This is a genomic window from Yersinia alsatica (assembly GCF_902170305.1).
GTDB lineage: Bacteria > Pseudomonadota > Gammaproteobacteria > Enterobacterales > Enterobacteriaceae > Yersinia > Yersinia alsatica.
Genome location: NZ_CABHWW010000033.1, coordinates 57672 through 115342 on the forward strand (window position 1 = coordinate 57672; position 57671 = coordinate 115342).

A 57671-nucleotide genomic window follows, 5' to 3' on the forward strand; every position below is an offset into this window, starting at 1 on the left:
CCCTGATCTATCGATCATTGATATCAAAGAGAGCAACTACAGCCTTAATGCTATTGATCGGGCCGAGTCATTCCGTAAGCGTACGGAGGAACATCCTGATATTAAAATGAAAATTGCAAAATCCGCATTACAGTTTATCCATCCGGGAGACTGTATTTTACTGGATAACAGTAGCTCTTGCTGGTTTCTGGCACGGCAAATTCCAGATATTGAAATCACCGTCGTGACTAATTCAGTGAAGATTATTCAGGCGCTGGCTTGCCGTGACAAGGTGCGGATTATTGGCATCGGCGGTGAATACTCAGCGCGCCACGATGACTTCCATGGCCCGGTGGCAGAAAATGCCATTCGCAATTTTCAGATCAATACCTTTTTCTTCTCTTGCCAAGGGATTAATCAAGAGAGTGGCGTTCGCGACGGCAATGATATTAATGCGAAATTAAAGCAAGTGATGCTACAAGTCTCGGGGCAAAAAATATTATTGGCTGACTCCAGTAAATTTGACCAGTACGCATTTTGTAAAATATGTATGTTGGATGAAGTTGATATTCTTATTACTAACCGATTAAGTTCGCAAAATTATCGTAGTGATAATCCTAAATTAAATATCATTGAATCAGATAAATAACAGATTATTCATTGAAATAATAGCGTCAACACCAGAGAAAACAGTCACACAATAAGAATAAGCCAAGCAGATTTTACTTTTTCTTTATATGAGGAAAAGTTGAGTGTCTTGATGCTTACTAATGATTCTTTCAGAGGATTTAATAATGAAAAAGTTACTCTTACCCTGCTTAATAACCACATTAATAGCTTCCCATGCCGCTTGGGCGGATGACAGCAAAGTGCCGCAAAAAGCCAACAAACCTTTCACCATGGGGGTAGTGGTAAAAGTGGGGGGGATTCCCTGGTTCAATGTGATGGAACAAGGCATTAAGGAAGAAGGCCAGGCGCTGGGTGTCAATGCCTGGCAAGTCGGGCCAACCACCGCAGATCCGGCAGAGCAAGTGCGCGCCATTGAAGACTTGATTGCCAAGAAAGTCGATGTCATTGGCGTGGTGCCTAATGATGCCAAAGTCCTGGAACCAGTGCTGAAACGGGCGCAAGAAGCCGGTATTAAAGTCATTACTCACGAATCGCCTGGGCAAATCAATGCCGATTGGGATTTTGAGTTGCTCGATACCCAAACCATGGGTGCTAACCATATGAAAGATATGGCGCAATGCATGGGTGAAGAAGGCAAATATGCCATGTTCGTCGGCAGCCTAACCGTACCATTGGTGAATGAGTGGGCAGATGCCGCCATTGCTTACCAGAAAGCGCATTATCCGAAGATGGTGCTGGTTGAAGACCGTTTCGGCGTTGCGGAGTCAGTGGATGATTCCATGCGTACTGCCAATGACTTGCTCTCTAAACATAAAGATCTAAAAGGCATTATGTCATTCGGCTCACAAGGCCCAATTGGTGCTGGCCGTGCCATTGATAAACGTAAGAAAAATGACACTACCTGCGTATTCGGCACATTTACCCCGGGCCAGGGTATCAAGCTGTTAGAAAAAGGAGCCATTGATGGTGGCTATATTTCTAACCCAATGGTTGCCGGTAAGGTGTTTGTGCAGGTGGCGACGGCCATGATGAACGGCGAGCCGATCAAAGACGGCGTCAAGCTGGGTGATATGGGCGAAATCAAAACTAAGGGGAATACCATCCTCAGTGATAACCCGGAAAAACTGGACATTGAAAACACCAAACGTCTGGTCAAGCTTGGTTTATAAGCAAAACGCTAACTAGCCAGTATCGCCGGGTGCTCACCTGCCCGGCTCTTATTTCGGCCCGTCGTGTTGGGCCGTTTTCCGGGGAACTGCACGATGACTTATATTTCTGATGCTGATAAAGAAGTGCCGCTTATCACGCTAAAAGAGCTATCAAAAAGCTTTGGCGGACATCAGGCACTTAAAAATATCACTCTGACGTTGAATAAAGGCGAAGTGCACTGTCTGGCCGGCGCCAATGGCTGCGGCAAAAGTACGCTAATAAAAACCATCAGTGGGGTCTATGCCCCTGATGATGGTAGTGAAATTATTATCGACGGTAAATCACACCCTCGTTTAACCCCAGATCGCGCCCGCGATTTAGGGGTGCAAGTTATCTATCAAGACTTGTCGCTGTTTCCTAATCTAACCGTGGCGGAAAACATTGCTTTCGAATACAACCTAAAAGGCTATTTTGGTTGGTTCAGCAAAGCCAAAATCAAACAGAAAGCGGGCCAGATTTTACAAGAATTGGCCTTTAGCATTGATCCTAATGCACTGGTGCAGAACCTCCCCATTGCTCAGCGTCAGCAAGTCGCTATCTGCCGCGCTCTGGTCGCTGATGCCCGCCTGGTCATTATGGATGAGCCGACCGCCTCTCTTACCCGCACAGAAGTGAACCAGTTATTGCGCACAGTGAATTACCTGCGCGACAAGAACATTACCGTGGTGTTTGTCAGCCACCGCCTGGATGAAGTGAAAGAAATTTCAGACCGGATCACCGTGATTAGGGATGGCGAGAAAGTGGGAACTTGGCAAGCCTCTGAGCTTTCTGTGGGGCGGATTACCGAGTTAATGACCGGCTTGACCATTACCCATGAGCAGAAATTACCGAATGCTGAGCTGGGCAAGGTGGTATTGCAGTTGGATAAGCTGTGTCGTAAAGGGCAGTTTGAGGATATTTCCTTTAGCTTACATCGCGGTGAAGTCTTAGGGCTATGCGGTTTGCTTGGCTCTGGGCGCACTGAATTGGCCCTAAGTCTGTTTGGTATCACTCGCCCGGATAGTGGCGAAATATCTATTGATGGCCATCCTGTTCATATCAAAAACAATACCCGAGCCATTGATTTGGGTATTGGTTATGTCTCTGAAGATCGCCTGACACTGGGGGCCGTGCTGCCGCAATCGGTCGCCGACAATATGATGCTGTCGATTCTGCAGCGTATCCGCACCCCGCTCTATCTCATTGATGAGGTTAAGAAAGAGGCTTTGGTGCAAGAGTGGGTAAAAGATTTAGACATTAAAGTCACCAATCCTGATAACCCGCTCTCGACCTTATCCGGGGGGAATCAGCAAAAAGTGGTATTGGCGAAATGGATCCTGACCAAACCTAAAGTTTTGATTCTTGACTCCCCCACCGTCGGGGTCGATATCGGTGCAAAAGACAGTATTTATAAGTTGATTCACCGCCTTTCTGGTGTCGGTATCTCGGTATTGCTTATCTCCGATGAGGTACCGGAAGCCTATTACAACTGTGACCGCATCCTGCATATGAAACAGGGGCGCATCGTCAATGAATTAATCCCGAATCAAATTACTGAACAACAGCTTGCGGAGGCCATCAATGCTTAATCTCAGCAAACTCAAACCGCAATCCGTTGAAGGGTGGCTGGCCTGGGTCATCGTCATTATGTTGGCCCTGTTCTCCCTGCTTAGCAGTGAATTTCTCTCCATCCAAAACTTGCTAGATCTGACCGAAAGCTATGCTGTCACCGGCGTTTTTGCCCTCGGTCTGTTCGTGGTGCTGGTCACTGGCGGTATTGATATCTCCTTTGCTGCCGTGGCCTCCGTGGTGCAATACGTGGTGGCATCCTTGCTACTCAATGATGTGATTGCCAGCCCGATATTGTGTCTGGTTATCGCTATCTCCATCGGTGTGCTGCTCGGGTTTGTTAATGCGGTACTGATTTACTACCTGAATATCGTTTCCATCATCATCACCATCAGTATGCAATCGCTGCTGTTTGGCATGCTGATGTGGATAACCAATGGCCACAGTATTTATGACTTACCGGACTGGTGGATAACTCAGCGCTCCATTCTGCCGTTTACCTTTAACGGCGAGAGTTACCAGATTGGTTTGCCATTGGTCATCATGCTCGCCATCGCCCTGCTCACTTGGGTGCTATTGAATAAAACCCACATTGGCCGTCAATTATATGCCGTCGGAGGCAGCCCAGAATCCGCCCGCCGTATCGGTATCCGCGTGTCACTCCTTTATCTGTTTGCCTATGGCTATTTGGGGGCAACAGCAGCAATCGGCGGCATGTTGCAGACCTACCGCATGAGTGAAGTGGTGCCGAGTGCCTTGGTGGGCGGTGAGTTGGATGTTCTGGCCGCAGCAGTCTTAGGCGGAGCCAGCTTGTCCGGCGGACGTGGCTCGGTGGTTGGCACACTGATGGGCGTCTTCCTGATTGGTATCTTGAAAAATGGCCTCAACCTGATCGGCGTTTCCAGTTACTTCGTCAACATTGTGATTGGCATGGTGATCATCGCCGCCATTTGCGTCACCCATTATAAGAAGCGCAAAGAAACTGACGTTGGCTTTGTCTGACAGGGGCATTTATGAAAAAGAATACATTTTTCCATCTCGACGGCACCATCTCCGGCTTGTTGGGTATTTGCTGTCTGGCAACACTGGCTTTCAGTCTGGCAATGCCCGGTCGTTTCTTTACTGAAAATACCTTTTTGAGTATCGCTTTCCAGCTACCGGAACTGGGGCTGCTGACCTTTGCCATGTTCGTCCCGATGCTCAGTGGCGGGCTAAACCTCTCCATCATTGGCACCGCTAACTTGACCGGCCTGTTTATGGCCTGGCTGCTTATCCAATATGTTCCGGCGGATGCCAGTACCACCACACAGCTGATGTGGCTGGTGCTGGCCCTGCTGGGCGCGGCAGTGATTGCCGTCATTATCGGCACCTTGACTGGGCTGATGATCTCCCGCATTGGTGCTCACCCCATTCTGGTAACACTGGGTAGTATGACCATTATTAGCGGTATTGGGGTTTATCTGACGAAAGGGGCGGCACTCAGCGGCATGCCGCCCATCGTGCGCAGCATGGGGTCAGAGGTGGTGATGGGCATTCCTATTCCGATGATTATTTTTATCGTCGCCTCACTCGTCCTGGCACTGTTACTTGGGAAAACACGGCTGGGTAAAACCATCTATATGTGCGGCAGCAATATCAATGCCACTTGGTTCAGCGGCATTCGCACGGATCGGGTGATGATAGCCATCTACTCCATCTCCAGCCTGTTATGTGTGCTGGCGGGCCTGATCATGATGTCGCGCTTTAACTCTGCGCGCATGGGATATGGCGACTCTTATCTATTACTTACCGTACTGGCCATTGTGCTGGGTGGCACCAATCCGTTCGGCGGTGTTGGGAAAGTCAGCCATGTGTTTTGTGCGCTGCTGGTATTACAGGTCATCGCCACCGGCCTAAGCCTCTTGGGTGTCAGTTTGCACTTCAATCTGGCGGTCTGGGGTATCACGCTTATCTTCGCTCTGGCCTTTAAGTTCTTCAAAGAGAAATGGAAATCCAAGCGAGCTATGAGAAATAACCGATTGAAACACTTGAATGCGATTGCAACAGGGAGAGCCAAATGACGCGAATTCATCCTTTGGGAATATATGAAAAAGCACTGCCTGCGGGAATCAGTTGGGTTGAAAAGCTGGCTGTAGCGAAATCCTGTGGCTTTGATTTTGTCGAGATGTCGGTGGATGAAAGCGACCAGCGGCTGGCACGTCTGGAATGGAGCCGCGAGGAGCGAATGGCCGTGATTAATGCTATCCAGCAGACGGGAGTCAGAATCCCCACCTTATGTCTGTCGGCACATCGTCGCTATCCCTTTGGTAGCCGTGACGCCGCCACCCGTGAGCAAGCGCGCACTATCATGTTGCAAGCTATTCGGCTGGCACAAGATCTGGGGATTCGGACCATTCAATTGGCGGGATATGACGTTTATTACGAACCACAAGATAGCGACACCATCAGCCGCTTTGAAGCAGGTATGGCGTGGGCCGCACAACAAGCCGCAGCAGCCCAAGTGATGTGCGCAGTAGAAATCATGGATACCCAGTTTATGAATTCCATCAGTAAGTGGAAAGCTTTGGACCGCAAAATTGGCTCGCCGTGGTTTACCGTATATCCCGACATCGGCAATCTTACTGCATGGGGCAATGAAGTCGATTCCGAGCTGGCAAGTGGTATCGATCGCATTGCCGCCATCCACCTGAAAGACACTTATGCCGTCACCGCCGATTGCCCGGGGCAATTTCGTGATGTGCCATTCGGTGAAGGCTGCGTCGACTTTGTTAATCTGTTTAAGACCTTGCGGCGTCTGAACTATCGCGGCACATTCTTGATAGAGATGTGGACCGAAAAATCAGCCGAGCCTTTGCTAGAAATCATCCATGCCCGCCACTGGATTGAAGACAAAATGCGTCTGGCTGGCTGGGGTAACGATGTTCTGCGAGCGGTACGCTAAGGAGCCATAATGAGCCACTATTTTCTCGGCATTGACCTTGGCGGCACGGTGACCAAAGCCGGGATTTACACCGCCGAAGGACGTGAAATTGCAGTTACTGAGCAGCCTTTGCCGGTGTTCAGCCCTCAAGCTGGGTTTTGTGAACGTGATATGGAGGCTTTATGGCAGGCGACTTGCCGGGTGATTCGCCAGACAATCAATGAGGCTCAACAACAGTCAGGGGTGCTGGCGGAACAAATCCGTGGTGTTAGTTTCTCCGCCCACGGCAAAGGGTTATATCTGGTGGATAAACAAGGCCAGCCGGTACGCCACGGCATTGTCTCCTCTGATTCCCGCGCGCTGGACTTAGTGAGCCGCTGGCAAAAAGAGGGCAAAGCCACTCAAGCTTATGCACTCAGTCTGCAACAACTGTGGCCGTCGCATCCGGCGGCCCTACTGCGCTGGCTCAAAGAGAATGAACCGGATAACTATCAGCGCAGCGGTTATGTGCTCATGGCCCATGACTATATTCGCTATCGCTTAACCGATGAGTTCACCATTGAAGAAACCAATATCTCCGGCAGCAATCTCTATAATCAATACAGTGGCGGCTTTGACCCACAACTGATGAAGATTTTCGCCATTGAAGAAGTAGCAGAGAAAACAGCACCCATCATCGGCTCTGCTGATTTAGCCGGTTATATCAGCGAACTGGCGGCGGATGCCTGTGGCTTAAAAGCGGGCACACCGGTATTCGGCGGCATGTTTGATGTGGTAGGTGCAGCATTAACCTCCGGTTTACATGACAGCCACCAGCTCAGTGCGGTGGCCGGAACCTGGTCAATTGCCACCCGGGTATTCGAGGCAGTGCAGCCGTCCGATTATCCTTATGTGTGGGGGAAATATTGCATCCCCGGCACTTATTTCGTCCACGAAGGCAGCCCTACATCAGCCAGTAATCTGGCTTGGTTTGTGAAACAATTTCTGCCAGATATTGCCGGTGGCTATCAAACCCTCAACCACTGGGCAGCATTGGGCTATGAAAAATCGCAAGATATTCTGTTCTTCCCGTGGCTGTATGGTTCTAATCACAGTGCCAATCTCAGTGGCGGCCTGCTAGGCCTCAGTGGCCACCATACTCTGGAGGATATTGTCTATGCGATTTATCAGGGGATTGTCTTTTCGCACCTGCTGCATCAGGACAAGATCCTCGCGTTAGAGCCGGGCACCGACTGCCTTCGCTTTACCGGTGGCCCAACCCACTCAACCATCTGGATGCAAATGTTCTGCGACGCCAGTAATTTACCATTGGAAATAGTCGATATTCAGCAATCTGGTTGCCGGGCCGCCGCCCTGTGCGCAGCTGTAGGAAGTGGTTATTACAGCGGATTTTCAGAGGCGATTCTTGCCAGCCCACCGCCGATGACTCGCTTGTTACCTAATGCTGAAAAGCATCAGATACTCAGAGCCCGTTTTGACAAATTCAAGCGCATCGCCGAAGCCTTAAGCACGGTAATGTAGCAGTTTAATATGCAGGATTTAGCGGTAAGAAGCCCGCTTACAGCAGAGTTATCTGCTGGCGGTCGGCCAGTGTCCCACCATCATGCTGTCAGAGCCATCGATAAGTGCGGAAAATGAGATCCACCCTTTATAAAGAGGGTGGGGCCGTCGCTTAAGTCAGACAATCTATAGTAAAATCATCGTTAAAAATAGATAGGCTGGATTTGCTATACCCAGAATAATTCGAATTGCAGGAAAGCGGCAAGCGCAGGCCCGAAGGGTGATTGAGTGCAGCCAACGCCCATGCAGTTGGTGTATGAAGGGTAAAATGCTTGTTTCTGTTATCGAACGCTTTCGCTAACTGCTGTTGAATGTGAGAAAAATATGTCAAACAAACCGTTCCACTATCAGGATCCCTTCCCGCTAAAGGAAGACGATACTGAGTATTACCTTGTCAGTAATAATCATGTCTCGGTTGCACAGTTTGAAGGCCACGACATTCTCAAAGTCGAGCCAGAAGCCCTGACTCTCCTTGCCCAACATGCTTTCCACGACGCCTCATTCCTGCTCCGCCCCGCCCATCAAAAGCAAGTCGCCGCTATTTTGGATGACCCGGAAGCGAGCGAAAACGACAAATATGTGGCTCTGCAATTCCTGCGCAATTCCGAAATCTCTGCCAAGGGGATTTTACCGACCTGTCAGGATACCGGCACTGCCATTATTGTAGGCAAAAAAGGTCAGCGCGTTTGGACCGGCGGGAATGATGCTGAGGCACTGTCTCGCGGCGTGTATAACACCTTTATTGAAGATAACCTGCGCTATTCGCAAAATGCCGCGCTGGATATGTATAAAGAGGTGAACACCGGCACCAACCTGCCAGCACAGATTGATTTGTACAGTACCGAAGGTGAGGATTACAAATTCCTGTTCGTCACCAAAGGCGGCGGCTCCGCTAACAAAACCTATCTGTATCAAGAAACCAAGGCGCTGCTGTCACCGGGTAAGTTGAAAGACTATCTGGTTGAGAAAATGCGCACCTTGGGTACCGCGGCCTGCCCGCCATACCACATCGCCTTTGTTATTGGCGGCACCTCCGCTGAAAGCACCCTGAAAACAGTGAAGCTGGCCTCAACCAAGTATTACGATGGTTTGCCAACTGAGGGGAATGAGCACGGGCAAGCTTTCCGTGACATTCAACTGGAGCAAGAATTGCTGGCAGCCGCACAAGACTTAGGTCTGGGCGCGCAGTTCGGCGGCAAATACTTTGCTCATGATGTCCGAGTGGTGCGGCTACCTCGCCATGGCGCTTCTTGCCCGGTGGGGATGGGGGTTTCCTGCTCAGCCGACCGCAATATCAAAGGCAAAATCAACCGCAAAGGTATCTGGCTGGAAAAACTGGAGCAAAATCCGGGGAAATATATTCCTGAGCATTTGCGCCACAGCACAGAAGGCAAAGTGGTTAAAATCGACCTTAACCGCCCAATGCCAGAGATTTTAAAAGAGCTGTCGCAGTATCCGGTATCTACCCGGCTGTCACTGAGCGGCACTATTATTGTTGGCCGTGATATTGCCCATGCCAAATTGAAAGAGCGGCTGGACAACGGCGAAGGACTGCCGCAGTACATTAAAGACCATCCAATCTACTATGCTGGCCCGGCCAAAACCCCTGAAGGTTATGCTTCTGGTTCGCTCGGGCCAACCACGGCGGGTCGTATGGATTCTTACGTGGACCTGCTGCAATCCCACGGCGGCAGCATGATCATGCTGGCAAAAGGTAACCGTAGCCAACAAGTGACCGACGCCTGTCACAAACACGGCGGCTTCTATCTGGGCAGTATCGGTGGTCCGGCCGCAGTATTGGCGCAAAACAGCATTAAGAGCCTGGAATGTGTGGAATATCCTGAACTGGGGATGGAAGCCATCTGGAAGATTGAAGTAGAAGATTTCCCGGCCTTTATCTTGGTTGATGATAAAGGTAATGATTTCTTCCAACAGATTCAGGCAGCAAAATGTAATCGCTGCGGTTAACTTCGTTTTTCAGCCCCGGTGACACCACCGGGGTCTGTTATCTGCTAAATTCTGTCTCGCTGCGGTGTTTTTCATCCTTTATTGCTGAATGGTTTTTAAGCACTCTGCTGGTGCAATTTATTAACCTCGCCACAAGATTGTGGTGGGAGTCTTTCCATTATCCTGCTAAAAATCTCCGCTTTATTATTACTCATCAATAGTTAGCCGTTGCGGTCTGGCGTCAGATAAATGGGCCATTTTCGTGCAATGAAAAGCCCTAATTTAGTGCAATGATTTTCAGTTTTACTATTTGATTTTTATTGAAAATTCTTCGTTGACAATCAGTCCGAATGCTTTTTATAGTGACCCTGACTTCTCCGCAAGAACGCCAACGTTGTCGGCTTGTGGTTATGGCAATAGAGCCCTCGCAAATGTCATCTGACTTTGCTGGGCTTTTTTTTTGGCTTTTTTTCAGACCCACTTTTTTAACCAATGCCAGGGGTATTCACTTATGTCTAGAATAAAATGGTCCAGAATAAAATGTCATTCCACCGCGCTCTCTATCGCGTTGAGCGCTGCACTTGCCGTGAGCTATTCAGGAATGGCGACAGCGGCAGAAAAACCAGTGAAAATTGGCTTGCTGGAAGATGCATCCGGTAATTTTGCTTTGCCGGTTATCCCCAAGATTCATGCAACAGAGCTGGCTGTAGAAGAAATTAATGCTAAAGGTGGCATACTCGGACGCCCCATCGAGCTGGTCAAATACGATACGCAATCCGATAACACCCGCTTCCAACAAATGGCTCGGCGCTTAATTAAAAATGACAAAGTGGATGTGATATTCGGGGCTTTCTCCAGTGCCTCGCGTGAAGCTATCCGCCCAATTATGGATCGCGAAAAGCAGCTCTATTGGTATAACAATCAGTATGAAGGCGGCGTGTGTGACTCTAATGTTTTCGTCACTGGCGCAGTCCCTGAGCAGCAGTTCTCAACCTTGATTCCGTGGATGATGGAGAAGTACGGCAAAAAAGTTTACACCATTGCCGCCGACTATAACTTCGGGCAAATCTCTGCCGAATGGGTACGCAAAATTGTTGAAGAGCATGGCGGCACCATGGTGGGCGAAGAGTTTATCCCACTGAGTGTTTCGCAATTCGGTCAAACCATTCAAAACATCCAGAAAGCCAAACCTGACTTCGTGATGACCTTGCTGGTCGGGGCAAACCAATCCTCCTATTACGAGCAGCAAGCCGCGGCCAAACTGAACTTGCCAATGGGCAGTTCGGTCAATGTCGGCCAAGCTTATGAGCACAAACGCTTCAAAGCACCGGCACTGAAAGATATGTATATCACCGCTAACTACATCGAAGAAGTAGATAGCCCAGCCAGTAATGATTTCAAACAGCGTTTCCACGCTAAATTCCCGAACGAGCCTTACATTAATCAGGAAGCCGCCAATGCCTATGATGCCGTCTATCTGTACAAAGCGGCGGTCGAGAAAGCGGGTAGCACTGATATGGATGCTGTACGTAAGTCACTGGAAAGCGGCGACATCTGCACCGATGGCCCCTCTGGCAAAGTCTGTATTGATCCGAAAAGTCACCATTTGAGCCACACCATCTATCTGGCGCATGTGAAAGATGACCACTCAATCGAGATCCCCAAAGTGTGGAGCGATATCAAGCCTTATTGGTTAGGTGAAGCCGGCTGCGATTTACCGGTTAAACCTGATAACAGCCAATACACCCCTTCTTCACCACCGAAAAAAGCCTAAATCGAGCTTCTTGGTAGGGAAGTGACCGTCAGTGGCGGGCTTCCCTGTGTTATCCATTTTCAATGGTGTCAATCAGGACACCGGGGATTGCCAAACGATGTTAACGCTATCCTTTCTCTATTCGGTGATTTATCAGTTTGGCGATAACTTCGCCTATCTGGTGCTGGCAGCACTGGGACTGGCGGTTATCTTTGGCATGATGGGCGTGATAAATCTGGCACATGGCGAGTTCATTATGTGTGGGGCTTACGTCACCATTCTGATGAATAAAGCAGGTTTGCCACTGCCCTTTGCCATGCTAGCCGGTACCTTGGCTGCCGCATTCTTCGGCGGGGTGGTGGAGCGCTTGGTAGTGCGCCATCTATATGGTCGCTTATATGATTCAGTGGTGGCTACTTGGGCTATCAGCCTGATTGTGCAGCAAAGTATGCTGCTGATCGCCGGGCCGTCACTGGAAGGGTTGTCGACGCCTTTCGGCTCTTTCATTCTCGGCGAATACTCGTTTGCCACCTATCGCGCACTGCTGCCTTTCTTCGCAATTGCCATCTTAATGGTGCTCTATTGGCTGTTCTTCCACACCAATTATGGTGTCTGCGCCAGAGCCACGATTCAAAACGCTCGCATGGCATCCTGTTTGGGACTGGAAACGGACCGCATTTACACACTGACATTTGCACTGGGTGCCGGGCTGGCCGGACTGGCGGGGGCAATTTATGCCCCAACATTGACCGCCGTCCCCACCATGGGCAGCAGTTTTATTGTGCAAGCCTTTGTTTCTGTGGTTGTCGGTGGCGCAAATGTTCTGGTTGGCACTATTCCTGCAGCAATTGCACTGGGTGCCATACAAACCGGGCTGAACTCTTGGTATGGGCAACTGGCCGGGCAAATTGGTTTGCTGGTCACCGCCGTACTGGTTATTCGCTTGCTGCCGAATGGTGTTGGCAGCCTGTTTACCCGTAACCGCTAGGAGCCGCATGTGACAATGACTTCTCTTAATCTATCGACGGCGAGCGCCAAAAAAGGCCCGCCATCCACTACTCGACGGGTCGCACTGTTGGTGATTGTGGGCGCACTGGCCCTGCCGCTGGTAGTCGATAGCGCCATGATCGGCGACTTTTCTTACTTCTTGTTATGGACATTCTGCGCCATCGGGTTAGCGGCAATGTGGGGGCATGGCGGCATTTTATCGTTCGGCCAGACCGCGTTCTTTGGCCTTGCCGGCTACACCTACGGCGTGATGACCCTGAATTTTGGTGATGGGGTGCTCTCCACGTGGTCTGGCTTAATAGTGGCGCTGCTGGTGGCCGCCGCCGTAGCTGCCGCACTGGGTTATTTGATGTTTTACGGCGGGGTAACCGGCATTTTCATCGGCATCGTGACCTTGTCTTTCACTCTGGTGCTGGAAACCTTTATGTCACAAACCGCAGGCCCGCACTGGGCTATCGGTAGCGCGCGACTGAATGGTTTTAATGGCATGTCAGGGATGCCGCCCCTGTCTCTCCCTGGGTTTGGTGGCGAACGGCTGACACTGGAGGGCAATGCATTCTATTACCTGATTATCGTGCTGCTGGCCGGGGTTTATTGGGGAGTGCGGCGCTTATTGCGCTCTAATTTTGGTCTGACGCTGGCCTCTATTCGTGAGAACCCACGGCGGGCCGAAATGCTGGGGATTGATATCCGCCGCTACCAATTACTGGTGTTCGTGCTCGGCGGCGTGCTCTCCGGGTTATCCGGCGCACTTTATACCCTGTGGGGCTCTTACATCACGCCATCGTCCATGGGGCTGACCGCGGCGGCAATGCCGGTTATCTGGGTGGCAACCGCCGGGCGTAAAAATATTTTTGGCACCGTGGTCATCACGGCGCTGCTGGTGTGGTTATCCCAATGGTTGGCTATTTATGGCAGCGAATACGCCATGATTTTACTCGGTGCCATTCTGCTGTTTGTGGTACTGGCCGCACCTAATGGCTTATTGCCGTGGTTGGCGGAGAAAATCACCCGCTTGGCTGCAGCACGCCAGAAGCGAGGAGAGCCACTATGAATCAGCTATCAGAAGAATTGATCCTCGAAACCCGTGGGTTAAGCAAACGCTTTGGTGGCATTCAGGTTATCAATCAGGTGGATTTGCAAATTCGTCGTGGCGAGGTGCGCTGTGTTATTGGCCCTAACGGGGCCGGTAAAAGTACCTTTTTCAAATTGCTCACCGGTGAACATACCCCCAGCGCTGGAGATATTCGTTTCTTCAATCAACGGCTGAATACATTAGCTCCTTTCCAGCGTATTCGGATGGGCATGAGCATTAAATTTCAGATTCCCGGCATCTTTCCAGAACTGACGGTTGAGCAGCATTTGCAACTGTCTCTCAGCCACTTACGCCCGGAGGTTCGTTCACAGGCGGCCAGTGTCGATGAGTTATTAGAGCGCTTTAAGCTCACCACTGAATACCATCAGTTGGCCGGTAACTTGTCTCACGGCAAGAAACAGTGGCTGGAAATTGCTATGGCGGTGTCACTTCGCCCTACCCTGCTGATGCTTGATGAACCAGTGGCCGGTTTATCTATCGACGAAACCTATCTGACGGGTGAGCTAATCAAACAGATGCAAAGCGACGGTTTGACACTGATGGTGGTGGAGCACGACATGACATTTGTGCGCCAGATTGCCTCGCAGGTCACGGTGCTGCATGGCGGGCATGTTTTTGCTGATGGCCATGCCGCCGAAGTGCTGGCGCGCGAGGATGTGGCGGATATCTATTTGGGGAAAGCGGTATGACTAGCGTGGTGTTACAAATAGACGGCCTGACTGGCGGTTACGGCGGCGGGCAAGTGCTCAATGGCGTCACATTGCAGCTGCATGCGGCAGAAGTTTTGGGCTTGATTGGCCGAAATGGCGTGGGCAAAACCACCTTGATGCGCACCTTAATTGGGGCGGTGCCTGCCAAACAAGGCAGCATTTTGTTAGGCGAAATTGACATCACAAATGCATCACCGCAGCGCCGTGCTCGCCTAGGTATTGGCTATGTGCCACAAGGGCGTGAAGTGTTCGCGGGCCTGACTGTGGCCGAGAACCTGCAAGTCGGAATGCAGTTTGTGCGTGAGCACCGCGAGTTCGCCAAAGACTTGCTTGAGCGAGTGCTGGATTACTTCCCGATTTTACGCCAAAGACTCAAACAAAAAGCCGGCACCATGAGTGGTGGCGAGCAGCAACAGCTGGCTATCGCCAGAGCTTTGGTAGGATCGCCCAAAGTATTACTGCTGGATGAACCCTCTGAAGGTGTTCAGCCCTCAATCGTCAACATCATCGCCGATACCTTGGTACGAATTGCTCGCGAGCTGCATGTGGCGGTGATTCTGGTGGAACAGGATATCGCGATGATCCAGCGAGCCGCGCAACGTTGCAGCGTAATGGATAAGGGTCAGGTGGTCGACACCCTGACACAACAACAGCTTTCCGATGATCTTTTAATGCGCCGCCATCTGGCACTGTAACCAGATGCCACGACTGCGCAGCTACCCTTACGACATGGAGAATTGCTAATGAAATGGCTGGAAGAATCAATCATGGTCAAACGTGGTGTGGGTGCCGGACGTAAACCGGTGACTCACCATCTGACGGAAGAGATGCAGAAAGAGTTCCATTACACCATCGGCCCTTACTCAACCCCGGTATTGACCATTGAACCCGGAGACCGAGTCATTGTGGACACCCGCGACGCCTTCGAAGGGGCCATCAACTCAGAGCAAGATATTCCGAGCCAACTGTTAAAAATGCCATTTCTCAACCCACAAAATGGCCCCATTATGGTCAATGGTGCCGAAAAAGGGGATGTGATTGCGGTATATATCGAATCCATGCTGCCGCGTGGCGTCAATCCGCACGGCATCTGCGCCATGATCCCGCATTTTGGTGGGCTGACCGGAACAGACCTGACCGCCATGCTGAATGACCCACTGCCAGAAAAAGTACGCATGATTAAGCTCGATAGCGAAAAGGTCTACTGGAGCGAGCGCCATACCCTGCCCTACAAACCCCATATTGGCACGTTGAGTGTCTCGCCAGAGATTGACTCCATCAACTCGCTGACCCCGGATAACCATGGCGGAAATATGGACGTGCCGGATATCGGGCCGGGCAGTATTACTTATCTGCCGGTACGCGCCCCCGGCGGCCGCCTATTTATTGGTGATGCCCATGCTTGCCAAGGGGACGGGGAAATCTGTGGCACCGCGGTGGAGTTCGCCTCCATAACCACCATCAAAGTGGATTTGATTAAGAACTGGCAGCTCTCCTGGCCACGGATGGAAAACGCAGAAACCATCATGAGCATTGGCAGCGCACGCCCATTGGAAGATGCCACCCGCATTGCTTACCGTGACCTGATTTACTGGCTGGTGGCCGATTTTGGCTTTGAGCAATGGGATGCCTACATGCTACTAAGCCAGTGCGGCAAAGTGCGGTTGGGTAATATGGTTGACCCGAAATACACCGTCGGCGCCATGCTAAATAAAGAACTGTTAGCGCAATAATTCTTGCCCCCGGCGCAGGTCGGGGTGTTTTTCGCGTTCGCTCAATCGCCATATTCAAATGGCATAAGCAGGTGCATATGGATTCAGAGACACCCGTCAATATTGGCTTACTGTACTCCTTCAGTGGCGTGACAGCGGCACAAGAACTGTCGCAATGGCGCGGAGCGACACAGGCTATTGCTGAAATTAACCAAAATGGCGGTATCAACGGTAGGTTGCTGAATGCTATCCATTTTGATCCACAATCCGACGATGCCCAGTTCCGTGCACTGGCTGAGCAATTGATTGTTGAACATGAAGTTAATGTGATTTTTGGCGGTTACACTTCCAGTAGCCGCAAAGCTATGTCACCGGTGGTGGAAAAATATCGTCGGCTGCTGTTCTACTCGCAACTGTATGAAGGTTTTGAGTTTTCCGAGAATATTTTCTATGGCGGTGCAGCCCCTAATCAGAACTGCGTACAGTTGGCTGACTATCTTACGGGTCAGTTTGGTGCGCGGGTTTATCTGATTGGCTCTCGCTACATTTACCCTTATGAATGCAATCGCAATATGCAGGAGTTGATTCTGCAACGCCACGATGGCGCAGTAATTGGCGAGCGCTATCTTGATCTGAATGCGCCTTATGAAGCTTTCCTTCCGATCATTGAGGAGATCGCGAAAAAGCAGCCAGACTTTATTTTCAGTACCGTGGTCGGGCAAACCGTGCCCTTTTTGTATCAAGCTTATCAAGCCGCGGGCTTAGATCCCGCCCGTATGCCGATTGGTAGCCTGAATACCTCAGAAACCGAGGTTGCCATTATGGGGGCGGAAGTGGCACAGGGCCATTTCAGTTCCGCGCCCTATTTCCAAAGCATTGCCAGTAAAGCGAATCAGTCGGCACTCAAGCAATTCCACCAACAATTCGGGCCGGAATTCACCACCGATATGAATTGGGAAGCCACTTACAGTCAGGTGCATCTGTTCGCCAAAGCCATGGCAGAATGTGGCAGTGACCACATCTATCCACTGTCAGCCGCCCTGCGCGGCAGCCAGTTTGATGCCCCACAAGGCCGCATTCGTATTGACCCACTGAATCAACATACCGGGCTATATCCACGCATTGGTATGGCGAATGAAAGTGGGCAATTTACCATCATGCAGGAATCTCGCCGTATCGTCGAACCCGACCCTTACATGACTAATCAGATTCAAGGCGATTGGGTCACCAAACTCACGACAGTGGGGTATCCACATGCGACCTAGCGATAGCCGAATCAGTGCGACGGCCCTGTTACTGAGTCGCGGGGTCCGCTGTGTGGTGTTACACCCTGATGATGACGACGGTGAAACACTGACGAATCATTTACGCCGTATGGGCTTTAAAGTTCAGGCTTTCTGGCCAATCCCCGAACAACTGCCTGCAGATACTGACCTGATTTTCTATGCGTTACAGTCAGATAACCCCGAGCCGGACGTGTCATGGCTCGACCACCATAAGCATGCCCTGATCGCCGTGATTGCTTATGAGAACCCGACATTCATTGATCAGGCTCTTAACATGGGGGCCGGTAGCACCATCACCACCCCCATCCGAGCCTCAGGTTTGCTGTCAGCCATGGTGCTTGCTTTGCATCATGCCCAACAGCAGCGGCAGATGAGCGCCCAAATTGAGCGGCTGGAAAAAAAAGTGCTGGGGATCCGCCAAGTCAGTGAAGCTAAAGCCATTCTGATGCGAATGCACAGCATTGGCGAAGAGCAGGCCTATGAGATTTTGCGCCATCAGGCGATGGATAAACGTATTACCGTCGAAGAGATCTCATGCGCATTGATTCAGGCCAATGACATTCTTTCCTGGACGACACCGACAGCAGCCAATAACCGGAAGAACTGAATTTTAATTGCCGAGGAACCCTTCGAGCATAACAGTCATTATTTGTGAGGATAATCATGCCAATAGCTCCCTTTCTTGCCGCCGCAGTTCAGTTTGAACCCTTGATGTTTGCCAAAGAGGCCAATGTGCGTCAGTTACTGACATTAGTTGAGCAAGCGGCACAAAAAGGGGCGCGCCTGATTACCACACCAGAAATGGCCACCACGGGTTACTGCTGGTTTGACCGGCAGGAAATCGCCCCCATGGTAGAAACCGTCCCCGGTGATAGCACCGCTCGCTTTGCTGAACTGGCGCAACGTTATCAATGTTATATCGTGTTGGGGATGCCAGAAGTGGACCCGCAAACCGGCCTCTATTACAACAGTGCCGTATTAATCGGGCCACAGGGTGTGATTGGCTGCCATCGCAAAAGCCATCCCTATATTTCAGAACCTAAATGGGCTGCCGCCGGTGATGTCGGGCATCAGGTTTTTGATACCCCACTGGGGCGCATTGGCATGCTGGTCTGTATGGATATTCACTTCCCCGAAACCGCCCGTTTACTGGCGCTGGAGGGGGTTGATGTCATTTGTCACATCAGTAACTGGCTGGCCGAGCGCACGCCCGCCCCTTACTGGATCAGCCGGGCGATGGAAAATGGCTGCTACCTGCTGGAAAGCAATCGCTGGGGGCTAGAGCGAGGTGTGCAATTCAGTGGCGGCAGTTGCGTTATTGAACCTGATGGCAATATTGCTGCCGTCGTCGATGGCGGAGATGGTATTGCCTATGCCGAGATTGATATCAGCCGGAGCCGACAACGTCAGGTGCTGGGTGAGCCGGTGTTTGAACAACGCCGACCTGACTATTATCACTCACTCTTGAGTGACAGTTTTTTATGGAATCCACAAGATTTCTTTGGGCTTTACGGGCAACAACCTTTACCACCGGGCAAACAGAGTCGTATCACCGTCGCGCAATTCTCCTCCACTGAGCGGATGGATGACAATTTGGCGACCATAATGGCTATGACCGAAGAAGCCGTGCTTCAGCAAGGCAGTGAATTTATTGTGTTCCCTGAATTAGCGCTAACTGGCTACCTCGCAGGTGCGGCACATGCGCAAACACTGGAAAGCCCCGCAGTACAGGCATTAACTCGTTTATCCATGAAATTGCGCGTGTATCTGGTGGTAGGTATGGCCGAGAAACAGCCGGATAAAAACTATAACACTCAGGTTCTGTTTGGCCCGGAGGGAATCATTGGCAGCTATCGGCAAATACATCTTTCTCAGACCCAGCAACAGTGGGCCAGTGCTGGGGAGCAGTGGCGGGTATTTGATACAGCACTGGGGCGAGTTGGATTGCTGTCAGGCCATGATGCCATACTGCCGGAATCAGCACGGATTCTGGCACTGATGGGATGCGATATTATTGCCTGCTCAGCCGCTGTAGCTGCGGGCTTTACTGGCGCGCATCAGGGCAGCACGGTGTTGCAAAATTACCCCATCCCGACCGGAGCTGATCCGCTTCACTGGCACTTATTCAGAACCCGTGCAGGGGAAAATAACCTGTATCTGGCTTTTGCCAATGCCGTCGATAGCACTCATGAGCAGGGGGGATACAGCGGCATATTCGGGCCTGAAACTTTCGCCTTCCCACGACAAGAACAGTTGCTATGGCAAGAATCCCAAACAGTGACGCAAACCATTGATACCCGTTCTCTGGTGGGCAGTCCTTACCCCACCAATGTCGTGCGCCGTAAAGATCTGGTCAGCATGCGCCAGCCGCATCACTACAAACCACTACTGAATTAATCCCCGCCCCCTGATATAACCCGGTCAAATAGGGCCGGATTATATCTTCCACACCACATTTCTGCACATATGTGCAAAACCCACATTATCACGCAAAATAAAAATGTGATCGAAATCCAAAATTTGTCCTGAATAAAGTGGGTTAACACAAAAACCACTTTTCTATTTATTTAATACAAATCAAACCATTAAAGATATATGCACACTTGTGCGTTATCTACGGTTAATTTCGACGTGGGAATTAGATGATTATGACAGAATGGCGAGCTGATTCATTATTTCGTGCTTTTGACTTAAAAAATGGAAAGTGATTATATCAAGCCATAGATAATTTAATGACATTTGCACAAATGTGCAAGAGGCTGAAATGGAAAAGAACGATGACCTACGCCTGATGGTGAAAATTGCACAAATGTATTACGAGCAAAATTTCACCCAAGCAGAAATAGCGCGGGCACTGGGAATTTACCGAACCAGTATCAGCCGGATGCTAAAAAAAGTGCGCGAACAAGGTATTGTCACTATTTCAATCAACTACAACTATAACGAGAATTTGTTGCTGGAGCAGCAGTTGAAATCGCGCTTTAAATTACGTGAAGCAATTGTGGTTTCTTCAGAACAAGACCAATCGCCAGAACATCAACTGATTTTAATGGCAAAACAGTGTGGCGCACTGCTTAATCGAATTATTGAAAATGGCGATATTCTGGGTTTCTCTTGGGGCAGTGCTATCGCCACGCTGGTTGAGCAAATGGATACATCACCAGTGTCGCGCCAACTGACTTGTATCCCGATGGTTGGCGGCCCGTCAGGGAAATTAGAAAGCCGCTTTCATGTCAATACTCTGGTCTACAGCGCCGCCATGAAATTAAAAGGAGAGTCACTGCTGATCGATTTCCCGGCCATTCTGGAAGAGAGTGCTATCCGTGATGGTATTGTGCAATCTCAGCATTATCAGGCCATTGCAGACTATTGGCAGCGGCTGGATATCGCCATATTCGGCATTGGTTCACCGAATATTTCGGGCAACTCTACCTGGCGAGCTTTTTACGGCAGTGATGTAATTGAGCACTTTAATGACCGACAGGTTGCAGGTGATATTTGCTCACGTTTTTATGATTTACAGGGTAATCCGGTGGAAACCTATATCTCGGATAAAACGATTACCATTCAATTAGACAAAATTAAGCAAGCTCGTTATTCCATTGGAATTGCCCACTCCCACGAAAAAATCAGCGGGATTATTGGCGCCATCAAAGGAAAATATATTAATAGCCTGGTGACCACCAAAGAGACAGCTGAGGAGATACTTAAAATAACGGCATAAACCATAAATGAGTATCAATGACTAGATAAGATGTGGGTAAGATTATTTCAATAAAAAACTAATTTTACCCTGATATCAAATAACAGTTTACGAAATCACACGTTGCAGTGTGTGGCTGAGTATTATCCAAATTTAGATAGACAGGGAAATGTAATAACAGGAGGCAAAATGGTTAAGGTTATTTTTTGTGCTCACGGTGATTTAGCCGTTTCAATGCTGAACTCCGTCAATATGGTGTATGGCGAAACACAGAATATTACTCCGCTGCTATTTAATCGTGGTGAAAATGCCGAGAACTTAGTCGAGAAAATGCAAGATGTGATGGCAAAGAGTGACAATAGTTCTTGGTTAATTGCAGTGGATTTACAAGGTGGTAGTCCTTATAACGCTGCGGCTCGCCTGGCATTCGGTAACAACCATATTCAGGTCATCAGTGGGTTATCACTGCCATTGGCGCTAGAAATTGCCGATAACCAACAAACTATGGCGGCGGAAGAACTCACGGATTATTTACTCGACATTGGTACACAGTGCGTGCAGTCATTCCGACACCAACAATGCAATGAAGAAGAAGAGGCCGACTTTATATGAAAATCAATCTGGCAAGAATTGACGACCGGCTGATTCATGGTCAGGTCACCACGGTATGGGCGAAAGAAGCCAAAGCCGGACGTATTATCATCTGTAGCGATGAAGTTTATAACGATGAAATCCGAAAAACGTTATTAAAACAAGCTGCGCCACCGGGAATTAAAGTGAATGTCGTTAATATAGAAAAAGCTGTGGCGGTTTATCACAACCCGAACTATGCCAATGACACTGTATTTTATTTATTTACTAACCCGACAGACGTTTTACGCTTGGTCGACCAAGGGGTAAAAATTGATGTCATTAATATTGGCGGCATGGCCTTTAAACAAGGGAAAACGCAATTAACCAAAGCGGTTTCGGTTGATCAGGACGATATTAATGCTTTTTATGCATTAGGTGAACGTGGCGTTCATTTAGATTTACGGGTAGTCACTTCTGACCCTCAGGTGGATGTGATTAAAAAATTACGCGAGCTGGAGTCTAAATAACGACACCTAACTTGATAAATAAATAATAACCCAGGCTTTATTAAACATTTAAATCCGATTACTTAACCTGGACAGAAAACCATTCTTATCGCGCACAACGTGAGAGGTTTTATATCGTCCAAAGAGGTCACCATGGAAATAAGTTTAGTACAGATAATCTTAATATTTATTTTCGCCTGTATTGCCGGTATGGGAAGTGTGCTGGATGAGTTTCAAACTCACCGGCCATTAATCGCCTGTACTATCACCGGGTTGATCCTCGGTGATATGACCACTGGCGTTATTCTCGGCGGTACGTTGGAGTTAATCGCCTTGGGCTGGATGAACGTCGGGGCCGCGCAATCCCCAGACTCCGCGCTCGCCAGTATTATTTCCACCATTCTGGTCATTGTCGGCCATCAAAATATTGCCACAGGTATTGCCATTGCCCTACCTGTCGCGGCGGCAGGCCAAGTACTGACCGTCTTTGCCCGTACTATCACCGTCGTTTTCCAACATGCCGCAGATAAGTACGCAGAAAAAGCCAATTTTGCCATGATCGATTTAATGCATGTTTCGGCATTACTGGTTCAGGCATTGCGGGTAGCCATACCGGTACTGATTGTCTCCATCTTTGTCAGCGCCGATACCGTCAGCCATATGCTCAGTGCCATCCCTACCGTCGTCACCCATGGGTTACAAATTGCCGGTGGATTTATCGTGGTCGTCGGTTACGCCATGGTGCTCAACATGATGGGCGTGAAGTACCTGATGCCCTTCTTCTTCCTCGGTTTTATTGTCGGGGGTTACCTCGGTTTCAGCCTACTCGCCTTCGGTGGCATCGGCCTGATTATTGCCCTGCTGTATATCCAGTTAAACCCGCTTTATCAGAAACCGGCGGCTCCTGTAGCGCAGGCCAGCCAAGCCAAACTCGATGAATTAGAAGATTAGGAGACGCCGAAATGACCAAATTAAACAAACAATTAACCCGGTCTGATCTGTTTAAAATGTTTTTACGCAGTAACTTGCAGCAGGCCTCTTTTAACTATGAACGTATCCATGGCCTTGGTTTCTGCTATGACATGGTGCCAGCAATTAAGCGCTTATATCCGCTGAAAGAAGATCAAATTGCCGCCTTAAAACGTCATTTAGTGTTCTTCAACACCACCCCTGCCGTTTGTGGCCCGGTTATCGGTGTGACGGCGGCGATGGAAGAGGCGCGCGCCAATGGCGCTGATATTGATGAAGGGGCGATCAATAGCCTGAAAGTCGGGCTGATGGGGCCACTGGCTGGGGTCGGTGATCCGCTAATTTGGGGAACCTTGCGCCCAATCACCGCCGCCTTGGGCGCATCGCTGGCACTGAATGGCAATGTGCTGGGGCCGATTCTATTCTTCCTGTCATTTAACTCTGTCCGTCTGGCGCTGAAATGGTTCGGCCTGCAATACGGTTTCGTTAAAGGGATCAATATCGTCAAAGATCTTGGCGGTAACTTACTGCAAAAACTGACCGAAGGCGCTTCGATTCTGGGCTTGTTTATCATGGGGGTTTTGGTCACCAAATGGACCAGCATCAATGTGCCGCTGGTGATATCAAAAACACCGGGCCACGACGGTGCCACCGTGACGATGACGGTACAAAACATTCTTGATCAACTGTGCCCCGGCCTACTGGCACTGGGATTAACCCTGCTAATGATGCGCTTGCTCAAGCGAAAAATTAATCCTATCTGGCTCATTTTCTCCCTGTTTGGCCTCGGAATTGTAGGCTCATGGCTTGGCATTCTGGCTTGATTTAATGCCAGGGAGTTTTTTTATTCGACCGGCTGTTTTTATATTTAAAAAATATTGAGGTGGTTCCGCATGAAAACTAAAGCACTACGTTTATATGGCAAAAATGACCTGCGTCTGGAAAGTTTCACCTTACCGGAAATAGGCGACGATGAAATTCTGGCAACCGTCGTGACTGACAGTATTTGCCTCTCTTCATGGAAAGAAGCCAATCTGGGGGCGGAACATAAAAAAGTGCCCGATAATGTGGCGGAGAATCCCATTATTATTGGTCATGAATTTTGCGGCGATATCCTGCAAGTGGGTAAGAAATGGCAGCATAAATTTAAACCCGGTAGCCGTTATGTGATTCAGGCCAATTTGCAATTACCTGACCGCCCTGACTGCCCCGGATATTCTTTCCCTTATGTCGGGGGAGAAGCCACCCATGTGGTTATTCCTAACGAAGTGATGGAGCAAGACTGTTTGCTGCCATATGAAGGTGAAAGCTATTTCGAAGGATCGCTGGTAGAACCGCTTTCTTGTGTTATCGGCGCATTTAATGCCAACTACCATCTGGTTCCTGGCACTTATCAACACAAAATGGGTATCAAGCCCGGCGGTCATGTATTAATCCTTGGCGGTACCGGCCCGATGGGATTATTAGCCATTGATTATGCTCTGCATGGGCCAGTTAATCCGCAATTGTTGGTCATTACCGATCGTCACCAACAGAAACTGGATTATGCTGCACGCCTCTATCCAAGCGAGCCGCACACCCAGGTACATTATCTTAATACCAAACAAACTGACGATCAGTTTGAACGTTTAATGGCACTGACTGAGGGCAAGGGTTATGACGATATCTTTGTTTTTGTGCCTTCCGCGGAATTAGTGACATTGGCTTCAAGCCTATTAGCACCAGATGGCTGTTTTAACTTCTTTGCTGGCCCGCAGGATAAGAATTTTATGGCGTCGGTTAATTTCTACGATATCCATTATTCGTTCACCCATTATGTCGGCACCTCCGGAGGAAATACTGACGATATGCGTGAAGCAGTGAAGTTAATTGAAGAAAAGAAAGTGAATGCCGGGAAAGTGGTCTCTCATATTTTAGGACTGAATGATGCAGCAGCAACCACATTGAATTTGCCGCAAATTATCGGTGGTAAAAAGTTGGTTTATACCGGGAAAAATATACCGCTGACCTCCTTAAGTGAGTTAATGGAGCAACCACAAGATTTGCCGTTATTGCTGGAACTGCAAACGATCTTGCGTAAAACCGACGGATTGTGGTCAAAAGAAGCGGAAGATTATGTTTTGACCCACGCCGAAGAGATTTAATGATTCACGGCGTCGATAACCTTATGAATCTCACCGGCGAAGATGCCCATCTCGCCGGTGATTTTATTGATCAGATGCGAGCAAGTGATTCATCACTATTGGCAGCGCACAAAAATTCACAACTCTGTGTGAAAGGTTATTTTTACTGACTTTGATTATTTATTTTAAATTTCAATAAATTAAGTTCAAATCCTCTTTTTTCCCCGTTATAAAGTTTGTGATATCAGTCATCTCAATGTTAAGCACAAAACCTAACAATAGAGTCAATTAAATACGCTGTTGCAGGAGAGGTTGAGATGTCTATCCAACTTGGCGTGATTGCCGATGACTTTACTGGCGCTACCGACATCGCCAGTTTCATGTCAGATAACGGCTGGAAAGTGGTACAAATTATCGGTGAACCGTCAATTGATGCGGTATGCCCCGCTGATGTAGATGCTGTAGTTATCTCATTGAAAAGTCGGTCTATTCCGGTTGAAATCGCCGTAAAACAGTCACTAGCCTGTTTGCGGTGGTTAAAAGAAACGGCGCAAGCACGGCAGATTTATTTTAAATATTGTTCCACTTTTGATTCCACAGCAGCAGGCAATATCGGCCAGGTCAGTGATGCGCTGATGGCGGCATGTGGAGCCCAGCAAGTCGTGCATTGCCCGGCACTGCCACAGAATTTTCGCACAGTTATTCATGCTCATCTGTTTGTGAATGGCCGACTATTGAATCAGTCTGGAATGGAAAACCACCCGATTAATCCAATGCGTGATGCTAATTTATGTCAGGTATTGGCACCGCAAGTGAAAGGCTATGTCGGATCACTCAATTTGGCCGTGATCCAACAAGGTGCCGCGGCGATCACTCAGCGACTCGCTGTGCTGGCTGGGCAAGGGATAAACCATGTTATCGCCGACACACTGACCGTTCACGATCTAGACCATCTGGCGCAAGCATTAGTGCAACAGCCACTGCTTGCCGGTGGTTCCGGTTTAGCAGGTTCGCTGGCGAAATACTTGCCTTCACAAACCACAGCCGCAGCGCGCGCCCTCACTTTCCCCACCCAGAAAAAAGCCGTGGTGCTTTCCGGTAGTTGCTCAGTGATGACCAATCGGCAGGTCGCGAATTACCGCCAGTTTGCCGCACATTTTGCACTGGATGTTGAGCGCTGCATTGCGGCAGACCCGGCTTATATCCGTCAAATTGCCGACTGGGTCGAACAGCACCTTGCCGACAGCTTTGCACCATTGGTTTCTGCCACCCAACCGCCAGCAGAAATTTCAGTCATCCAGCAACAATATGGCGAACAACGCGCCAGTCTGGCCGTCGAAGAGACCTTTGCCCAGCTCACTCGCCAGTTACTGGAGCGCAGTGTCAATATCTTCATCGTGGCTGGCGGAGAAACCTCCGGCACCGTGGTAAACCAGCTTGGAGTGAATATATTGGAGATCGGCAAATCGATAGCGCCGGGGGTGCCATGGGTGCGAGATGCACAACTCGGGCTGATGATGGCACTTAAATCTGGCAACTTTGGTAATGAAGACTTTTTCTGTCTGGCGCAGGAGTATTCCGCATGAACACAATGCCACTATCTGAACAACAACTGCGCGACGATTTGGTGAACTATGGCCGCTCGCTGTTTCAGCGCGGATTGAGCAGCGGCGGCTCTGGCAATATCAGTGCGAAGTTGCCCGACGGCGGTTTTTTGGTAACACCAACCAACTCTTGCCTGGGTGAACTGGATAGCCAGACCTTAAGTAAACTGGATGCCGAAGGTCATTATCTCAGCGGTGATAAACCGTCCAAAGAGGTGCCAATGCACTTGGCGATGTATCAATCGCGGCCACAGTGTGGCGCGGTAGTCCATCTTCATTCTCCTTATCTGACGGCGCTCTCATGCCTGACAGATATTGACCAAACGAATTGTTTGCCGTCAATTACACCATACTATGTTATGCGTATCGGCCAGCTTCCTTTATTGCCTTATATGAAACCGGGCGATCCGGCCATTGCGAGTGCATTGGCGGAGTCCGCGCTGAGCCACAACGCCGCACTGCTCGCCAATCACGGCCCAGTGGTCAGCGGCTCGACCCTGCGCGAAGCTGTATTTAATGCCGAAGAACTTGAAGATACGGCCCGGCTGTATTTTCTGTTGAAACCTTATGCTTACACCCAACTCAGCGCATCAGATATCGATGAGTTACGTCAGGTGTATCGCAATAAAATTGGGTGAACGCCATGCTCCCTGAACAGCGTCGTGATTTTATCTATCGCTATGTGCATGAACAGAATGTCGCGTCGTTTAAAGATCTTGCCGACATCATGAATGTATCGCACATGACTGTGCGCCGAGATATTCAGGTGCTGGAGGCCGAGGGCAAGGTGGTGGCGATTAATGGCGGCGTCAAACTGAATAACATGCTGAAGCTGGAGCTGGCCTACAGCGAAAAAGCCTCGCTGAATCATGGGTTAAAGCAAAACATCGGCGCGTTGGCTGCAATGCTAATCGAACCGGGACAGACGCTGTATTTGGATGCTGGCACTACCCTGTTTGAAGTCGCTAAAGCCATTGCTGCCAGTAACTGCTTTAATCTGACCGTGGTGACCAATGACTTCACTATCAGCAGTTATTTAATGGATATGCCGCATATTGCGCTGTATCACACCGGAGGACTGGTCGATCGCCGCAATCGCTCTTGTCTGGGTAATAGTGCTGCCAATTTCTTTAATGCAATCAACATTGATGTTGCGTTTCTGAGCAGCAGTTCATGGGAGTTGGAGCGCGGAATGTCAACGCCGAGTGAAGGTAAAGCGATGGTCAAAGCGGCGGTCATGCGGGCCTCCCGGCGCAACATACTGGTATCGGACAGCAGTAAGTATGGCAAGTACGGCATGTTCCATATCTGCAACTTGCAGCAGTTGAGCGACATTATTTCTGATGTGCATCTGCCGTCTGACGCGCAACAGCAGATTGGTGAGCTCGGGGTAAGGTTGCATCTGGTTAATACAGAAGTGAGGACATCATGCTCAAATTCGCAGCCAACCTAAGCTGGCTATTTAACGAAGTTCCGCTGATTGAGCGCTTCAGTCAAGCTGCCGCCGCCGGATTTCAGGGTACAGAGTGTCTGTTTCCCTATCAGGAGCCGATTGATAGTTTAGTCAGCGCTCAGCGCAACAGCGGCCTGCCGGTGGTACTGATTAATGCGCCGCCGGGAAGGTGGGATCAAGGTGAGCGAGGACTGGCCTCATTGCCCAAACGTGAAGAAGAGTTCAGGCAAAGTCTGCAACAAGCTCGGGAATATGCACTGGCATTAGGATGTAAACAGATACATATAATGGCCGGAAACAGAAATAGCAGCATCACCGAACAACAACAATACGATATTCTAGTAAAAAGACTACGTTATGCAGCAGATTATTTATTAGCGGACAACATCAGGGTTCTCATCGAACCATTAAATACTGAAGATATGCCCGGTTATTTCATTTCAACATTTACGCGGGCAATACAATTAATTAAAGAGTGTAACAAAGAAAATATCTTTCTCCAGTTCGACATTTATCATTGTCAGAAAATTCAAGGGAATATTTCGCGTAGTCTGCAACATTACTGGCCATTAATTTCACATTTACAAATTGCCTCGGTGCCCAATAGAAACGAACCCGATGGCGGAGAAATAAATTACCCATGGCTATTTAATTATCTGGCGTCGCATCATTATTCGGGGTGGATTGGCTGTGAATATCAGCCACAAACTACCACGCGAGAAGGATTAGATTGGTTTACTCATTATAAAACAATTAATTAATAACCTACGCCCAAAATATCTCTGTATGGCGGGTCATATTTAGGAATTCAATTATGTCTAATCACGTTATTATTTCGCTAGCACCAGTAGCCGCAGATTCGACCCGAGTAGAGCCCGCAGAGGTAGCGCAGGATATTTTAGCCTGTGCCAATGCTGGTGCCGCCGTCGTTCATCTTCATGTTCGTGATCGGCACGGCAAGCTCACCCCGGATGTCAGTGATTTTGCTGCCACCATCGCGCCGGTTCTCAGTCAGACCGAGATGATCGTTCAGGCCTCAACTGGGGGCGTCTCCACAATGAACATTGAGCAGCGCTGCGCACCACTGCAATGCAAAGGTGTTGGCATGGCCTCACTTAACGTCGGCTCAGTGAATCTGGGTGACAGTGTTTATCTCAACCCGACGCCAGACGTGGAGTATTGTTCGCGCCTGATTGTAGAGAAAAATATCATTCCTGAATTTGAAGTATTTGAAATCGGGATGATTAATAACATTCTTCTGCTGCAGGAGAAAATAAAATTCAAACAACCGCTGCTGTTTAATATTGTATTGGGTCATCGCGGTTCCACCCCCGCGACCATTGATGCATTAATTGCTATGCGGCAATTTATTCCCCGCGACGCATTATGGGCAATTACGCATTTTGGCCGTCGTGACTTTTCATTGATTGCTGCTGCAGTAGGTATGGGGGCCGCAGAGGTCAGAATTGGTTTTGAAGACAGTCGATATATTAATGCCACTGATACCGTGGAATCTAATCTGCCATTGGTGAAAAAATTGGCCAACATTATTACCAGCATGGATAAACAGGTCGCTACACCTGAGCAGGCGAGAAAAATGCTGAATATCGATATTAACAATCGCTAATTTAATTATCTATTTACCCTACTATACCAAAATAATTCGAGTTTCAGGAAGGCGGCAAGCGAGATAGTCCCGACGAGCTTACTGTAGTAAGTGATTCGGGTTATTGAATGTAGCCAACGCACATGCAACTTGAAGTATGACGGGTATATTTAATATGTCGCATTCTGATTATGCGACAAGTGAGGTTTATTATGGCTATCAGCACGTCTGTCTATAAAGCCGGATTACTGATTTCTGCAGCGGGCGTTATTATCTCCCTTGCTGGAATGGTGATGCAATCCACTGGCTTATGGCACCCAGGATTAGTGATATTTATTACTGGTTTTGCCATTGGTGCCGGGTATTGGCCTGGATTACGCAGTTATCAATTCACTCTATGGATTATTGCCGGTTTTGTCGCGGCAATGATCTACTCCAAGGAGCTGATTATCTGGGGTGGTTTCAATATCACCCATAAATGGATCGTCTTTTTAGTGATTCAAGCCACCATGTTCAGCATGGGAACCAAACTCACTATCAAAGACTTTGCTGATGTGGCGAAAATGCCGTGGGCGGTGTTTGTCGGTACCTTCTGTCACTTCTTAATCATGCCACTGCTCGGCTATGCCCTGACACAAATTTTCAGTTTCCCACCTGAAGTCGCGGTTGGCATTATTCTGATCGGCTCATGTTCCAGCGGCCTGTCATCGACGGTGATGGTCTATATCGCCAATGCCAATCTGGCGCTGGCAATCTCCGTGACGGCGGTTTCAACCTTGGTCGCCACAGTAATGACGCCATTGTGGGTCAATATTTTGGCCGGTTCGCTGATTGAGGTGAAATTGCTGTCGATGGTGATGGATGTCATCAAAATTGTGATGATCCCGATTGGGGCCGCCATTCTGCACGATTACCTGAAAACCTATGCGGGTCAACAAGGCCGACGTGTGGTCCAAACCATCGCCGCAGGTTGTGCGGCATGGCTGCTGTTTATGATCTTTGGTGGCTGGGATCGCTTGTTCGAAACCGCATCAGAAGATGCACAAATGCTAGCAGTCGTCGCTAATTTCTTCGCGGGCGGCATCATCTGGAGCCTGTTCTACAACTGGCTAACCACCAAATCTGACAAAGTTCTGCTGGCGATGCCAAGGATTTCCATGATGGGCATCATCTTCTTCACCACCACTGCCGCCGCTGCTGGGCGCGATAACCTGATGCAAGTCGGTATTTTACTCTGCGTCGCGATGCTGATTCATAACTGCGGCGGATTCCTGATCGGCTACTGCATGAGTCGCTGGGTATTCCGTCTGGATATCGAATCATCGCGCACTATCGCTTTTGAGGTCGGTTTACAGAATGGCGGCATGGCATCTGGCTTGGCGGCAGCGATGGGCAAACTGGCAACAGTCGGGCTGGCATCGGCGGTAATGACACCGCTGGGTAACGTCACCGGCTCACTGCTGGCCAACTACTGGCGCAGAAAAGATCTGGCGAAGCAGCGCACTCGAACTGGCACCACTAAACCTGACTCATCACTTTCTGAAACTCACTCTGCATAGGAGGCTGTATGCTAACGCAACTTACATTGGATACTGCGCAACAGGCCGTCAGCCATGCGCTGAATCTGGCAAAGAATGACTATGACAACCGGCCGCTGAGTGTTGCCGTTTGCGACCGACAAGGATTTTTGCTGGCGTTTGCCCGGATGGATGCCGCAAAGTTACTGACTATCGAACTGACGCAGCGCAAGGCTTATACCAGCAGCCAACTGGGTGCCACCACCGACGCCTTTTTGCAACGACTGCAAAATGAACAGTTAGATATCGGCTACTTTGGTGATGCACGGTTTACTGCCCTACCCGGAGGGATTCCGTTGCTGGATACGCATAAACAGTGCGTCGGTGCTGTCGCCGTGGGCGGATTATCTGCCAAAGAAGATCATGAAGCGGCAGCCAAAGTCGCCCAGTTTATGCATGAACTAGCGTAACCTTTTAGCCGCAGAACCATCTGTGAAGGATAACAAAATGAAAAAAATTGCCCTATTTCACACCAGTGCTGCCACGCTCGGCATGATGCAAACACTGATTGCCGAGCATATGCCGCAAGCCGAAGTGATGCACATCATTGAAGATTCGATGATTAAACAGGTGATGAAGCACGGCGGTGTCAGCCCTGAAATCAGCGCTCGCATCGCCGGTTATATCAATAATGCCGAGAAAGCGGGCTGTGAGATCTTTATGACCGCGTGTTCATCCATTGGCGGCGCAGTGGAACAGTGCCAGTTTATGACCACGTTACAGCTGACGCGCATTGATTCTGCCATGGTCGATGAGGCGATTGCTCTTGGCGGGCGGATTTCTGTGCTGGCTACCGTCGCCACTACTTTGGAACCCACGTTGGAATTTGTGCGGCGTAAAGCCGCAGCAGCCGGTAAAAATCTAGACATTGTGCCAATGCTGATGCCGGAGGCATTCATCGCACTGTTAGATGGCGACAACACCACTCATGACCGCATCGTGGCCGAAGGGCTACAAAAGGCACTCGCCAGTAGCGACGTGGTGATGCTGGCGCAGGCGTCAATGGCCAGAGTGCTAACCACCCTGCCGACACCGCCATCTATTCCAGTACTGACATCGCCAGAACGCGGCATTCTTTGGCTGAAACAGCTCGCCGCAGCGGTATAGGCTGACCTGGCATCAATAGCAAACAGCGGAGAATCTCTCCGCTGTTATGCCGCCTCTTCCGCTGCGCGCATCGAGGCTATGATTCACTCTCCGACAGATGCTTTGCCGTCGACTCATCGGTGGTAGAGTCATTTTCCACCGCATTCAGCAGCACATCCAGCAAGCCGGGAAAACGGGCATCAATATCATCGCGTCGCAGTGATAACAAGCTCTCCCGCCCGCAGGGACGTTGCCAGATAACCCCACTTTCACGTAGCACACGCCAATGATGGGTCAGAGTCGATTTGGACAACCCGTGCACCAACGTGCCACATGCATGTTCGCCCCCCGCCGCCAGCCTACGCACCACAGCCAGCCGCAGTGGATTACCTAAAGCCGTCAGCACATTTTCCAAACGTATCTGCTCACGCTCAGGGTGATTTGCAATCATAGTGTTCCTATTGATAAACGACAGCCCACGACCAGACTGCCTGATTTGGCCATACATCACCGGCCCTTAGCCGGCGGCAATATAGCCTATACTCCATGTCGGCCCTACTAATAAATCCAGTGTCAGGGCGAATACCCTGCCAACCATTGCTGCTAGCTATTATTGCACAGTTTCAGAACAAATAATTAAATTGTACGTGTATATTCGAACAATGGGACTATACTGATCGCGATCACCTGTTGATCAACAGTAATGTACAACTTAAACCAACAACTTCCCGGCAGAGCAGCAAATTGCCCGCCCCGAAATTGCCATCATCTTTTAAGGACTTAATATGGCACGTAAAACTCCTATCGAGCGCTATCGCAACATCGGTATCTCAGCCCACATCGACGCCGGTAAAACAACCACTACCGAGCGTATTCTGTTCTACACCGGCGTCAGTCATAAGCTGGGTGAAGTGCATGATGGCGGCGCGACTACTGATTGGATGGCACAGGAGCAGGAACGTGGCATTACCATTACATCGGCTGCCGTGACCTGCTTCTGGAAAGGTATGGACAGAACCCTACCGGAGCACCGCATTAACATTATCGACACCCCAGGGCATGTGGATTTCACCATTGAGGTGGAACGATCCATGCGGGTACTCGACGGTGCAGTCATGGTGTATGACGCAGTCGGTGGCGTACAGCCGCAGTCAGAAACTGTCTGGCGTCAGGCCAATAAATACCGTGTACCACGGTTGGCGTTCGTCAATAAAATGGACCGCCCAGGCGCTGATTTCTTCCGCGTACGGCAGATGATGATTGACCGCCTGAAAGCCAATCCGGTGCCGATTGTGATTCCAATCGGCAGTGAAGAGCACTTCACCGGCGTGGTGGATTTGCGGCTGATGCGCGCCATTATCTGGGACGAAGCTTCTCAGGGGATGACATTCAGTTATGAGCCAATCCCAGAAAATTTACTGGCGACGGCTAATGAATGGCGCGAGAAAATGGTCTCCGAGGCAGCAGAAGCCTCTGAGGCACTGATGACAGAATATCTGGAAACCGGCGACCTGACGGTGGATGAAATTACCCAAGGTCTGCGTATCCGCACCATTGCCGGTGAAATTCAGCCGATGATGTGCGGCAGTGCCTTCAAGAACAAAGGCGTGCAACGGATGTTGGATGCGGTGGTTGAACTGATGCCATCGCCGGTGGATATTCCACCGGTCAGTGGTACCGATGAAAACGGTAACGAAGTGAGCCGCAGGGCCGATGATAATGAAAAATTCTCGGCGCTGGCATTCAAGTTGATGACCGACCCCTATGTGGGTCAGCTGACTTTCGTGCGGGTTTACTCCGGCGTGCTGAGCAAAGGCGACAGTGTTTATAACCCAATTCGGGGCAAGAAAGAGCGCATTGGCCGTATCGTTCAGATGCACGCCAATAACCGGATTGAAGTGGATGAAATTCGCGCCGGTGATATCGCCGCCTGTGTGGGCTTAAAGGATGTCACCACCGGGGAAACACTGTGTGACCCGGATGCCGTCATTACGCTGGTGCGCATGGAATTCCCTGAGCCGGTGATTTCGCAAGCCATTGAGCCGAAGACCAAGGCCGATCAGGAGAAAATGGGGCTAGCGCTACAGCGGCTGGCATCGGAAGATCCGTCGTTCCGTATCCGTACGGACGAAGAGTCCGGCCAGACCATTATCTCCGGCATGGGTGAATTGCATCTGGAGATCATTGTTGACCGTATGAAGCGCGAATTTGGTGTGGAAGCCAATATTGGTAAACCACAGGTGACTTACCGCGAAACCGTGCGCAAAACAGTGACAGATGTCGAAGGCAAATTTGTCCGTCAGTCCGGTGGTAAAGGGCAATATGGCCATGTGGTCTTTACTCTGGAGCCGCAGGAGCCGGGCAGTGGTGTAGCCTTTGTTGATGCCACTAAAGGCGGCGTAGTTCCGCGTGAATTTATCGGGGCGGTAGAGAAAGGAGTGATCGAAGCCACTAATACCGGGGTTCTGGCCGGTTATCCGGTGGTGGATGTGAAAGTCACCTTGACGTTCGGTTCCTACCACGAAGTGGATTCATCCGAACTGGCGTTTAAAATGGCGGCCATCTTTGGCTTCAAAGAAGCGGCTAAGCGCGCGTCACCGGTGATTTTGGAACCGGTCATGAGTGTCGAGGTGGAAACTCCGGAAGAGTATGCCGGTAACGTGATGGGCGACCTTTCCTCTCGCCGTGGCCTGGTGCAAGGCATGGAAGAGATGATTGGTGGCGGGAAGATTATTCGGGCAGAAGTGCCGTTATCTGAAATGTTTGGCTACTCGACCGTGTTACGTTCCATGTCACAAGGCCGGGCGACCTACACGATGGAGTTCAAACACTACGCCGAAGCACCACGGAATGTTGCTGACGCGATTATCGCCGCGCGGGGAACCAAAAGCTAACCCGCTGAAATAAAACTATAAAGCCGCCAGTTGATTTTAGCTGGCGGCTTTTTTATTGAGCTTGATGCCAGGAGCCGTTAGATAGCTACCCGCCGACTAATCTCTACCACCTGATCACTGGGCAGATGATAGTAATTGGTGACATGAGTGCAGTTTCTGACCATAAACGCAAAGCTGCTGCGCTGCCATGACGCCAATCCATAACCATCCTCGCGCCCGACAATAGTTTCATGGCCCAAATAGTAGGTTACATCTTCAAGCTGGAATTGGCAGTTCATGCCAACAATACTCTGCAATAACTCGGGGATATGCGGCCGCTCCATAAAGCCGTATTGAGCAACACCGCGCCAATAATCCGCCGCCTGTTCAGTAATCACCAATCGCTCTGCCGGATCCACGCGAGGAACATTTAGAATATTAATGGTGAGAGATAGGACTTTCTGCTGTAAGGCGCGATTACGCGCGACATGCCAGCGCATGACCGGTGGAATATCATTCTGAGTCCGGGTCAGAAATACCGCAGAGCCCGGCACCCGAGGGATATTTTTCTCCCGGATTTTAGTAAAGAACTCATCGATACCCATCACCTTCTCGCTAATAGCTTGCGAGGTTGCTTTCACCCCACGGTGCCACACCAGCATCACCGTACAGACCACCGCCGCCAATAGCAGAGGAATATAACCGCCCTCCAGCACTTTAATCAGATTGGCGATAAGGAAGCTGGCGTCAATAACTAAAAATCCCCCAGCCACTAAAGCACTCGCCAATAAATTCCATCGCCATATTTTGCGCATCGCCACAAATAACAACCCGGAAGTCATTAGCATAGTGAGCGACACCGCAATACCGTAGGCAGCGGCAAGGTTCTCAGAGGATTTAAAGAATACCGCCAGACAGACCGTCACTATCATTAATAGCCAATTGATGGTGCCGATATAAATTTGCCCGTAGCTCTCGGCCGCCGTCTGTTTTATTCGCAAGCGGGGCAGCCATCCCAACTGAATTGCCTGCCGGGTCATAGAAAAAGCACCGGTAATAATCGCCTGACTGGCAATAATCGTGGCTAATGTTGCCAGAATAACCAGCGGGATTTGCATGATCGGTGGGCAGAGGCGGAAGAAAACATTATGTGTAATATCCGCGCCAGCCAAAATCAATGCAGATTGTCCGGCATAATTAAGCAATAAGCTGGGGAAGACTAAACCGAACCACGCCATCCAAATCGGCTTCTTACCAAAATGCCCCATATCAGCATATAAAGCCTCTGCCCCGGTGACGCAAAGGAAAACGCCGCCTAATACCAGAAAACTGGCAAAGCCATTAGAGAACAAAAAGTTGATGCCATAGTATGGGTTAATTGCCAGTAATACCGCCGGGTGCTGAATTATCCCCCAAATACCCAGTGCGGCAATAGCAAAAAACCACAGCGCCATTATTGGGCCAAAAACTTTACCTATTTTAGCGGTACCAAAAGGCTGAATAGCAAATAGTGCCACCAAAATAATGACCGTGGCTGGCAGGATATAAGGGTGTGCGGCAGGAAGAACAATGTTCAAACCTTCAAGGGCGGAAAGCACCGATATCGCCGGTGTAATAGCGCCGTCACCGTAAATTAGCGCGGCACCAAGCAAGGCAGAAAAAATAACCCACTTATTTCCCTTTCCCTTGCGCACCAGCAGTGACATCAGGGCCATAATGCCCCCTTCGCCATTATTATCAATGCGCATGGCAAACACGGCATATTTAACTGAAGTCACCAGAATCAGTGTCCAGATAATGAGCGATAACAGGCCTAAAATAACTGCCGGAGTCGGATTATTTCCTGATAACAATAGGACGGTTTTCAGCGTGTAGAGTGGACTGGTCCCAATATCACCGAACACCACGCCAAGCGCACCACCAGCCAGTATAATTCCCGGCGGCGATTTTTGAGCGGCTACCCCATTGGCAGCCAGTGCCATATTGTTCATGACAATATCCCTTTATCGGTTCACCCCGTTTTTGCACGGTGATTTGTTGACGTTCCTCTAAAACAATATAGACATAAACATATAAAAATGTAGTGCCATGCATGACTGCTAGCAGCATTAATGGCGAATAAAATAAAGAGCGGCTTAGAATGTTACCGGTGTATTCACCCACAGCACTTTTGCGGCTGACTCACCAATATTACGGTAACCGTGCGGGACATTACTGGGGAAATAAAACGAATCGCCCACACTGAGGGTGTATGTCTCCTCACCGAGATACAGCGCAATCTCGCCCTCAAGGACATAGCCCATCTCCTCGCCATGATGTTCTATCTGCCCATCGCTGGCGACACCCGGCTCGATAATATGAATATTCCCCTGCAATAACCCTCCCTTATGATGGTGAGTCAGGTTTTCCAGCGCAATGCCCCCTTTTTTATTGCGATGGACAAAGCGCTTACGCACCCGCTGTTCGGGTTTCAGCACCGGTGAATCAGCGACCCAACTCTCAGCCATCAAATCTGAAATATTGGTTTCCAATGCACTGGCTAGCCGGTGCAACATGGCAAGTGAGGGGGACGCCACTTCATTTTCCAACTTGGACAATAAACTCTCTGAGCATCCCACTTTCAGTGCCAGCTGCTTTAGCGTGATGTCCTGCGCCAAACGAGCATGACGTAAACGCATCCCTAAATCAGATAAAACAAAACCGCCGTTATCGCCGTTTTTTTTCATAAATTGATATCTGCTGCTCAAAGAGACTCAAACGCCCGGCGTATCCATGCCGGGCAACATTTTGCTACAGGGCATGACTGGTGCATCATTCACATGGTCACTGCCCATTATTCCGTAACAGTAAAATGCACATCCTGCGGGTTACAACCATTGATTGGGACAATATCTTGCGGACAGGCCGACATCACGACAATAGAATCCAATTCAGCGCGGATCTCGACGTAGTCGCCAGCTTTGCTCACTGTCGGTAACCAGGAAATGGTGTAATCCGGATTTACTGGTGTATTCATCCACAAATTCAATGGTTGTGGCACTTCTTTAGCTCTCAATCCGATAGCATTCAGCGCCAGACGCATATTATCCGCACAGCTATCGTGATATTCAGTGATCCCCATATTGCTATAGCGATAAAGGTCGCAAGCTGCAATCAGGGTATCGTGTACGCCCGGCGAAGTATCGGTCAGTAATGTTCCGATGGCGCGGCGCTGATTAGTCACTAATGCATCACCCGGCTGAGGAATGATTTTATCAATAAATGCGCGAGTATGTTCCATTGATGAAAACTCACTCAGATCGGCACTATTGAATAACCAGGTATCACACACCTGACTACCGTGGGTATTGGTGATACGAATAACCTGCCCTTTGCTCAACCGCACTGCCCGGCCACAACGGGCGGGTACGGTATAGACTTCACCCAGTACCGGAGTGCCATCGGCAGAGATTGGCGAGGATAACGTGGCATTGGTGCCCAACGCGCTACCGTTGTCTTTTTCACAGCAAGCGGGATAAGTGTGGGTGCTCATGGTAACTCCTATGGGTTGATTTGCCAGCTCTGTCAGGCAACAGGCTAATGCCTTGGCGCCAAAGTACAGATACTGAGGGTCTGTATATTCAGCCGGGTTATGGCTGATGCCGTTATGGCTAGGAACAAAAAACATACTGGTAGGACAATGGCTGGCCAGATGCATCGCATCGTGAAATGCACCGGACGTTAGGGTTGCGGTCTCAATCTGTAGCGCCTGAGCGCAAGCATATTGTTGCGCCAGTAGTTCGCGATTAAATGCCACTGGCGCGTGGCTGAACAGGCATTCGACCACCACGTTACGCGCAGAAATTTGCTGCATCCAATCATCAAACTGCGCTAATACCACGGGGTCAGCATGACGGAAATCGAGGGTAAAAGTAGCGCGCCCGGCAATGGTATTAATGGCATTGGGCTCAATCTCCCAGCGGCCAAAAGTTAGGCGCAATTGATCCGCTGGCAGTGTGGCGCTCAGTTGCTCCAACTGATGTGCGGTTTGGCGCGCCAGCGACATCGCATCTTGGCGAGCCGCCATCGGGGTGGTACCGGCATGAGCGGACTGCCCCAAACACGTCACTTGATACCAGCGCACCCCTTGAATACCTTGCACCACAGCCAAAGGTTGGTTGGCTTGTTCCAGCACCGGTCCTTGCTCAATATGCAGTTCGACAAACGCCGCCATTGGCACAGTGGCACGGCGTGGCAACTGCGGAAAACGTTGATGACAGCCCGCCAGTGCCTGTGCCAGCGTCACTCCGTTAGCATCCTGATGATGTAAATAACCGGTCAGGCGCTGTGGCTGGACAAAAACGCTGGAACCCATGGCACCGGGAGAGAAACGGCTCCCCTCTTCGTTCATCCATACCGCCACTTCGATTGGGCGCAATGTACTGATGCCCGCCTGAGCCAATGCACTCAAACACTCCATACCGGCAATCACGCCATAGCAGCCATCAAGATTACCGCCGCACGGCTGAGTATCAATATGGCTGCCGGTAACCACCGGGGGTAAATCCTCACGACCGGCTCGACGGATAAACAGATTTGCACCATCGTCGGTCATCACTTCGCAGCCCAAGGTATAAGCCCAGTCAATTAACCAAGCTCTGGCATCTAATTCCTCACTGGATAGAGCCTGCCGATTAACGCCGCCATGCTCCAATGCCCCAAAACGGGCTAATTGGGCCAATTTATCCATTAATCGCTGTTGGCTGATATAACCGGCTAATTGCACCCCCGCAGAATTAAGCATGTCCGGCCTCCGGCTCATCCAGTTGCAGTGGGCGTTTAAACCACGGGGCCAGAAACGACCGCAAGCGCTCGGTTTGTGGCTGGCGGAATAACGTCGCGGGCGCGCCGGTTTCAATAATTGAACCTTCCGCCATAAACACCACGCGGGAGGATATTTTGGCGGCGAATGACATTTCGTGCGTCACCATCACCATAGTCATCCCGTCATTTGCCAGCACTTTAATCACGTCCAACACCTCCTCTACCCGCTCAGGATCAAGGGCCGATGTCGGCTCATCCAGCAGCAGCAATTCCGGTCCCAGAGCTAAAGCCCTGGCAATACCCACCCGCTGCTGTTGACCGCCAGATAGTTTTGCCGGACGAGCGTCTGCTTTGTCTGACATCCCCACCTGCGCCAACGCCGCTGCCGCTTTTTTACGTGCCGCATCGCGAGGCAGTTTTTTCCCCAGAATCAACGGCGCGCTGACATTTTCCAGCACCGTCATATGCGGCCACAGATTAAATTGCTGGAAAACCATCGCCAGCGGACGGCGTACTTCGGCAATTAATGCCGCGCTGTCGCGATGCTTCGGCTCTCGCCCGGCACTGCTATAACCCAATAATTGCCCCTTAATCAGCACTTCCCCTTCGTCATAGGCCTCAAGAAAATTCATGCAACGTAATGCTGTAGTTTTCCCTGAACCGGAGGGGCCGATTAAGGTGACAATTTCACCGGCATTCACCGTCAGATTTATCCCGCTAAGTACCCGATTGGCAGCAAAAGATTTGCCCAAGTTGCGTAATTCAATAATGGGTCCGGTACTCATGATGTTATCCCTCTATGGCCTGACGGCTGAGTATGCGCACACCGACACTAACCCCTTGCGCCAGCAGCCAATAACTGAGGATTAACAAGGTATAAGGCACAATGTAGGTATAGGTATTCGCGACTATCTGCCCCGTCGTCATGGTCAGTTCAGGCACCGTGATAATCGATGCCACGGCGCTCTCTTTAATGGTTAAAATAAATTGGTTACCCAGCAGCGGTAGACTAAAGCGCAAAGCTTGCGGGGTTTGGATGTACCAAAAGCTCTTCCAGGCTGAAATATCATGTACTTGAGCCGCTTCCAGTTGCCCAGACCCAATGCTTTTCCATGCCGTACGGAAGATTTCACCGAAATAGGCAGAGCTATAAATCGCCAGTGATAACACCGTGGCTTCGATGGCGCTTAGCGTGATGCCAATAGCCGGCAGGCCGAAATAGAACACCGCCAATTGGGCCAAATAAGGCGTGCCACGAATCAGCCATACATAAGTGCGCCACGGCCAGAACAACCAGCGGCTATTGCGGCATACCGCCTGTAACATGAACCCGGCGAAAGCCCCGATGACCGCTGCACTCATACTGATAGCCAGCGTGACACCCAATGCACGGGCAAAGTCCGGCAGATAAAGCAAAAAATCGTTCATCGGCTCTCCTTATGCCAGCGCCGTTCAACATAACTGCCTAGCAGAGCCAGCAGGCTGGTCAGCACTAAGTAAGACAAAGCAATCGCCACATACACTTCGAGTGGGCGGTAGGTTGCCGATGCCAGTTGCTGCCCTACCCGCATCAAATCGGTAATGGCAATCACCGACACCACCGCCGAGGCTTTAATTACATCAATTAATTCTGAAATTAGTGATGGCATAGTGATGCGCAGCACTTGGGGGATCTGGATATGCCACAGTGCCTGACGCGGGCTTAGCCCACACATGGCAGCGGCCTCCAACTGCCCCGGTGGAATGGCATTAAAGCCACTGCGTAAAATTTGCGATTGATAGGCGGCGGTATTGAGTGTCAGCGCCAACACCGCCGCCAGATAACCGGGCAGTGACAGCCCTAATTCTCCCGGCAGGTAAAAGCACAATAAAACCTGTGCCAGAACTGGGGTGCCACGGAACAGACTGATATAGACACGGGCGAATCCTCGGCCCACTCGTGAGCGGCCGCTTTCCATCAGGTAGATAACCACGCCGATAAAAAAACCGGCAACTATGGCCACAATACACAGCGAAGCCGTTGTCAGCGCGCCATCTATCAACATCGGCAGCCAGGCCGTCAACAATTGGAAAAATTCCCCCATAATCAATCCTCTTACAAGCTTGGCGCAGGCATTTGGTCAGCCGGAACATCCATCACGAAACCGAACCATTTCTGCTGCAATGCTTTCATGGTGCCGTCACGGTTGGCTTCACTGATGCCGTCGCTGAACAGTTTTACCAAGCTTGCGCTGTCATCGCCCTTACGCCCGACCCAGCCAAAATAGGTGGTTGGCCCCAACATCGGTTTCAATGTGGTAAAAACTCCCGGACGGGTTTTGATTAATGGGCCCAGATTCGCCAGTGATTGGGCGACGCCATCCAGTCGTTTATTCGCTAAATCGGCATAGGCCTCGTCGAAAGAGACATACTGTTTGATCTCTTTGATACCCGGCTTGCCGCTGGCTTTCAGTTTTTCATTAAATTCTTGCAGCACCTGAAGCTGACCAGAACCGGCTTGAGATCCCACCACTTTGCCACTCAAGTCATCTAAGGTGCTGATAGAATTGTCGTTATCCCGCTTGAGCAGCGCGACGGTGGATTCGGCAATCGGGACGGTAAATGCAAAATGGTCCATGCGCTGTTTATTCACCGTCACCGCGGTGACGACAAAATCGAATTTCTTGGCATCAAGACCGGGCAATATGCCCTGGAATGGCAAATCAAGCTGCTTGACCTCAACACCCGGTAGGCTTTTCTGCAAAATATGATTCATTAAATCAACGTCATAGCCCACAATCTTGCCATTCTCTACCGACTCAAATGGCGCATAACGCGCTTCTGTGGCGATGGTTATCGCCTTATTGGCTTTAATACTGTCCAGCAAGTCTGCGCTATGCGCGGTCGCAGAAAATACGCTGGCAGCACACAGCATTGCCCAGCACAAAGGTATTGCTTGTTTACGTCGAGTCATGATTGCCGCCCATTTAAAGTAGTGTGAAGTGTATTCAAGTGACTTGAATGTAATGACATAAGCATGAACTATGCCAGTGGGCATAAAGTGAAAAAATAAATGGCGGGAAGTAACGTAACTATATGTAATTAAATTAGTATTTTTCTGTTATTGGTTGATGGCTAAAACTTGCAGGACAGCAAGGGAAGAGGAAAGTTATCGTTCAATACACACCCGGCGCACAGAAAAAGTGCAAATTTGCGCTTTTTCTGTGCATCACATGAGAATCCAAAACATTTCTGCTGCACCTCCTTTCCTGCTGAATATCTGGCGCAATATAAATAGAGATTATCCTTTTAAATTCAATAATCTTATCCAGATCGACATTTTGCGAACACAGTATTGAGTCGCCTCGCTATATAGTGTTTTATATATCGATTGTTATTCAATCACTCATCTGAATCAGGAGCAAACATGCTATTTAACAGGATGCGATTAGCTGTTTTAGCCACTCTTCTTACCGTCGCTGCATCAGCCAGTTATGCCGACCCGCTTCATCTGTATGCCGGAGCGGGCCTGCGTCTTCCGGTGGAAGATATCATTACGCAATTTGAAGCCAATACCGGGCACAAAGTTACCGTGGAGTATGGAGGTTCCGGCCAAATACTCACCCGTTACCAATTAACGAATGAGGGCGATCTTTTCTTGCCCGGCTCGGCTGATTATGTAGAAAAACTGAGTAAAGAGGGCAAGTTCACCGCTTCTTACCCCTTGGTCCGGCATACCGCAGTCATGGCTGTTCGTCGCGATAAAGCCGGTGATATTAAGGATCTTGCCGATTTAGCCAACAGCCCACTACGGTTGGGGATGGGAGATGCCAAAGCCATTGCACTGGGGGCCAGCGGAGAAAAAATGCTGGAAATGTCCGGCCATGGTGAACAGTTGCGTGCAAAAGTCATTGTGCGAGCCGCTACTATCAAACAGCTGCTGATGTACTTACTCAATGGTGATGTTGACGCTGCGGTGATTGGGCGCTCTGACGCGGTAAAAAATGCGCAAACATTAGTCATTTTACCAACTCCAGCGGGGGTACCGGAAGATGAAGTCACTATCGCCGCCCTGAAAACCAGCCATTCACCCGCAGCGGCCCAACAACTGGCTGACTATTTTGCGTCAGAGAAAGGAATTGCGACATTTACTGCTCACGGTTTCCTGCCACTGGTCAAGCAGGATAAAGCACTCTAGTGGTTAAGTTAACGCTGGTACCACTAGGATTATTATTGTCGCTGGTAATCGGTTCTCTTTGTGCACTGATTTTCCAACTTGATTTCCCAGTGTTGCTCTCGGTACTGAAAGATCCAGAGCTTCATTTTGCTCTTTTTCTCTCGTTAGCCACTGCATTTGTTTCATTATTGCTGTCATTAATTATTGGTATTCCAGCGGCTTGGGCCATGGCGCGCATTCAATTTTCTGGTAAATATATCGCAAATATATTGCTGGATTTACCTCTGGTAACTCCACCGCTGGTGGTGGGTATTGGTTTACTGTTATTACTTGGCCACCAAGGCCCGCTATCAGGTATTTTACCGCAGTTAACTTCAATGCTGTTTTCCCCAATCGGAGTGGTGATTGCGCAAACCTACGTAGCCAGCGCCATTATTTTTCGCACCGCCAATGCCGCATTTTTAGCAATAGATCCAGCGTATATCAGCACAGGACAAAATCTGGGGTTAACCCCGCTGCAAACCCTTTGTCTGGTTGAAATTCCGCTCTGCTGGCAAGCATTACTGAGTGGGGCGATTCTGGCATTAGCGCGTGCCTTGGGTGAATTTGGTGCCACGCTGATGTTAGCTGGTGCCGTACGGCTCAAAACAGAAACTCTGCCCATCGCCATTTACTTGAATATTGCCAGTGGCGATTTCTCGTTGGCCATTGGTTGTGCGCTGCTACTGATGCTGCTGGCTTGCGTGCTGCTGATAGCACTGCGCCTGTTTACCCGCAGAGATAAGGAAGATGGCTATGCTGCAAATTAATAATTTGAGCGCAGGCATTTTACAGGGGATTAATTTCCATGTTGCCAAAGGCAGTTTGACCGCGATTTGCGGCCCTTCCGGCTGTGGTAAAACGACCTTATTGAATGCTATTGCTGGCAATATTCCGGCCCAGGGTGAGCTTAAGATTGACCAGATATTAATGTCCAGCACACCCCCCTGGCTGCGGCCTTGTCGCTATCTAAACCAGCGCCTATATCTTTTCCCTTATCTCACACTGTCTGGCAATTTGCAGTTAGCCCAGTATGCCGCCGGGTTAAAGCGGGATATAAAACAGCGCATAGCATGGCTGGAGAAAATGGGTATTGCCCATTTAGCCCATCGCTACCCACGGCAAATTTCCGGTGGCGAGCAGCAACGAGCGGCTTTGGCGCGGGCTTTGATTTCACAACCCAAACTGTTGTTACTGGATGAGCCCTTCGCCAACCTTGACTGGCAGACCCGTCGGCATCTTTGGGACGTAATTCGCCAGCTCCATACGGATGAGATTACTCTGGTGCTGGTCACCCATGAACCCCGCGAAGCAGAAGCACTGGCCGATCAGCGCTGGGTATTTTCTCAAGGGCAAGTGGTTTTACTTAAGGAGAATGGAGATGATTTATCTTTCTGATGCTGATTTAGATCGATTGCTATTGGAAGATATCCAGTATGGCGACCTCACCACTCGCTCACTGCATATTGGGCAGCAAGAGGGGCGCATGACCCTAACTCGCAAGCATGGAGGGAAAGTCAGTGGTATTGAGGTTACACGCCGCCTACTACAACGCCTTGAGTTACAAGTAGAAAGTCATGTACAAGATGGTTCGGTGGTAGCGGAAGGAACACTGTTGCTCACCGCTGTGGGTAAAGCATCCCAGCTGCATCAAGGCTGGAAAGTGGCACAAAATATCCTTGAATGGTGCTGCGGTGTCGCCGATTACACCCACCAATTGTTAGTGGCAGGAAGAGCCATCTCACCCGCCTTGCAAGTTGCCTGTACCCGCAAAAGTATCCCTGGCACCAAGATGCTGGCAGTGGCGGCTATTTTGGATGGTGGCGGTTTGATCCATCGAGCCGGTACCGCCGAGACGATATTGCTCTTTGCCAATCATCGGCGCTTTTTGGCCCAACCGGATGACTGGGTCAGCCATGTGACACTGCTCCGCAACAGTGCCCCAGAAAAAGCCATTGTCGTGGAAGCCGATACTCCGGAAGAAGCGCTGGCTATCCTACCGGCCCGGCCCGATATCATCCAATTGGATAAATTCAGCCCCGCGCAAATCAGCGCATTATTGCCGCAGGCAAAAGCTTATGCACCTTTTTGCCATTTAGCAGCAACCGGTGGCGTCACAACAGCCAATATAGCGGAGTATGCCGCAACAGGAATTGATTTGGTGATTACATCCGCCCCTTACTACAGCCAACCCGCTGATATTAAAGTCCGGCTTTTCCCCAATAACTGACGGTTACCCGGCATAAAAAAACGGGGCAGAAATTTAGCCCCGCTTTTTATACTGTTATCCAGTTATGGCATTAAATCTTTGCCGTCGCCAGATACTTTTTCATCTCTTCAGCAGGCACCATCCCACCGCCGGTTGCCCACACCAGATGGGTGGCATTTTGCATTCTCTCAGCACTAAAGTGATTGCTCTGCAAATAATCGTGACTACCACTAACCCGCGCCGGGCCAGGCATCCCCGCCAGTGCCGAAGGCTCCAACTGAATACCTTCATGCCGATTAAGCAAGCCCAGCAAACCATACATTTCGGCATCACTTAAGGTATAGAAGCCGTCCAGCAAACGCTCCATGGCCCGACCAACAAATCCGGATGCCCGCCCTACCGCCAAGCCATCTGCGGCAGTAATATTATCGATACCAATATCCTGCACAGAAATATCATCATGCAAACCGGTATAGACGCCCAATAACATACAAGGTGAATGCGTCGGCTCGGCAAAAATACAGTGGACATGGTCACCAAATGCCAATTTCAAGCCGAAAGCTACACCACCGGGGCCACCGCCCACGCCACAAGGGAGATAGACAAACAGTGGATGATTTTCATCGACCAAGATCTGCTGCTCAGCAAACTGCTTTTTCAAGCGGCTGCCCGCCACCGAATAACCGAGGAACAAGGTTGGCGAGTTTTCATCGTCAATAAAGAAGCAATTTGGATCAGATTCTGCCTGCTTGCGCCCCTGCGCAACCGCCACGCCATAGTCCTGCTCATACTCAACCACATTGACACCGTGCTCGCGCAGTTTGCGTTTTTTCCATTCACGGGCATCCGCGGACATATGCACACTGACACTGAATCCTAACTTGGCACTCATAATGCCAATCGACATCCCCAGATTACCGGTGGACCCCACAGCAATGCGGTACTGGCTAAAGAACTGGCGGAAATCATCTGAAAATAGCTGGCTGTAATCATCAGTTTCAGTCAGTAACCCGGCTTGTAGCGCCAGTTTTTCCGCATGAGTCAAAACTTCATAAATGCCACCGCGAGCTTTAATCGAACCGGAAATCGGCAAGTGGCTATCTTTCTTGAGCAGTAAGCGGCCCGTGATTTCAACCCCGTAGCGCTGTTGCAGCACTTGCTGCATCGCCGGGATAGCCACAATATCGGACTCAATAATGCCCTGTGTTTTTTGTGTTTCAGGGAATGCCTGACACAAATAAGGGGCAAAGCGCAGCAACCGAGCTTCAGCATCAGCAACATCCTGTTGCGTCAGCCCGACATAAGGCAGCCCTTTTTCAAGGGTGGTCGCCTGCGGGTTAAACCACGTGACTTCCTCCAAATTGATAAGCTTTTTGACCAAAGGGTAGTCGGTAATTAATTTATCAATTTCAGTGCTTTTCATAGAATGTCTCTTTTCGATCATATGATGTAAGAAAGTAGGAAAGTGGTGCCTAATGCAATCACCGACGCGATAAAGGTCGCGGTGGTGTAATATTTAAATGTCTCACTCAACGTCGCACCGCAATATTGTTTTACCAGCCAGAATAGCGAGTCAGTGACGATGGTGAAACCAATAGCACCGGAGCCAATAGCCAGAGTAATAATTTCCGGGCTGACATTGGGGTACATCGGCAATATAGGTGAAACAATGGCGGTTGCTCCCATCATTGCCACAGTCGCCGAGCCAACCGCAGCATGTAGAATCAGCGCCACCAGCCACGCCAATAGAATGGGGTGCATATCCAGATTAGATAAAATCACCGCCAACGCATCCGCCAACCCACTGGCTTTTAATATTCCGTTAAATGCGCCACCAGCACCGATGATCAACAGAATATTGGCAATAGAAGCAAAACTATCTTCGGTTTTCGCCAGTAGCGTACTCATCCCCATATTTTGCCGGATACCCAGCGTGTAATAGGCAACAAAGGCGGCAATAAACATGGCGGTAATAGGATTACCGATAAACTCTAAGAGTAAATAGAGACTGGTGCCCTTCTCCATATTCAGTTCTGCGGCGGTTTTTGCCAGCATCAGAATAATCGGCAGCAGCACGGTAAATAAGGTGGCCCCCAATGACGGCAGCTCATCTTCATTGCGTACTTTAATTTCAGAGAATGCTTGCGGCACGGTTTTAAATGGCAGGCGTTTGCCCACAATACGCAGGAAGAGTGGCCCGCCAATTAATGATGCCGCCAACCCGACCACCAGCCCGTAAACAATCACTTTGCCAATATCAGCCCCTAATGCATTGGTGACGTACATAGCAGCCGGATGCGGTGGCACCACGCAGTGGACCGCCATCAAAGCAGTACACAGCGGGATAGCTAACTTCAGCAATGAGGTATTGGTCTTTTTGGCGATGGAAAATGCCAATGGAATCAGTAAGACAACCCCCACCTCAACAAACAGAGTGATGCCGCAGATTAACCCGACCAACACCATCGTGACATCCGGTGATAGCCAGCGGCAGCGTTGTAAGGTAATACCGATGCGCTCTGCGGCACCGGATATTTCCATCATTTTACCTAAAATAGTCCCTAGCCCAATCACTGCGGCTAAAAAGCCCAGTGTGCCGCCAATTCCGCCTTCAATGGAATTCACCATTTCCAGCGGATTCATGCCCATTAATAACCCGACATAGAAACTCGCTAATAACAGCGCCAGAAAGGGATGTATTTTTAGTTTTACAATGGTGAAAATAATAATAATGATGCTCGTTAATAACGTCCCCACTACCCATATTTGTGAGTCCATAGCCAACCTCTTCTAATAATAAGTTCTGCCCTCATTGAATAAGAATTGGCCGGTACTGACAAATGATAAAAAATGGCTTTCAGATGAACTGGATTGAACCAAAAGTGCAATATTGGTCAAGGTTTTACTATTAACTCAGATTTGCATCACATTAGATAACCCTAATCACTGCTTTGGTGGGTCATTGCGGTATACTATTTCAACAAAAAAGATTGCCGGAGAAGCCACCATGTACCCAGAAAAAAGCTATATCACCCGCAATAAATTACTGAATGGCTATCAGCTATCGAAACTCTATACCTTCGAAGTTGCTGCACGACACTGCTCATTTGCACTGGCGGCTGATGAGTTATCTATCAGCCCCAGCGCAGTCAGTCATCGAATTAATAGCCTGGAAGAAGAGTTAGGTTTCAAACTGTTCCAGCGCTTTCACCGCAAAGTGGAACTCACCGCTGAAGGGGAACGGGTATTTTGGGTGCTGAAATCGTCACTGGAATATCTGAATCAGGAAATCCTAGAAATAAAGAATCAGGAACTCTCCGGCACACTGACCCTCTATTCTCGCCCTTCCATTGCCCAGTGCTGGTTAGTCCCGAAACTGGCTGATTTTGCCCATCACTACCCTGCCATCAGCTTGAATATTCTGACTGGCAATGAAAACGTCAATTTCCAAGGTGGCGGTATTGATTTAGCCATTTATTTTGATGATAAAACGCCGGAGAAGCTCTCCTATCAGCACTTAATGGATGAATCTATGGTGCCGGTCTGTAGCCCGGAATATGCCGAAAAACATCAGCTTAATGGCAACCTTATCAATTTACGGCAATGTACCTTGCTGCATGACCGCCAAGCCTGGAGTTATGATTCTGATATCAGTGAGTGGAATACCTGGGGCCAGCAAGTGGGTTTTGATATTGACTCCACACAGCGCAGTATGGGTTTCGACCGCTCAGATTTGGCGATTATCGCCGCCATGAATCATGTCGGTGTCGCCATGGGGCGTAAGAAACTGGTGACCAAACGGCTGGAAAACCAAGAGCTCATCATGCCCTTCCCCAATCTTGAAGTCAGGTGCGAGCAGCGCTATTACATTTCGACCCTGTCAGACCGGCAGTGGCCAAAGATTAATGCCTTTATTCAGTGGTTAAAAAAGATGGCGGATGAGTCCTAAAAAACAGGCACTTATGCCATATAAGCGCCTGAATAAATCATGACATTGCAGCCGCTTTCTGCGCCAAATCACGGCTGTACTGCCGGCTGGCATCCACCAGCATATGGGTATAGGCGGTTTTTTCGCAGTCGGTGGTTAAATCCTCGGTATTCAGCGTTTCCAGTATTCGGCCATGTTGCATCACCGCCACACGATGGCACAGATGCGCGATGACCCCTAGATCGTGTGTCACCAGCAGATAAGTGAGCTTCTCGCGCTGTTGTAATTCCGCCAGCAGATTGAGAATTTCGGCTTGTACCGACACATCCAGCGCCGAGGTCGGTTCATCCAGCAGCAAGACGCGCGGCTCAAGAATTAGCGCCCGTGCAATGGCCACCCGCTGGCGCTGACCGCCCGAGAGCTGGTGCGGATAGCGCTGGCGAAACAGCCGATTCAAACCCACTTTTTCCAAGATGGTATCAATGCGCTGGTCGCGGTCACCCATGCCGTGAATGGCAAGCGGCTCGGAAAGAATGTATTCAATAGTATGACGTGGATGCAGTGATCCATAAGGGTCTTGAAACACCATCTGCACATGGCGGCAGCGATCGCGCTCGATCCGGTGTGCCAGCGGCATTTGGTTCAGTGTGAGCTGCCCTGTCCAGTGATTAAATAACCCCGCCAGACATTTCAGCACCGTGGTTTTGCCCGAACCGGACTCCCCCACTAAACCAAAAATTTCACCATTGTTAACCGCCAGATTCACATCAAACAGTACCTGATTCTGCTGGCTACCTTCGCCAAAAATAAGGTTAAGGTTATTAATTTCAATCATCGCATTTGCAGACATAACAGGCTCCTTAACCTTTCATCCAGGCTGGATCACGCACCATCACTGGCAAGCGATCACGGCGGTTATTCAGATCAGGCAGTGCATTGAGCAGGCCGCGAGTATAGGGGTGCTGCGCACTATCAAGATCACCAGCAGCAATGGACTCCACCACTCGCCCGGCATACATCACCAACACCCGATCGCAAAAGCTGCGCACCAGATTGATGTCATGACTGATAAAAATCAGCCCCAAGCCGCGCTCTTGAACTAAATCATCCAGCATCGCCAACACCTGCAACCGCACAGACACATCCAGTGCCGAAGTGGGTTCATCGGCGATCACCATTTCTGGCCCAGTGATCAGCATCATGGCTATCATGATCCGCTGCCCCTGACCGCCAGAAACTTCATGCGGATACAGGCGATACACCCGCTGAGGCTGGCGAATACGCACCACTTCAAACATTGATAGCACCCGCTCCCGCGCCTCCTGACGCGACACTTTATGGTGTGCCAGATAAGCTTCCGCCACCTGATCGCCGACGCACACCACCGGATTCAAGGAGTATTTCGGGTCTTGCATAATCATCGACATCCGCTTGCCGCGCACTTCGCGCATTTTGGCTTCATTGGCGCGCAATAAATCCACTTCAGCAAAGCGCAAGGTGTTGGCATGGATTTGTGCACTGGCGGGATGCAGTTTCAGCAGTGCGCGCCCTACTGTGGATTTGCCTGAGCCGGACTCACCGACAATCGCCAGTTTCTCTTTGCCCAGCGCAAATGAAACGCCGCGCACCGCGTCAGTCACCTGTTTGCCATTAACGAAGCTCACCCGCAGGTCATCCACTTCCAGCAAAGGCACTGATTTACTCTGTTCTGGGATCGAGAATGTCACGTAGGCCATCTCCTAAGAAGTTAAACGCCAGACTGTTTAGCAGGATCGCCAACCCAGGGATCGTCACCAGCCACCAGCACTCCATCATGTAACGGCGACCGCTGGAGATCATCGCCCCCCACTCAGGATCCGGTGGCTGAGCCCCCAAACCCAGGAAGCCCAAGCCCGCGGCGGTCAAAATAATACCGGCCATATTCATGGTGATACGGATAATCACCGACGGCAGACACAGCGGCACGATGTGACGCAGCAAAATACGCAGCGGCGATGCGCCCTGCAATTTCACCGCCGAGACAAAATCGGCATTGCGTAGCGAGAGAGTTTCGGCTCGCGCCAGACGGGCAATCGGCGGCCAGGCGGTCAGTGTTATCGCGATAACCACATGCTCCAGACCGGGGCCCAAAGCTGCGACGAATGCCAGTGCCAGCACCAAACTCGGGAACGAGATAAAAATATCGGTAATACGCATTAAGATGCTATCGACCTTGCCACCGAAGTAACCAGCGACCACGCCAAGTAACAGCCCGATAGGCCCGACCGTCACCGACACCAGTGCCACAATGTACAAAGTAGTACGCGCACCATAAATCAGGCGGCTGTATTGATCCCGGCCAAATTCATCAGTACCAAACCAATGCTGGCTACCGGGAGCCTGTAATGCATTACCGAGATCTTGTGCCAGCGGATCATGGGTTGCTAGCCACGGCGCAAAAAAGGCCACCACCAACAACAAGCCAATAATGGAAACACCAATGGCAGTAAGCGGGTTTCTCATTAAAGTGTGGAAGAAGCTAACTACCCGCCGTAGCCCGCGCTTCCAACCCTGATTTTTCATTTCAGGGCGTGCCACGACATTATCGGGTTCAGAGGAAAGCATCATTGATTCGTCCTCGGGTCAAAGATCTGATACAGCATGTCAGACAGTAAATTCAGTGAAACGAAGATCAAGCCAACCAGCAGCACGCAGCCCATCACCGCATTCATGTCGCCGAGCAATAAGCTGCCTGTCAAATACGAACCAAAACCGGGCCAAGAGAAGACGGTCTCAATCAATACCGCCCCTTCCAATAATGAGCCGTAAGCCAGCGCGACAACCGTCAGTAATTGCACCAGAATATTGCGAAAAGCATGGCCCCACAGCACTTGAAACTCAGACAAGCCTTTCACTTTGGCGGTAATGATGTATTCCTGCGATAGCTGCGCCAGCATAAAACTGCGGGTCATACGACTGATATAAGCCAATGAGTGGAAGCCAAGAATGGTGGCCGGCAACAGCAAGTGATTGACCGCACTGCGGAATACTTCCCACTCGCCCGCCAGTGCCGAGTCAATCAGCAGTAAGCCAGTGCGCCGGTCAACTAAACCGTCATAGGCCATATCGACCCGCCCGGCACCGCCCACCCAATTTAACCAAGCATAGAACACTAATAGCCCCATCATCCCGACCCAAAAAATCGGGGTTGAATAGCCCGCCAGGCTGATAAAGCGCACCACATAATCAGCAAATTTGCCATGGCGTGCTGCCGCCATAACCCCCAGAGGAATGCCCAGACCGGCTCCCACCAAAATAGCCATAGTGGCCAGTTCAATGGTTGCGGGGAACACACGAATGATGTCATCAACCACTGGGCGACCCGTGAGCAAAGCATTGCCGAGATCACCGTGGATAAGTGAATTAAAGTAGATAAAGAACTGTGTCCAAAGCGGCTTATCAAGCCCCAGTTGCAGATAAACCTGCTGATAGGTACTTTGATCGGCATCCTGACCGACTATCGCCAAAACCGGGTCAATCGGCATGACCCGGCCGATAATAAACGTCAGGATCAATAAACCGAATAGAGTCACGGCTACCTGAAAAAGGCGCTTTGATAAACGCCGCGCGATGCCATGCGGTGCAAACCAGTCTGAAACCTTCATGCTATCCTCCCGATACGGGCAAAACACACGGGTGCCTTGCCCTAGGTTTAGGTTGCTTGCCGTGAATTATCGCTGCTTATACACCTGTAGCAGGCGGGTTGTGGTGGATGGATGCGGGACGTAATCAACTACGTCTTTGCGCAGCACGACGGAATCAACCATTTGTGAAATCGGTAAGATGGCCGGGAATAGCGCGTCGTAGCGCTCCTGTACTGCCACGTACATTTGCTTTTGCTTGGCCGGATCTTTCTCGATAAGCGCGTTATCAATTAATTCATTCAGCTGTTTATCGTAGAAAGAGGTGCGCCAGCCCTGGAAGTTGGTCAGCTTGGCGGCATCACTGTTATCCGGGTTATAGGCAATTGAGCGCAAGCTAGAATGAGGATGAGGATCAACGCCGCCACCGCCACGGCCCACCAGCATATCGAACTGGCGATCCCGCATGGCACCATAGACCTGATTACCGGTGCCGGTCAGAATTTTGGCTTGGATTCCGGCTTGAGCCAGTGTGGATTGAACCGCAGTGGCGACGTTGATAAATGGCGGATCAGACAGCACCCGCAGGGTGGTGGTGAAACCCTCGGGATAACCCGCTTCCGCTAGCAGCGCCTTGGCTTTCGCCACATCAAGTTTATAGCCGGGATCGGGCAGTGTGACATCCATCCCTTTCTGGATCGGGCGTTGATGGAAGATCCCATAGCCCGGCATGATAGTTTTATTAATCCCATCATAATCAATTAAATACCGCACCGCTTCGCGCACCTTAGGATTGGCGAAATGCGGCTCTTTCAGGCTCATAGCAACATAATAAATGGTGCCGCGCTGAACTTCATCGACTTGAATTTCCGGGTTATTTTTCAGTGCATTAATATCGGGCACCGACATGCCACTGGCAATATCAATATCCCCTTTTTCAATCATTAACCGTAGCGCTTGCGACTCCGTCATATGGCGGAATATCACCCGCTTCATTTTGGCGTCACCTTGCCAGTAATTATCCACCCGGCTGATACGCAACACATCTTTTGCCTGCCAAACATCCAGCTTGAATGGCCCTGAACCCGCTTCATTGGTGGTCAGCCAACCATTGCCCCAATCACCATTTTTCTCATGTTGCATCACCGTGGCGCGATCAAGAATCGAGCCACTGCCCAAGGTTGCCAGCGAATAAATCACCAGCTTCGGGTCGGTCGGCTTAGGTAGCTCAATCTCCACCGTGAGGGGATCTTTAGCGCGGATCAACTGCTCCACGTTATCGGCAGTAAAGCCGTAGGATTTCCAAGTCGTGGCTTGCGCCAGATTCAGATGCATCAGGCGATTCATTGACCAGGCAAAATCGGCAGCCGTCACCGGATTGCCAGAGTGGAATTTCATTCCCTCACGCAAGGTAAAGGTGATTAACTTGCCGTCGTCACTGATTTGCCACTCAGTGGCCGCACCGGGCAGAACTTTGCTCGGCGTGTGTGGGTCCAATTCCACCAAGGAGTCATACAGATTAACAATGATAGAAACGGCATCATTGCCAGTCATGGCGGCCGGATCGAGTGACAGCAGGTTGTTCATATTCATGCCAACAATCAGTTGGTCATTGGGTGTTTTAGCCATACTGACGCCAGCCGACGTCAGGGTAATCAGTAGGGTAAGGAGGAGTGTTCTGACTATTATTATCGCGTTCATGGACCATTCTCCGGTAAGAAAAGGCGAGATCTGAATGCTTGTTTTTATAGGTCGAAATAATTTTTAAGCCGCGAAGAAATTATTCAATGGCCTCAAGAACGCAGGGTATTGGCTGCGATATAGTCGAAGTTAATATCCTCGCCTAATCCTGGGCGCGTCGGTAACGAGACATAACCGTCACTGTCCATCGGGTCGATGATGCTGTTGAGGTAAGCAGCGGGCTCATCGTAATCAAGGAATGGATGCAGTAACCCACGCTCATACCAGCGGCAGTTACGGATGGCACCGACAACCGCCAGATTTGGCGCGCCATTACCGTGAATCTCACAATCCATGCCGAAGGATTCCGCTAAATGGGCCACTTTCAAGCAAGGCGTGATGCCGCCTACGCCCTGAACACCGGCACGTAAAATATCGCAGGCACCGGCTTTCACCCAATCTGCACGGCTGAAGTATTTCCCCGCCAGACTTTCAGGCCCGATGATGTCTATCTGTAGGTTTTCCCGCAGCCAGCAATAAGAAGCCATGCTCTGCTCTTCCATCGGCTCTTCAAACCAGCTGAAATTCAGTTTTTGCAGTTCGCGGCCAATATAGAGGGCATCACTACGGCTGTACCAATGGTAGCCATCCAGCATCAAAGCAATATCTGGCCCGACGGCTTCACGTACCGCAGCACAGGCGCGGACATCCATTTGTGGACTTGGCGCAAAGGAGACTGGCGGCATCCAAGTATGCAACTTAATGCCCTTATAGCCTCTGGCGACCAATTGCTCGGCAAAACGCGCATACTCATCCGGGGTGGATAGCCCACCCGCGAGCTCATCACCGCACATGGTGCTGCCGTAGGCCAATACTTTGTCGCGATAACCGCCCAGCAATTTATAGACTGGCTGACCCAATTTGCGCCCCAGCAGATCCCAAATAGCCTGCTCAGCGATAGCCAGTGCCCGGTCGGTTAACTGATTGGCGCTGCCGCGCTGCCAGTGGACTAAGTCATTCCACAGCCGCTCGCGGTCAAACGGGTTCTGCCCGATCAACACTTTCTTAAAGAAGCTGTCGATGATGTGCGGACGAATCACTTCCGGTGGGGCGAATGCATAGCCACAGTCACCTTCGTCAGTGGTCAAGGTCAGCATGGCCATTTTTGCCAGTGATTCCTCACCGGGGTGCGAATGCCCAGCGGTATCAGAAACACGCCGGGTGGGATAAGAAAATACAGTGACGTCTACGGATATTATTTTCACCTGATTACCTGCCTTTAGAGTTCATTTCGTTTTCAGTCGGAACAGTGATTGCCTCGCTGATATCTCCTGACTAAATGGCCGCTATCCCTGTGAGCTCAAATCGTTAATCCCTTATTTTTAATGATGATTTATTCACGCTTAATATTAAAACGACGGATCTTTTAAAATGGAATTACATTTCACTTAACCAGTATTGGAGATAACTGTCGATTAGTCATTAGGAAATTGGCTGCAAAAAAGACAATAAAGGCAGGGTTTTTTGGGCAAATGCATAAATTATTGTGAGCCCCATCACGATGAAATAGGGGAAAAGTGTCCGACATCACAAAATGCGCGGGAGGGGCGTGGGTCACCATCCTTATTCATGCTGCTGCCCAGCGCCAAATTTGCTTTTTTTTCAATCAATAGACAAAGGCTATCTCAACGATAGGCAAAGCTGCCCCACTAGCTTGATAAAGGTCAACCATCACTCAGCACAGCCCAGAGATAATCCCACTCAATAAATAAGGTTATTGACAGGATAAAAACCCTATACCCAAC

General features: G+C 50.0%; 53 protein-coding genes and 1 pseudogene (1 of these 54 only partly in view). 37 read left to right on the plus strand and 17 right to left on the minus strand.

Annotated features, from left to right (window positions below):
* The 31 genes from FTA96_RS19425 to FTA96_RS19575 form a co-directional block, all read left to right on the plus strand.
* Positions 1–628, plus strand: partial view of a DeoR/GlpR family DNA-binding transcription regulator gene (locus FTA96_RS19425; protein ID WP_050145682.1) — the 3' portion only. It extends 182 nt beyond the left edge of the window; the window shows 628 of its 810 coding nt (coding positions 183–810); its start codon lies off the left edge, out of view; the stop codon is at positions 626–628.
* Between the two features lie 145 nt (positions 629–773).
* Positions 774–1778: a substrate-binding domain-containing protein gene (locus tag FTA96_RS19430; RefSeq protein WP_050145681.1), complete on the plus strand. Its 1005-nt coding sequence runs from the start codon at positions 774–776 to the stop codon at positions 1776–1778.
* A gap of 93 nt (positions 1779–1871) precedes the next feature.
* Positions 1872–3386, plus strand: coding sequence for a sugar ABC transporter ATP-binding protein (locus FTA96_RS19435; protein WP_145574645.1), 1515 nt, complete (start codon positions 1872–1874; stop codon positions 3384–3386).
* Complete coding sequence (locus FTA96_RS19440; RefSeq protein ID WP_050145677.1) at positions 3379–4368, plus strand: ABC transporter permease; 990 nt, start codon at positions 3379–3381, stop codon at positions 4366–4368. The genes FTA96_RS19435 and FTA96_RS19440 overlap by 8 nt, the downstream gene beginning before the upstream one ends.
* 11 nt (positions 4369–4379) lie before the next feature.
* Positions 4380–5426 carry an ABC transporter permease gene (locus tag FTA96_RS19445; protein WP_050145675.1) on the plus strand — a complete coding sequence of 349 codons (1047 nt, stop codon included), beginning with the start codon at positions 4380–4382 and terminating at the stop codon, positions 5424–5426.
* Complete coding sequence (locus FTA96_RS19450; protein ID WP_050145672.1) at positions 5423–6307, plus strand: L-ribulose-5-phosphate 3-epimerase; 885 nt, start codon at positions 5423–5425, stop codon at positions 6305–6307. The genes FTA96_RS19445 and FTA96_RS19450 overlap by 4 nt, the downstream gene beginning before the upstream one ends.
* A 9-nt stretch (positions 6308–6316) precedes the next feature.
* On the plus strand, positions 6317–7807 hold the full coding sequence (locus tag FTA96_RS19455; RefSeq protein WP_145574649.1) for an FGGY-family carbohydrate kinase: 1491 nt from the start codon (positions 6317–6319) through the stop codon (positions 7805–7807).
* Between the two features lie 363 nt (positions 7808–8170).
* Positions 8171–9814 (plus strand): class I fumarate hydratase FumA, encoded by a 1644-nt coding sequence (gene fumA, locus FTA96_RS19460; protein WP_050150195.1) that lies wholly within the window; start codon positions 8171–8173, stop codon positions 9812–9814.
* Between the two features lie 490 nt (positions 9815–10304).
* Positions 10305–11567 carry an urea ABC transporter substrate-binding protein gene (locus FTA96_RS19465; RefSeq protein ID WP_050106414.1) on the plus strand — a complete coding sequence of 421 codons (1263 nt, stop codon included), beginning with the start codon at positions 10305–10307 and terminating at the stop codon, positions 11565–11567.
* Between the two features lie 97 nt (positions 11568–11664).
* Entirely contained in the window at positions 11665–12534 is an 870-nt protein-coding gene (locus FTA96_RS19470) for an ABC transporter permease subunit (protein ID WP_050133331.1), read from the plus strand.
* Positions 12535–12543: 9 nt separating this feature from the next.
* Entirely contained in the window at positions 12544–13608 is a 1065-nt protein-coding gene (locus FTA96_RS19475) for an ABC transporter permease subunit (protein ID WP_050106415.1), read from the plus strand.
* Positions 13605–14339, plus strand: coding sequence for an ABC transporter ATP-binding protein (locus FTA96_RS19480; RefSeq protein ID WP_050106416.1), 735 nt, complete (start codon positions 13605–13607; stop codon positions 14337–14339). The genes FTA96_RS19475 and FTA96_RS19480 overlap by 4 nt, the downstream gene beginning before the upstream one ends.
* A complete protein-coding gene (locus FTA96_RS19485) occupies positions 14336–15055 on the plus strand; it encodes an ABC transporter ATP-binding protein (RefSeq protein ID WP_050106417.1) in 720 nt (239 codons plus the stop codon). Before FTA96_RS19480 ends, FTA96_RS19485 begins: the two co-directional genes overlap by 4 nt.
* Before the next feature lie 48 nt (positions 15056–15103).
* Positions 15104–16093: an acetamidase/formamidase family protein gene (locus FTA96_RS19490; RefSeq protein ID WP_050106418.1), complete on the plus strand. Its 990-nt coding sequence runs from the start codon at positions 15104–15106 to the stop codon at positions 16091–16093.
* A 77-nt stretch (positions 16094–16170) separates the two neighbouring features.
* Positions 16171–17337: a transporter substrate-binding domain-containing protein gene (locus tag FTA96_RS19495; RefSeq protein ID WP_050133114.1), complete on the plus strand. Its 1167-nt coding sequence runs from the start codon at positions 16171–16173 to the stop codon at positions 17335–17337.
* Positions 17327–17965 carry an ANTAR domain-containing response regulator gene (locus tag FTA96_RS19500; RefSeq protein ID WP_145574651.1) on the plus strand — a complete coding sequence of 213 codons (639 nt, stop codon included), beginning with the start codon at positions 17327–17329 and terminating at the stop codon, positions 17963–17965. The genes FTA96_RS19495 and FTA96_RS19500 overlap by 11 nt, the downstream gene beginning before the upstream one ends.
* Before the next feature lie 56 nt (positions 17966–18021).
* The gene (locus FTA96_RS19505) at positions 18022–19755 is read left to right on the plus strand and encodes a nitrilase-related carbon-nitrogen hydrolase (protein WP_145574653.1); all 1734 of its coding nucleotides are present in this window, start codon (positions 18022–18024) and stop codon (positions 19753–19755) included.
* 367 nt (positions 19756–20122) lie between these two features.
* On the plus strand, positions 20123–21082 hold the full coding sequence (locus FTA96_RS19510; RefSeq protein ID WP_050106422.1) for a sugar-binding transcriptional regulator: 960 nt from the start codon (positions 20123–20125) through the stop codon (positions 21080–21082).
* Positions 21083–21250: 168 nt separating this feature from the next.
* Positions 21251–21673, plus strand: a complete 423-nt coding sequence (locus FTA96_RS19515; RefSeq protein ID WP_050106423.1) for a mannose/fructose/sorbose PTS transporter subunit IIA — start codon at positions 21251–21253, stop codon at positions 21671–21673.
* On the plus strand, positions 21670–22161 hold the full coding sequence (locus FTA96_RS19520; RefSeq protein ID WP_050106424.1) for a mannose/fructose/sorbose PTS transporter subunit IIB: 492 nt from the start codon (positions 21670–21672) through the stop codon (positions 22159–22161). Before FTA96_RS19515 ends, FTA96_RS19520 begins: the two co-directional genes overlap by 4 nt.
* A 132-nt stretch (positions 22162–22293) precedes the next feature.
* Positions 22294–23091 carry a PTS mannose/fructose/sorbose transporter subunit IIC gene (locus FTA96_RS19525; RefSeq protein WP_004706333.1) on the plus strand — a complete coding sequence of 266 codons (798 nt, stop codon included), beginning with the start codon at positions 22294–22296 and terminating at the stop codon, positions 23089–23091.
* Between the two features lie 11 nt (positions 23092–23102).
* Positions 23103–23933, plus strand: coding sequence for a PTS system mannose/fructose/sorbose family transporter subunit IID (locus FTA96_RS19530; RefSeq protein ID WP_050106425.1), 831 nt, complete (start codon positions 23103–23105; stop codon positions 23931–23933).
* Positions 23934–24002: 69 nt separating this feature from the next.
* Positions 24003–25253 (plus strand): zinc-binding dehydrogenase, encoded by a 1251-nt coding sequence (locus FTA96_RS19535; protein ID WP_050133123.1) that lies wholly within the window; start codon positions 24003–24005, stop codon positions 25251–25253.
* A gap of 296 nt (positions 25254–25549) precedes the next feature.
* Positions 25550–26818 (plus strand): 3-oxo-tetronate kinase, encoded by a 1269-nt coding sequence (gene otnK, locus FTA96_RS19540; protein WP_145574656.1) that lies wholly within the window; start codon positions 25550–25552, stop codon positions 26816–26818.
* Between the two features lie 5 nt (positions 26819–26823).
* On the plus strand, positions 26824–27474 hold the full coding sequence (gene otnC, locus FTA96_RS19545) for a 3-oxo-tetronate 4-phosphate decarboxylase (protein ID WP_391592635.1): 651 nt from the start codon (positions 26824–26826) through the stop codon (positions 27472–27474).
* A gap of 5 nt (positions 27475–27479) precedes the next feature.
* The gene (locus tag FTA96_RS19550) at positions 27480–28289 is read left to right on the plus strand and encodes a DeoR/GlpR family DNA-binding transcription regulator (RefSeq protein WP_050106429.1); all 810 of its coding nucleotides are present in this window, start codon (positions 27480–27482) and stop codon (positions 28287–28289) included.
* Complete coding sequence (otnI, locus tag FTA96_RS19555) at positions 28265–29050, plus strand: 2-oxo-tetronate isomerase (protein WP_145574659.1); 786 nt, start codon at positions 28265–28267, stop codon at positions 29048–29050. Before FTA96_RS19550 ends, otnI begins: the two co-directional genes overlap by 25 nt.
* 53 nt (positions 29051–29103) lie before the next feature.
* On the plus strand, positions 29104–29916 hold the full coding sequence (locus FTA96_RS19560; RefSeq protein ID WP_050121457.1) for a BKACE family enzyme: 813 nt from the start codon (positions 29104–29106) through the stop codon (positions 29914–29916).
* A gap of 191 nt (positions 29917–30107) precedes the next feature.
* Complete coding sequence (locus FTA96_RS19565) at positions 30108–31454, plus strand: bile acid:sodium symporter family protein (RefSeq protein WP_145574662.1); 1347 nt, start codon at positions 30108–30110, stop codon at positions 31452–31454.
* An 8-nt stretch (positions 31455–31462) separates the two neighbouring features.
* Complete coding sequence (locus tag FTA96_RS19570) at positions 31463–31882, plus strand: GlcG/HbpS family heme-binding protein (protein WP_050106433.1); 420 nt, start codon at positions 31463–31465, stop codon at positions 31880–31882.
* 37 nt (positions 31883–31919) lie between these two features.
* Entirely contained in the window at positions 31920–32579 is a 660-nt protein-coding gene (locus tag FTA96_RS19575) for an aspartate/glutamate racemase family protein (RefSeq protein WP_050106434.1), read from the plus strand.
* Between the two features lie 76 nt (positions 32580–32655).
* Here FTA96_RS19575 and FTA96_RS19580 read toward each other — a convergent pair whose 3' ends face one another.
* Positions 32656–33009, minus strand: coding sequence for an ArsR/SmtB family transcription factor (locus FTA96_RS19580; protein ID WP_050106435.1), 354 nt, complete (start codon positions 33007–33009; stop codon positions 32656–32658).
* Positions 33010–33343: 334 nt separating this feature from the next.
* Here FTA96_RS19580 and fusA point away from each other — a divergent pair, with 334 nt between their 5' ends.
* A complete protein-coding gene (gene fusA / locus FTA96_RS19585) occupies positions 33344–35452 on the plus strand; it encodes an elongation factor G (protein ID WP_145539985.1) in 2109 nt (702 codons plus the stop codon).
* Between the two features lie 77 nt (positions 35453–35529).
* On the opposite strand, the gene FTA96_RS19590 is transcribed toward fusA, so the two are convergent.
* The 8 genes and pseudogenes from FTA96_RS19590 to FTA96_RS19625 all read right to left on the minus strand — a co-directional run bounded on the left by FTA96_RS19590 (position 35530) and on the right by FTA96_RS19625 (position 43187).
* The gene (locus tag FTA96_RS19590; RefSeq protein WP_145574821.1) at positions 35530–37413 is read right to left on the minus strand and encodes a potassium transporter Kup; all 1884 of its coding nucleotides are present in this window, start codon (positions 37411–37413) and stop codon (positions 35530–35532) included.
* A 153-nt stretch (positions 37414–37566) separates the two neighbouring features.
* Positions 37567–38157 (minus strand): cupin domain-containing protein, encoded by a 591-nt coding sequence (locus FTA96_RS19595; RefSeq protein ID WP_050106437.1) that lies wholly within the window; start codon positions 38155–38157, stop codon positions 37567–37569.
* A gap of 107 nt (positions 38158–38264) precedes the next feature.
* A complete protein-coding gene (locus FTA96_RS23740; protein WP_050106438.1) occupies positions 38265–38963 on the minus strand; it encodes a DUF1989 domain-containing protein in 699 nt (232 codons plus the stop codon).
* A pseudogene (locus FTA96_RS23605) lies at positions 38932–40214 on the minus strand (M20 family metallo-hydrolase). The gene FTA96_RS23740 and the pseudogene FTA96_RS23605 overlap by 32 nt, the downstream one beginning before the upstream one ends.
* Positions 40207–41022 carry an amino acid ABC transporter ATP-binding protein gene (locus tag FTA96_RS19610; protein WP_145574665.1) on the minus strand — a complete coding sequence of 272 codons (816 nt, stop codon included), beginning with the start codon at positions 41020–41022 and terminating at the stop codon, positions 40207–40209. The pseudogene FTA96_RS23605 and the gene FTA96_RS19610 overlap by 8 nt, the downstream one beginning before the upstream one ends.
* 1 nt (position 41023) lies before the next feature.
* Positions 41024–41662: an amino acid ABC transporter permease gene (locus tag FTA96_RS19615; RefSeq protein ID WP_050121463.1), complete on the minus strand. Its 639-nt coding sequence runs from the start codon at positions 41660–41662 to the stop codon at positions 41024–41026.
* Entirely contained in the window at positions 41659–42318 is a 660-nt protein-coding gene (locus FTA96_RS19620) for an amino acid ABC transporter permease (protein WP_050106441.1), read from the minus strand. Before FTA96_RS19620 ends, FTA96_RS19615 begins: the two co-directional genes overlap by 4 nt.
* Before the next feature lie 11 nt (positions 42319–42329).
* Positions 42330–43187 (minus strand): transporter substrate-binding domain-containing protein, encoded by an 858-nt coding sequence (locus FTA96_RS19625; RefSeq protein WP_050106442.1) that lies wholly within the window; start codon positions 43185–43187, stop codon positions 42330–42332.
* 453 nt (positions 43188–43640) lie between these two features.
* Between FTA96_RS19625 and modA the strand changes: the two genes are divergently transcribed.
* From modA to modD, 4 genes are read left to right on the plus strand one after another with little or no spacing between them, the layout of a single operon-like run.
* Positions 43641–44411: a molybdate ABC transporter substrate-binding protein gene (gene modA / locus FTA96_RS19630; RefSeq protein WP_261172631.1), complete on the plus strand. Its 771-nt coding sequence runs from the start codon at positions 43641–43643 to the stop codon at positions 44409–44411.
* Entirely contained in the window at positions 44411–45199 is a 789-nt protein-coding gene (locus FTA96_RS19635; protein WP_145574667.1) for an ABC transporter permease, read from the plus strand. The genes modA and FTA96_RS19635 overlap by 1 nt, the downstream gene beginning before the upstream one ends.
* Positions 45186–45827, plus strand: coding sequence for an ABC transporter ATP-binding protein (locus tag FTA96_RS19640; protein ID WP_145574670.1), 642 nt, complete (start codon positions 45186–45188; stop codon positions 45825–45827). Before FTA96_RS19635 ends, FTA96_RS19640 begins: the two co-directional genes overlap by 14 nt.
* The gene (gene modD / locus FTA96_RS19645) at positions 45811–46659 is read left to right on the plus strand and encodes a ModD protein (protein ID WP_145574672.1); all 849 of its coding nucleotides are present in this window, start codon (positions 45811–45813) and stop codon (positions 46657–46659) included. The genes FTA96_RS19640 and modD overlap by 17 nt, the downstream gene beginning before the upstream one ends.
* 70 nt (positions 46660–46729) lie before the next feature.
* Here modD and FTA96_RS19650 read toward each other — a convergent pair whose 3' ends face one another.
* The gene (locus FTA96_RS19650; RefSeq protein ID WP_145574675.1) at positions 46730–48061 is read right to left on the minus strand and encodes a D-serine ammonia-lyase; all 1332 of its coding nucleotides are present in this window, start codon (positions 48059–48061) and stop codon (positions 46730–46732) included.
* A gap of 17 nt (positions 48062–48078) precedes the next feature.
* Complete coding sequence (gene dsdX, locus FTA96_RS19655; RefSeq protein ID WP_050106447.1) at positions 48079–49416, minus strand: D-serine transporter DsdX; 1338 nt, start codon at positions 49414–49416, stop codon at positions 48079–48081.
* Between the two features lie 229 nt (positions 49417–49645).
* Here dsdX and dsdC point away from each other — a divergent pair, with 229 nt between their 5' ends.
* Positions 49646–50587: a DNA-binding transcriptional regulator DsdC gene (dsdC, locus tag FTA96_RS19660; RefSeq protein ID WP_050106448.1), complete on the plus strand. Its 942-nt coding sequence runs from the start codon at positions 49646–49648 to the stop codon at positions 50585–50587.
* A 37-nt stretch (positions 50588–50624) separates the two neighbouring features.
* Here the strand turns inward: dsdC and FTA96_RS19665 are convergent, their stop codons facing one another.
* The 6 genes from FTA96_RS19665 to FTA96_RS19690 form a co-directional block, all read right to left on the minus strand.
* Complete coding sequence (locus tag FTA96_RS19665; protein ID WP_050106620.1) at positions 50625–51401, minus strand: ABC transporter ATP-binding protein; 777 nt, start codon at positions 51399–51401, stop codon at positions 50625–50627.
* A gap of 25 nt (positions 51402–51426) precedes the next feature.
* Positions 51427–52302: an ABC transporter ATP-binding protein gene (locus tag FTA96_RS19670; protein ID WP_087817630.1), complete on the minus strand. Its 876-nt coding sequence runs from the start codon at positions 52300–52302 to the stop codon at positions 51427–51429.
* Positions 52265–53128 (minus strand): ABC transporter permease, encoded by an 864-nt coding sequence (locus tag FTA96_RS19675; RefSeq protein ID WP_050106621.1) that lies wholly within the window; start codon positions 53126–53128, stop codon positions 52265–52267. The genes FTA96_RS19670 and FTA96_RS19675 overlap by 38 nt, the downstream gene beginning before the upstream one ends.
* A 41-nt stretch (positions 53129–53169) precedes the next feature.
* On the minus strand, positions 53170–54210 hold the full coding sequence (locus tag FTA96_RS19680; RefSeq protein WP_050106450.1) for an ABC transporter permease: 1041 nt from the start codon (positions 54208–54210) through the stop codon (positions 53170–53172).
* A gap of 66 nt (positions 54211–54276) precedes the next feature.
* On the minus strand, positions 54277–55815 hold the full coding sequence (locus FTA96_RS19685) for an ABC transporter substrate-binding protein (protein WP_375541935.1): 1539 nt from the start codon (positions 55813–55815) through the stop codon (positions 54277–54279).
* Positions 55816–55979: 164 nt separating this feature from the next.
* Positions 55980–57131: a mandelate racemase family protein gene (locus FTA96_RS19690; protein WP_050106452.1), complete on the minus strand. Its 1152-nt coding sequence runs from the start codon at positions 57129–57131 to the stop codon at positions 55980–55982.
* Between the last annotated feature and the right edge of the window lie 540 nt (positions 57132–57671).

What these genes read in the sequence shown, in the direction of transcription:
- FTA96_RS19430 (WP_050145681.1), top strand. Translation starts at nt 774, where the DNA reads ATGAAAAAGTTACTCTTACCCTGCTTAATAACCACATTAATAGCTTCC.
- FTA96_RS19435 (WP_145574645.1), top strand. Translation starts at nt 1,872, where the DNA reads ATGACTTATATTTCTGATGCTGATAAAGAAGTGCCGCTTATCACGCTA.
- FTA96_RS19440 (WP_050145677.1), top strand. Translation starts at nt 3,379, where the DNA reads ATGCTTAATCTCAGCAAACTCAAACCGCAATCCGTTGAAGGGTGGCTG.
- FTA96_RS19445 (WP_050145675.1), top strand. Translation starts at nt 4,380, where the DNA reads ATGAAAAAGAATACATTTTTCCATCTCGACGGCACCATCTCCGGCTTG.
- FTA96_RS19450 (WP_050145672.1), top strand. Translation starts at nt 5,423, where the DNA reads ATGACGCGAATTCATCCTTTGGGAATATATGAAAAAGCACTGCCTGCG.
- FTA96_RS19455 (WP_145574649.1), top strand. Translation starts at nt 6,317, where the DNA reads ATGAGCCACTATTTTCTCGGCATTGACCTTGGCGGCACGGTGACCAAA.
- fumA (WP_050150195.1), top strand. Translation starts at nt 8,171, where the DNA reads ATGTCAAACAAACCGTTCCACTATCAGGATCCCTTCCCGCTAAAGGAA.
- FTA96_RS19465 (WP_050106414.1), top strand. Translation starts at nt 10,305, where the DNA reads ATGTCTAGAATAAAATGGTCCAGAATAAAATGTCATTCCACCGCGCTC.
- FTA96_RS19470 (WP_050133331.1), top strand. Translation starts at nt 11,665, where the DNA reads ATGTTAACGCTATCCTTTCTCTATTCGGTGATTTATCAGTTTGGCGAT.
- FTA96_RS19480 (WP_050106416.1), top strand. Translation starts at nt 13,605, where the DNA reads ATGAATCAGCTATCAGAAGAATTGATCCTCGAAACCCGTGGGTTAAGC.
- FTA96_RS19485 (WP_050106417.1), top strand. Translation starts at nt 14,336, where the DNA reads ATGACTAGCGTGGTGTTACAAATAGACGGCCTGACTGGCGGTTACGGC.
- FTA96_RS19490 (WP_050106418.1), top strand. Translation starts at nt 15,104, where the DNA reads ATGAAATGGCTGGAAGAATCAATCATGGTCAAACGTGGTGTGGGTGCC.
- FTA96_RS19495 (WP_050133114.1), top strand. Translation starts at nt 16,171, where the DNA reads ATGGATTCAGAGACACCCGTCAATATTGGCTTACTGTACTCCTTCAGT.
- FTA96_RS19500 (WP_145574651.1), top strand. Translation starts at nt 17,327, where the DNA reads ATGCGACCTAGCGATAGCCGAATCAGTGCGACGGCCCTGTTACTGAGT.
- FTA96_RS19505 (WP_145574653.1), top strand. Translation starts at nt 18,022, where the DNA reads ATGCCAATAGCTCCCTTTCTTGCCGCCGCAGTTCAGTTTGAACCCTTG.
- FTA96_RS19510 (WP_050106422.1), top strand. Translation starts at nt 20,123, where the DNA reads ATGGAAAAGAACGATGACCTACGCCTGATGGTGAAAATTGCACAAATG.
- FTA96_RS19515 (WP_050106423.1), top strand. Translation starts at nt 21,251, where the DNA reads ATGGTTAAGGTTATTTTTTGTGCTCACGGTGATTTAGCCGTTTCAATG.
- FTA96_RS19520 (WP_050106424.1), top strand. Translation starts at nt 21,670, where the DNA reads ATGAAAATCAATCTGGCAAGAATTGACGACCGGCTGATTCATGGTCAG.
- FTA96_RS19525 (WP_004706333.1), top strand. Translation starts at nt 22,294, where the DNA reads ATGGAAATAAGTTTAGTACAGATAATCTTAATATTTATTTTCGCCTGT.
- FTA96_RS19530 (WP_050106425.1), top strand. Translation starts at nt 23,103, where the DNA reads ATGACCAAATTAAACAAACAATTAACCCGGTCTGATCTGTTTAAAATG.
- FTA96_RS19535 (WP_050133123.1), top strand. Translation starts at nt 24,003, where the DNA reads ATGAAAACTAAAGCACTACGTTTATATGGCAAAAATGACCTGCGTCTG.
- otnK (WP_145574656.1), top strand. Translation starts at nt 25,550, where the DNA reads ATGTCTATCCAACTTGGCGTGATTGCCGATGACTTTACTGGCGCTACC.
- otnC (WP_391592635.1), top strand. Translation starts at nt 26,824, where the DNA reads ATGCCACTATCTGAACAACAACTGCGCGACGATTTGGTGAACTATGGC.
- FTA96_RS19550 (WP_050106429.1), top strand. Translation starts at nt 27,480, where the DNA reads ATGCTCCCTGAACAGCGTCGTGATTTTATCTATCGCTATGTGCATGAA.
- otnI (WP_145574659.1), top strand. Translation starts at nt 28,265, where the DNA reads ATGCTCAAATTCGCAGCCAACCTAAGCTGGCTATTTAACGAAGTTCCG.
- FTA96_RS19560 (WP_050121457.1), top strand. Translation starts at nt 29,104, where the DNA reads ATGTCTAATCACGTTATTATTTCGCTAGCACCAGTAGCCGCAGATTCG.
- FTA96_RS19565 (WP_145574662.1), top strand. Translation starts at nt 30,108, where the DNA reads ATGGCTATCAGCACGTCTGTCTATAAAGCCGGATTACTGATTTCTGCA.
- FTA96_RS19570 (WP_050106433.1), top strand. Translation starts at nt 31,463, where the DNA reads ATGCTAACGCAACTTACATTGGATACTGCGCAACAGGCCGTCAGCCAT.
- FTA96_RS19575 (WP_050106434.1), top strand. Translation starts at nt 31,920, where the DNA reads ATGAAAAAAATTGCCCTATTTCACACCAGTGCTGCCACGCTCGGCATG.
- FTA96_RS19580 (WP_050106435.1), bottom strand. Translation starts at nt 33,009, where the DNA reads ATGATTGCAAATCACCCTGAGCGTGAGCAGATACGTTTGGAAAATGTG.
- fusA (WP_145539985.1), top strand. Translation starts at nt 33,344, where the DNA reads ATGGCACGTAAAACTCCTATCGAGCGCTATCGCAACATCGGTATCTCA.
- FTA96_RS19590 (WP_145574821.1), bottom strand. Translation starts at nt 37,413, where the DNA reads ATGGCACTGGCTGCCAATGGGGTAGCCGCTCAAAAATCGCCGCCGGGA.
- FTA96_RS19595 (WP_050106437.1), bottom strand. Translation starts at nt 38,157, where the DNA reads ATGAAAAAAAACGGCGATAACGGCGGTTTTGTTTTATCTGATTTAGGG.
- FTA96_RS23740 (WP_050106438.1), bottom strand. Translation starts at nt 38,963, where the DNA reads ATGAGCACCCACACTTATCCCGCTTGCTGTGAAAAAGACAACGGTAGC.
- FTA96_RS19615 (WP_050121463.1), bottom strand. Translation starts at nt 41,662, where the DNA reads ATGAACGATTTTTTGCTTTATCTGCCGGACTTTGCCCGTGCATTGGGT.
- FTA96_RS19620 (WP_050106441.1), bottom strand. Translation starts at nt 42,318, where the DNA reads ATGGGGGAATTTTTCCAATTGTTGACGGCCTGGCTGCCGATGTTGATA.
- FTA96_RS19625 (WP_050106442.1), bottom strand. Translation starts at nt 43,187, where the DNA reads ATGACTCGACGTAAACAAGCAATACCTTTGTGCTGGGCAATGCTGTGT.
- modA (WP_261172631.1), top strand. Translation starts at nt 43,641, where the DNA reads ATGCTATTTAACAGGATGCGATTAGCTGTTTTAGCCACTCTTCTTACC.
- FTA96_RS19640 (WP_145574670.1), top strand. Translation starts at nt 45,186, where the DNA reads ATGCTGCAAATTAATAATTTGAGCGCAGGCATTTTACAGGGGATTAAT.
- modD (WP_145574672.1), top strand. Translation starts at nt 45,811, where the DNA reads ATGATTTATCTTTCTGATGCTGATTTAGATCGATTGCTATTGGAAGAT.
- FTA96_RS19650 (WP_145574675.1), bottom strand. Translation starts at nt 48,061, where the DNA reads ATGAAAAGCACTGAAATTGATAAATTAATTACCGACTACCCTTTGGTC.
- dsdX (WP_050106447.1), bottom strand. Translation starts at nt 49,416, where the DNA reads ATGGACTCACAAATATGGGTAGTGGGGACGTTATTAACGAGCATCATT.
- dsdC (WP_050106448.1), top strand. Translation starts at nt 49,646, where the DNA reads ATGTACCCAGAAAAAAGCTATATCACCCGCAATAAATTACTGAATGGC.
- FTA96_RS19665 (WP_050106620.1), bottom strand. Translation starts at nt 51,401, where the DNA reads ATGATTGAAATTAATAACCTTAACCTTATTTTTGGCGAAGGTAGCCAG.
- FTA96_RS19670 (WP_087817630.1), bottom strand. Translation starts at nt 52,302, where the DNA reads ATGGCCTACGTGACATTCTCGATCCCAGAACAGAGTAAATCAGTGCCT.
- FTA96_RS19675 (WP_050106621.1), bottom strand. Translation starts at nt 53,128, where the DNA reads ATGAAAAATCAGGGTTGGAAGCGCGGGCTACGGCGGGTAGTTAGCTTC.
- FTA96_RS19680 (WP_050106450.1), bottom strand. Translation starts at nt 54,210, where the DNA reads ATGAAGGTTTCAGACTGGTTTGCACCGCATGGCATCGCGCGGCGTTTA.
- FTA96_RS19685 (WP_375541935.1), bottom strand. Translation starts at nt 55,815, where the DNA reads ATGGCTAAAACACCCAATGACCAACTGATTGTTGGCATGAATATGAAC.